The 57,671-nt window shown below is 60.2% G+C and carries 46 protein-coding genes (1 of these 46 running past the window's edge); 8 read left to right on the plus strand and 38 right to left on the minus strand.

From position 1 onward, the window contains the following. The 7 genes from CVM73_RS28565 to CVM73_RS28595 form a co-directional block, all read right to left on the minus strand. Window positions 1–1,155: right-handed parallel beta-helix repeat-containing protein (locus tag CVM73_RS28565; protein ID WP_208639250.1), on the minus strand; the 1,155-nt coding region annotated here is incomplete at its 3' end. Window positions 1,156–1,876: 721 nt separating this feature from the next. Beyond that, window positions 1,877–2,644 carry a class I SAM-dependent methyltransferase gene (locus tag CVM73_RS28570; RefSeq protein WP_100235132.1) on the minus strand — a complete coding sequence of 256 codons (768 nt, stop codon included), beginning with the start codon at window positions 2,642–2,644 and terminating at the stop codon, window positions 1,877–1,879. Next, window positions 2,631–3,926, minus strand: a complete 1,296-nt coding sequence (locus tag CVM73_RS28575; protein WP_100235133.1) for an O-antigen ligase family protein — start codon at window positions 3,924–3,926, stop codon at window positions 2,631–2,633. Before CVM73_RS28575 ends, CVM73_RS28570 begins: the two co-directional genes overlap by 14 nt. Before the next feature lie 79 nt (window positions 3,927–4,005). After that, window positions 4,006–4,878, minus strand: coding sequence for a right-handed parallel beta-helix repeat-containing protein (locus tag CVM73_RS28580; RefSeq protein WP_158237611.1), 873 nt, complete (start codon window positions 4,876–4,878; stop codon window positions 4,006–4,008). Window positions 4,879–4,996: 118 nt separating this feature from the next. After that, complete coding sequence (locus CVM73_RS28585; protein WP_100235135.1) at window positions 4,997–6,001, minus strand: glycosyltransferase family 2 protein; 1,005 nt, start codon at window positions 5,999–6,001, stop codon at window positions 4,997–4,999. 69 nt (window positions 6,002–6,070) lie between these two features. Next, the gene (locus CVM73_RS28590; protein ID WP_100235136.1) at window positions 6,071–7,240 is read right to left on the minus strand and encodes an acyltransferase family protein; all 1,170 of its coding nucleotides are present in this window, start codon (window positions 7,238–7,240) and stop codon (window positions 6,071–6,073) included. A 62-nt stretch (window positions 7,241–7,302) separates the two neighbouring features. Then, the gene (locus tag CVM73_RS28595; RefSeq protein WP_245452454.1) at window positions 7,303–8,868 is read right to left on the minus strand and encodes a class I SAM-dependent methyltransferase; all 1,566 of its coding nucleotides are present in this window, start codon (window positions 8,866–8,868) and stop codon (window positions 7,303–7,305) included. Between the two features lie 177 nt (window positions 8,869–9,045). Here CVM73_RS28595 and CVM73_RS28600 point away from each other — a divergent pair, with 177 nt between their 5' ends. Then, complete coding sequence (locus CVM73_RS28600; protein ID WP_100235137.1) at window positions 9,046–10,365, plus strand: glycosyltransferase family 4 protein; 1,320 nt, start codon at window positions 9,046–9,048, stop codon at window positions 10,363–10,365. Between the two features lie 22 nt (window positions 10,366–10,387). Here the strand turns inward: CVM73_RS28600 and CVM73_RS28605 are convergent, their stop codons facing one another. The 9 genes from CVM73_RS28605 to CVM73_RS28645 all read right to left on the minus strand — a co-directional run bounded on the left by CVM73_RS28605 (window position 10,388) and on the right by CVM73_RS28645 (window position 20,186). After that, window positions 10,388–11,584, minus strand: coding sequence for a DegT/DnrJ/EryC1/StrS family aminotransferase (locus CVM73_RS28605; protein WP_167407124.1), 1,197 nt, complete (start codon window positions 11,582–11,584; stop codon window positions 10,388–10,390). Then, window positions 11,524–12,525, minus strand: a complete 1,002-nt coding sequence (locus CVM73_RS28610) for an NAD-dependent epimerase/dehydratase family protein (protein WP_100235139.1) — start codon at window positions 12,523–12,525, stop codon at window positions 11,524–11,526. The genes CVM73_RS28605 and CVM73_RS28610 overlap by 61 nt, the downstream gene beginning before the upstream one ends. Continuing rightward, window positions 12,522–13,700: a DegT/DnrJ/EryC1/StrS family aminotransferase gene (locus tag CVM73_RS28615; RefSeq protein WP_100235140.1), complete on the minus strand. Its 1,179-nt coding sequence runs from the start codon at window positions 13,698–13,700 to the stop codon at window positions 12,522–12,524. The genes CVM73_RS28610 and CVM73_RS28615 overlap by 4 nt, the downstream gene beginning before the upstream one ends. Window positions 13,701–13,810: 110 nt before the next feature. Next, window positions 13,811–14,323: an acyltransferase gene (locus CVM73_RS28620; protein ID WP_100235141.1), complete on the minus strand. Its 513-nt coding sequence runs from the start codon at window positions 14,321–14,323 to the stop codon at window positions 13,811–13,813. 31 nt (window positions 14,324–14,354) lie between these two features. Beyond that, window positions 14,355–15,830, minus strand: coding sequence for an oligosaccharide flippase family protein (locus tag CVM73_RS28625; protein ID WP_100235201.1), 1,476 nt, complete (start codon window positions 15,828–15,830; stop codon window positions 14,355–14,357). A 46-nt stretch (window positions 15,831–15,876) separates the two neighbouring features. Further along, complete coding sequence (locus CVM73_RS28630; RefSeq protein ID WP_100235142.1) at window positions 15,877–16,938, minus strand: Gfo/Idh/MocA family protein; 1,062 nt, start codon at window positions 16,936–16,938, stop codon at window positions 15,877–15,879. A gap of 70 nt (window positions 16,939–17,008) precedes the next feature. Next, window positions 17,009–18,271, minus strand: a complete 1,263-nt coding sequence (gene wecC / locus CVM73_RS28635; protein WP_100235143.1) for a UDP-N-acetyl-D-mannosamine dehydrogenase — start codon at window positions 18,269–18,271, stop codon at window positions 17,009–17,011. Further along, a complete protein-coding gene (gene wecB, locus CVM73_RS28640; RefSeq protein WP_100235144.1) occupies window positions 18,264–19,388 on the minus strand; it encodes a non-hydrolyzing UDP-N-acetylglucosamine 2-epimerase in 1,125 nt (374 codons plus the stop codon). The genes wecC and wecB overlap by 8 nt, the downstream gene beginning before the upstream one ends. Before the next feature lie 3 nt (window positions 19,389–19,391). After that, a complete protein-coding gene (locus tag CVM73_RS28645; RefSeq protein ID WP_100235145.1) occupies window positions 19,392–20,186 on the minus strand; it encodes a WecB/TagA/CpsF family glycosyltransferase in 795 nt (264 codons plus the stop codon). 181 nt (window positions 20,187–20,367) lie between these two features. On the opposite strand from CVM73_RS28645, the gene CVM73_RS28650 reads away from it, so the two are divergent. Next, window positions 20,368–21,255 carry a glycosyltransferase family 2 protein gene (locus tag CVM73_RS28650; protein WP_100235146.1) on the plus strand — a complete coding sequence of 296 codons (888 nt, stop codon included), beginning with the start codon at window positions 20,368–20,370 and terminating at the stop codon, window positions 21,253–21,255. On the opposite strand, the gene CVM73_RS28655 is transcribed toward CVM73_RS28650, so the two are convergent. From CVM73_RS28655 to rfbC, 9 genes are all read right to left on the minus strand, one after another. After that, window positions 21,252–22,472, minus strand: a complete 1,221-nt coding sequence (locus CVM73_RS28655; protein ID WP_100235147.1) for a hypothetical protein — start codon at window positions 22,470–22,472, stop codon at window positions 21,252–21,254. The genes CVM73_RS28650 and CVM73_RS28655 overlap by 4 nt on opposite strands. Window positions 22,473–22,498: 26 nt before the next feature. Continuing rightward, a complete protein-coding gene (locus tag CVM73_RS28660; protein WP_208639251.1) occupies window positions 22,499–23,926 on the minus strand; it encodes an HlyD family type I secretion periplasmic adaptor subunit in 1,428 nt (475 codons plus the stop codon). Beyond that, window positions 23,923–26,127, minus strand: a complete 2,205-nt coding sequence (locus CVM73_RS28665) for a peptidase domain-containing ABC transporter (protein ID WP_100235148.1) — start codon at window positions 26,125–26,127, stop codon at window positions 23,923–23,925. The genes CVM73_RS28660 and CVM73_RS28665 overlap by 4 nt, the downstream gene beginning before the upstream one ends. After that, window positions 26,105–26,440 (minus strand): hypothetical protein, encoded by a 336-nt coding sequence (locus CVM73_RS28670; RefSeq protein WP_100235149.1) that lies wholly within the window; start codon window positions 26,438–26,440, stop codon window positions 26,105–26,107. The genes CVM73_RS28665 and CVM73_RS28670 overlap by 23 nt, the downstream gene beginning before the upstream one ends. A 10-nt stretch (window positions 26,441–26,450) precedes the next feature. Further along, window positions 26,451–33,062, minus strand: a complete 6,612-nt coding sequence (locus tag CVM73_RS28675; RefSeq protein ID WP_100235150.1) for a DUF4082 domain-containing protein — start codon at window positions 33,060–33,062, stop codon at window positions 26,451–26,453. 87 nt (window positions 33,063–33,149) lie between these two features. After that, window positions 33,150–34,052, minus strand: coding sequence for a glucose-1-phosphate thymidylyltransferase RfbA (gene rfbA, locus CVM73_RS28680; RefSeq protein WP_100235151.1), 903 nt, complete (start codon window positions 34,050–34,052; stop codon window positions 33,150–33,152). Next, entirely contained in the window at window positions 33,961–34,950 is a 990-nt protein-coding gene (gene rfbD / locus CVM73_RS28685) for a dTDP-4-dehydrorhamnose reductase (protein ID WP_100235152.1), read from the minus strand. The genes rfbA and rfbD overlap by 92 nt, the downstream gene beginning before the upstream one ends. Window positions 34,951–34,958: 8 nt before the next feature. Continuing rightward, window positions 34,959–36,017 (minus strand): dTDP-glucose 4,6-dehydratase, encoded by a 1,059-nt coding sequence (gene rfbB, locus CVM73_RS28690; RefSeq protein ID WP_100235153.1) that lies wholly within the window; start codon window positions 36,015–36,017, stop codon window positions 34,959–34,961. A gap of 10 nt (window positions 36,018–36,027) precedes the next feature. After that, window positions 36,028–36,585 (minus strand): dTDP-4-dehydrorhamnose 3,5-epimerase, encoded by a 558-nt coding sequence (gene rfbC, locus CVM73_RS28695; RefSeq protein ID WP_100235154.1) that lies wholly within the window; start codon window positions 36,583–36,585, stop codon window positions 36,028–36,030. Between the two features lie 305 nt (window positions 36,586–36,890). Here rfbC and CVM73_RS28700 point away from each other — a divergent pair, with 305 nt between their 5' ends. The 3 genes from CVM73_RS28700 (at window position 36,891) to CVM73_RS28710 (ending at window position 43,029) form a co-directional block, all read left to right on the plus strand. Further along, on the plus strand, window positions 36,891–39,224 hold the full coding sequence (locus tag CVM73_RS28700) for a Wzz/FepE/Etk N-terminal domain-containing protein (RefSeq protein ID WP_245452455.1): 2,334 nt from the start codon (window positions 36,891–36,893) through the stop codon (window positions 39,222–39,224). A gap of 94 nt (window positions 39,225–39,318) precedes the next feature. Beyond that, the gene (locus CVM73_RS28705; protein ID WP_100235155.1) at window positions 39,319–41,418 is read left to right on the plus strand and encodes a hypothetical protein; all 2,100 of its coding nucleotides are present in this window, start codon (window positions 39,319–39,321) and stop codon (window positions 41,416–41,418) included. Between the two features lie 144 nt (window positions 41,419–41,562). Next, window positions 41,563–43,029, plus strand: coding sequence for an exopolysaccharide biosynthesis polyprenyl glycosylphosphotransferase (locus CVM73_RS28710; protein ID WP_100235156.1), 1,467 nt, complete (start codon window positions 41,563–41,565; stop codon window positions 43,027–43,029). 55 nt (window positions 43,030–43,084) lie between these two features. Here CVM73_RS28710 and CVM73_RS28715 read toward each other — a convergent pair whose 3' ends face one another. Further along, window positions 43,085–43,453: an H-NS histone family protein gene (locus CVM73_RS28715; RefSeq protein ID WP_100235157.1), complete on the minus strand. Its 369-nt coding sequence runs from the start codon at window positions 43,451–43,453 to the stop codon at window positions 43,085–43,087. 723 nt (window positions 43,454–44,176) lie between these two features. On the opposite strand from CVM73_RS28715, the gene CVM73_RS28720 reads away from it, so the two are divergent. Next, complete coding sequence (locus CVM73_RS28720) at window positions 44,177–44,560, plus strand: H-NS histone family protein (protein WP_100235158.1); 384 nt, start codon at window positions 44,177–44,179, stop codon at window positions 44,558–44,560. Between the two features lie 135 nt (window positions 44,561–44,695). Here CVM73_RS28720 and CVM73_RS28725 read toward each other — a convergent pair whose 3' ends face one another. The 3 genes from CVM73_RS28725 to CVM73_RS28735 form a co-directional block, all read right to left on the minus strand. Continuing rightward, window positions 44,696–45,772 (minus strand): nucleotidyltransferase family protein, encoded by a 1,077-nt coding sequence (locus tag CVM73_RS28725; protein ID WP_245452456.1) that lies wholly within the window; start codon window positions 45,770–45,772, stop codon window positions 44,696–44,698. Next, window positions 45,759–46,892, minus strand: coding sequence for a serine/threonine protein kinase (locus CVM73_RS28730; RefSeq protein ID WP_245452457.1), 1,134 nt, complete (start codon window positions 46,890–46,892; stop codon window positions 45,759–45,761). Before CVM73_RS28730 ends, CVM73_RS28725 begins: the two co-directional genes overlap by 14 nt. Before the next feature lie 177 nt (window positions 46,893–47,069). Next, window positions 47,070–47,315, minus strand: coding sequence for a hypothetical protein (locus CVM73_RS28735; RefSeq protein WP_100235160.1), 246 nt, complete (start codon window positions 47,313–47,315; stop codon window positions 47,070–47,072). Between the two features lie 706 nt (window positions 47,316–48,021). Between CVM73_RS28735 and CVM73_RS41195 the strand changes: the two genes are divergently transcribed. Further along, on the plus strand, window positions 48,022–48,237 hold the full coding sequence (locus CVM73_RS41195; protein ID WP_100235161.1) for a hypothetical protein: 216 nt from the start codon (window positions 48,022–48,024) through the stop codon (window positions 48,235–48,237). Window positions 48,238–48,901: 664 nt separating this feature from the next. Beyond that, on the plus strand, window positions 48,902–49,552 hold the full coding sequence (locus tag CVM73_RS28745; protein WP_100235162.1) for a hypothetical protein: 651 nt from the start codon (window positions 48,902–48,904) through the stop codon (window positions 49,550–49,552). A 100-nt stretch (window positions 49,553–49,652) separates the two neighbouring features. Here CVM73_RS28745 and CVM73_RS28750 read toward each other — a convergent pair whose 3' ends face one another. The 9 genes from CVM73_RS28750 to CVM73_RS28790 form a co-directional block, all read right to left on the minus strand. Beyond that, window positions 49,653–50,189: a tetratricopeptide repeat protein gene (locus tag CVM73_RS28750; RefSeq protein ID WP_100235163.1), complete on the minus strand. Its 537-nt coding sequence runs from the start codon at window positions 50,187–50,189 to the stop codon at window positions 49,653–49,655. An 83-nt stretch (window positions 50,190–50,272) separates the two neighbouring features. After that, window positions 50,273–50,671: a hypothetical protein gene (locus CVM73_RS28755; RefSeq protein WP_100235164.1), complete on the minus strand. Its 399-nt coding sequence runs from the start codon at window positions 50,669–50,671 to the stop codon at window positions 50,273–50,275. 14 nt (window positions 50,672–50,685) lie between these two features. After that, window positions 50,686–52,341, minus strand: coding sequence for a type II and III secretion system protein family protein (locus tag CVM73_RS28760; RefSeq protein ID WP_100235165.1), 1,656 nt, complete (start codon window positions 52,339–52,341; stop codon window positions 50,686–50,688). Window positions 52,342–52,568: 227 nt separating this feature from the next. Beyond that, window positions 52,569–52,721 (minus strand): hypothetical protein, encoded by a 153-nt coding sequence (locus CVM73_RS39820; RefSeq protein ID WP_158237613.1) that lies wholly within the window; start codon window positions 52,719–52,721, stop codon window positions 52,569–52,571. 205 nt (window positions 52,722–52,926) lie between these two features. Further along, window positions 52,927–53,343: a TadE family protein gene (locus CVM73_RS28765; protein ID WP_245452458.1), complete on the minus strand. Its 417-nt coding sequence runs from the start codon at window positions 53,341–53,343 to the stop codon at window positions 52,927–52,929. Continuing rightward, a complete protein-coding gene (locus CVM73_RS28770) occupies window positions 53,343–54,713 on the minus strand; it encodes a pilus assembly protein TadG-related protein (RefSeq protein WP_100235167.1) in 1,371 nt (456 codons plus the stop codon). The genes CVM73_RS28765 and CVM73_RS28770 overlap by 1 nt, the downstream gene beginning before the upstream one ends. 533 nt (window positions 54,714–55,246) lie before the next feature. Beyond that, on the minus strand, window positions 55,247–55,894 hold the full coding sequence (locus tag CVM73_RS28780) for a methyltransferase family protein (RefSeq protein WP_100235168.1): 648 nt from the start codon (window positions 55,892–55,894) through the stop codon (window positions 55,247–55,249). A 2-nt stretch (window positions 55,895–55,896) separates the two neighbouring features. Further along, complete coding sequence (locus CVM73_RS28785) at window positions 55,897–56,748, minus strand: type II secretion system F family protein (RefSeq protein ID WP_245452459.1); 852 nt, start codon at window positions 56,746–56,748, stop codon at window positions 55,897–55,899. 53 nt (window positions 56,749–56,801) lie between these two features. Continuing rightward, a protein-coding gene (locus CVM73_RS28790; protein ID WP_245452460.1) for a type II secretion system F family protein crosses the window boundary here: on the minus strand, window positions 56,802–57,671 show its 3' portion. It continues 48 nt past the right edge of the window; only the last 870 of its 918 coding nucleotides appear in the window; the start codon falls outside the window, past its right edge; it ends in the stop codon at window positions 56,802–56,804.

Below are 57,671 nucleotides of genomic sequence, written 5' to 3' on the forward strand. Positions count from 1 at the left end.
AGCCCCCGACATCACGACCTGATTGGCAGTGTTGACGGTGTCACTCGCAATCGTCGGTGCAGCGGGCGCCTTGGTGTCGACGGTGACCGCCACCGCAGCCGACGCCGCGCTGGTCTGACCCGACGAGCTGGTCGCGGTCGCCGTCAGCGTATGCTTCGCATCGGTCAAGACCTTGGTGATGTAGTCCCAGCCTCCGGTCGTAGTCGCAGTCGCCGTACCGATTTGCGTCGAGCCGTCATAGACTTTCACGGTGCTGCCAGCCGCGGCGGTGCCGTGCAAGGTGATCTGACTGGCGTCAGTGATGCCATCCCCGGTCGCCCCGGTGTCAGGCGACCACGACGCAATAACGGGCGCACTCGGGGCCGGGGCCGGGGTCGGCGAGGTCGTCGTACCGCTATTTGCCGACGTGTTGAGCGCTGACGCCAGCGTCGCGCCGTCCGTATAGTTCCCTGAGAACACCGAGTCGTTTCCACGGATCAACGCGTCACCATATTGCGCGCCACCAATGTGATTGTTGGTAAACGACACCCCGGTGATCGAGGCGGTACCCAGGTTGGAGTCCGCGTATACGGTGTAGGCGCCACCGGTCAGCAGGTTATTGGTGACCGTGACATTCGAGACCGGCCCGAAGTCGTTGTCGATCATGACCGCCGAGGTCCATCCCCACTGGTTGATGATCGAATTGCCGCTGATCTGAATGTTGGAGAGGCCTCCATCGATCTGGATGCCGTCATAGTGAGGCGATCCGCCTGCCTGGAGATCGTGGATGTAGTTGCCCTGGATGACGGAGTTGCTCCCGGGAACGATGCCATTCTCCACGTTGAAGATGTTATTCCCGATGAACGTGCCGCTCCCCATGATGCCCTGATTGCCAGTGCCATCCGGTGCCCTGCCGGTACCATCGATGGTGCAGTTCTGGACGACCGCGCCCGTGACTCCGGAATCGATGGTCACCCCGGCCCACCCGCCGGACGTGATCTTGCAGTTCTCAAGCGTCACGTTGTCCGCTTTGATGTAGACGCTTCCGGTGATGTTGAGCCCCGAAACCACCGCTCCCGCCTGCGTAATCACCACGTCTCCCGAAGGAGTGAGCGTCACCCCCGCCGGCACGCCGGTGTTCGTCGCATCAGGCCATGCATTCGTTGTCGTTGCCAAAACAGTTTCTCCGTCTTCTCTGTATTATCCCCGTTAATCGACACCAGCGCTTATTGTGATTTTGCGCCCTCGATTTAATCGTGATCGAGACGCGCCGGTGCCGTGCTTGCGCGGCGTTAATGGTCGTCAGCACACGGCCTTTTTTTGACAAGACCACGGCTCGGTTAAGGTCATTTCGCCGCAAGCGCCGCCAGATTCTTGTTTCCGGAAATACGATGCGGAAATCTACGTTACGGAAATTAAAAGCAATTTCGTTTTAGTCGCGATCAGATGGCCGCAAAATGCACCCACCAGGCACTTCACAGAAAAATTCCTTCACGGTTGCGATCTGGCCAACGATCACAATGGACGAGCGGGCCCGAATCTCAATTCCGCCCGACGTCGTCGCCCATTAAATAAACAAACGGATGTATAAATAAACAGGTCCAGCGCACCATTAAATGCAGCGCGCGAATCGTCTTCCACTGCAGCAAATTGCAGCTCGACGATCCGCACGAGTTTGCTGTGATCCTCGTTCGCCGACGCGTGGGATGACATAGTGAGTGGGGCTTGAGCGATGGAGCGCGATCGCCTCGACTTCGCTCGAACGCGCCGGGACAGAAAAGAAGAGTTCACTCAATAGATCATTGCGAACGAGGGGCGTCGGCAAGAGCTGGCCGCCGCGAGAGCTGCAATCGACGGCTTGATTTCGCCGGCGACCATCAAATCATTTGCCAAGCGGCTAAGTCTTCCGGCACAGAAATACTTTCTCCCCGCGGATGAGCCCATATTGTGCAACTTGCGGCTCGACCGCGGTATATTCATCGACGGCGAAGCCCGCACGTTCGAGCCGGCGCCGGAAATCACGACCGAAAAAGCGGACGTGATCATGCTGATTAAAATACAGGATCCGATCCTCGACTGTTCCCTGCCTCGATCGATCCTCAAACGTCTCCTGCCATCCTTCAATGAGCGGGATCATCGCGACCAAGGTCCCGCCCTCACGCAGGATCCGGTAGAGTTCGGGCATCGCCAGGCGATCGTTCACGTGCTCCAGGATATGGCAGCAGATGATCAGATCGAACCTGTTGCTCTCGATGTCTATTTTTTCAATGTTGATATCGAGATCAGCGCCCTTGCCGCCAAATTCGCAGGTCACATAACTGCGCGGCTTTCTCGCCTCTATATACCTCGTAAGTCCTGTTTCAGGCGCGAAGTGAAGGATATCCTTCCCCGTAAACAGGTTCTGCTCGGTATCGCAAAGCGCCAACAACCGGTGCCGCTCGTGCGACAGACAATTCGGACAGAGCGAGTCGAAGTTGATCCCCAATGCCAGCGGATTTGCGTACGCAAAGAAGCGGCCGCGATATCCGCATACCGGACAGGATCTCTCAAATCGTCCGAACAGGAAGCGGATCGTCCGAAGCCCGCTGCGCAATGACCAGACATAGGGGCGCAGACGTCCCTTGATGCCTCCAGTCGACGATGGCGCCACGTCAAAATTGCTCATCTTGCGCTCCCAACATCTGCCATTCCCTGAGCGAAGCACGCACGCCGATGCAAACGCCCCAGAACGTCCACATGTAGTTCCAAAAATGCACCGTCAAACCTGTGAACAGGAAGACCATGCAGACGATCGTAAAGCCTCTTTGAATTTCCGTCGGACGATGCCCGCGCACAGGCAGCATCGCCGAGAGATTCAAAACGATCAGCAAGATGGTGACCGGTACGCCGTAGTGAAGGCTCGTGACGAGCCACACGCTGTCAACGGTCCGGTCGAGCAGATAATAGCCGAACGTCACGAACCCCGCTCCCGTCAAGGGCGACTGCCACACCTGCGCGGAGACAGCGTCCCAGATCATGAGGCGATAGAATCCCGTCTGAGGCTCCAGCGTCGCGTGGGACAGCAGCCAGCTGAGAGGGTTGTTTGTCACAGCAGTGACCGCCACCAGGAACATGCCCGCCCCCGTCCAAAAGAGAGGCCATCGCCAAGGGCAGCGGCACAGCAGCCGGTCGTAGGCGTAGCCCGACATGACGAGGACCATCCCCATGACAGCGGCCGAAGATAGCGACAGCAATCCGCCGAAGAAGCACAGACACGACCACGACAGACGCTTGATGGCACTTGTCGCCGAGAACAGCACGATGCCTGCAGCCAGCGAGCAGAACACGCCATAAAGGATGGGGTGATCGAATGTCGCGATTGCGCGTCGCAGACCCGCTCGCACGCCATCTGCGCTCGAGGTGCCGTCGTCCATGAACGCCTCAGGTTGCGGTATGAGTGCCGCCATGGCCTCGCGGACGATCCAATGCCCCGTCAACACGTCGGCGAGAGCAACGGATATCGCAATTGCCGTGAATGCCTTGACCAAACGGATGAACTGCTGGACCGCTGGCGGCTCCAGAACGAAGGCTCGCGCGACAAAATAGGCTCCGACAAAGTCGAGGGCCTCTGCAACGGCGGAAAACGCCGATTGAGGTCCGGCGGCATAGCCGGCCGCTCCCACCATGGCGAGCGCAAGCATGCCCGCCAGCCCATCCGACAGCAGGAGCCGCCGGGTGGGCTGCAATAACCGCGCAAGCGCCGGCAGCAGCAGGAGTATGAGGCCTATCCTGGTCGGCGTCAGCTTTGCGCCGGCAATCAGCACCTGCAGCCCCGACGGCAAGACGATGCCCATGAGAAGGAGTGGGACGGCCCAACCGATGCGTTGGGGAATGGTCGATTGGACCCCCGCCTCCGTCGCGCGAATACGCGGCTGCCCCGCGAGGAGAGCATCGCTGGAATAGCTCATGAGGCGATCTCCCAGAAGGGGCTGAAGCAGGCCACCAAATCCGGCAGGCCGTCCAGTTGGCGAGGCAGACGCGGGCGCTTCATCTGATTGCCTCCTGCGCCGCGACGTTGCCAAAGTTCAGATTGCGGACGAGGCGCCAGCCGTCAGTCGCATTTCGAAGATAGGTGGGCCGATTACTCCGAAACAGGGTCGGCCCATACTGTCCGGAACCGATGTGATTGTCGGTGATCGAAACACCCGAGATCGGATTGCCGTTGAACTTCCCGTCCGAGTAGATCGTATAGCTGCCGCCCGCGAGAAGATTGCCTTCGATGACGATATTGGAGACCGGGCCAAACTCGTTGTCGATCATGATAGCGCCGGCCGCGCCGTGAGAATTGACGATCGTGTTGTGCCGGATGACCGTGTCCGAGATGCCGCCATCGATCTGGATCCCATCGTAGTGCGGTGCTCCGCCGGCATTGAGACCGTGAATGAAATTGTCTTCGATCAGACTACCCTTTCCAGTCAGCACGATGCCGTTTTCGACATTGGAGATGTTGTTGCGCTGGAACGTGCCCTGTCCCATGATGCCCTGGTTTCCATTGCCATCGGGACCGGCACCTCGACCGTCGATCGTGCAATCCCTGACGACAACTCCTGTACGATGCGGGTCGATCTTGATGACGGCCCAAGCTTTGGCCGAGATGCGGGACATCTCGATCGTCACGTTGTCGGCGTCGACCGTGACGCCGCCCTGAATGTCCAGTCCCGAAATCGTCGTACCGGCAACAGCAATCGTGAGCGGACCCGATGGCTTCAGCTTGAGATCGCGAGGCGGCCCCGTGTTGCTTGCGTCGGGCCATTGGGAGGCAAATGCCGGCTGTGACGGGCTGTCCGGTTCAGTTGCCACAGCGGCCGTTATCTGGAGTGCTGCGACCGCGGCTGCGATACGGACAACGTTGAGCACCATTCCGCCCCGCCGGCGCTTGTCGCCAAACGCGGGCCCTCCCGCTCCTCGCCATTTCCGCACCTCCCCCGCTGCGCTATTTGATCTCATCGTTCTTCTCGTCCGCCATAGCCCGACGCGCTCATGCCGGCTCGGCTCTCTGTGCCTCGTAACCACCGCCCCACTCTCGCCGACGTCTCCAGACGGCTTCCCAGTACGCCGCATTCTCCTGCCACTCCGCATTGCGCGCCACGGCGGCTGCCATCCCGTAACCGTACCAGCGTGTGAGTGGCACGATCAGATGCAGCACCTGCCCGATCGTCCGCGCAGGCCAGCCAAAATGGCGGTTGATCAGGGTAATTCTTCCCTTGAACACCTTCACCCTCTTGTCGACAGGCACGACGTCGGATGCCCCGCCGTAGTGGACGATGGTCGCCTCAGGCGTGACCGCGGGCCGCGCACCCAGCGATCGTGCCCGATGGCAGAGGTCAGCTTCCTCGCCATACATGAAGAAGGTCGGGTCGAACCCGCCGAGCCTCTCCCACAGCAACCGGTCGATCAGCAGAAAGCAACCCGTAACGATGTCGACGTGCCGCGCGGTATCTCGGTCCCATCCGCCATAGGCCTCGGAATTGAGAATCGGGTTGCGGCGGCCGAAATAGGTGAGCCCCAGCGCAAAGCACAACAAATTCCACAGACTGATTCTTCGAAAGCACGAGGTCCGATTGAGGGTGCCGTCCGGAAAGACGGTGCGGCCGCCCCAGACGTGAAAGGACGGGTTTGCGACAGCGAATTCCAGAAGACGATCGATCGCGCAATCGAGAATAATCGTGTCCGGATTGAGCAGGAGCAATCGTCGGCCCCGCGCCTGTTTCGCAGCCAGATTGTTGGCGCGCGCAAAGCCGATATTGTTGTCCAGGGCAATCAGCCTGACGTCGGGGAATTGACGGGCAATTGCGGCGGCTGATTGGTCGGAGGAGTTGTTGTCGACGACGATCACCTCATAGCTCGCCCCCATTGTCTCTACGGCGATCGATGCCAGACAGTCGAGCGTCATCTCGCGGGTATTGTAGCTCACGACGATGATGGAGAGATCCAGCTGCCGATCGAGCCCCGGACGTTCGTCATCATGGTACGCGTTGCGCATAGCAACCTCGCTCCTTTCGCTCGCTCGTCGCGCTATCGCCTCGGCCCGAGATCAGGTGCTTGTGTCAATTCACTCCGCCGCGCCGGCCTCAATTGTTCCTGTCAGACCGTTGCTCTGCTCATGACGACGCGCGGCCGGCTGAATCTCGACGCCTCGTCCGCTGCCTGGGCGCGCAATGTGCGACGATACCCAACGCGAAACCTGCGCCTTTTGCTTCAGCGCCGGCGCTTCGACAAATCGCCAGGAGGCATACGCCAGAACGAGGGTTACCGATCCCGCCAGCAAGGCCAACGGCCAGCCGGCTGCGAGATCAAATACCGTCAGGAATGCCAATATGACCGGCGAATGGATCAGGTATACGCCGTAGGACAGATCGTGCTTGAGTGGCACTCGGCTGGTGAACTCGGAGAGCCCGAGATAGACCACGACGTAGGGTACACACAGCGGCAGCGCCACCGCACCCACCCCGCCCGCAAGACCGATCAGCGCGACTCCCACAGCGACTGCGGCCCCAATTGCGGAGAACGGGATAGCTTCACGGTAGAGGTAGAGATTCGTGCCGGCGATGAAGTAGACGAAGAGACCGATGAAATCCAAGAGCCGTTGCGGACAAACGGCACGCAGCGATGGCGAGAGCGCCAGCCCAACATAGGCGAGATAGACCAGACCGAAACTGATCATCGTCAGCGCACGTCGGCGCAGAAAGCCCGCCACGCTCAGCGCCGCCAGCACCGCATATGACCAGACTTCGACATTGAGCGTCCATAGCGGTCCGTTGACCTGCACCTCGTGTCCATGCCGCACCACACCGGGCAGGTAGTGCGACATCAGGGTAAGGATGTTCTTCAGATACAGGTAAAGCTGGGCGCTGCCGAAGTATTCAGCCAGGGAATAGGTCGTCAGAGCCGGTCCCAGCACGAACATGGACGCGATGACGACGACGAACAGTGCAGGCAGGATACGCAGCGCTCTATTTATGCCGAACCGGACGAGATCGCCGGACCGGGCCAGGCCAGGCGCCAGCAGGAAACCGCTAACGCAAAAGAAAATAACGACTGCAAATAGACCAAGCTGGATGAATCCACCGCTGAACCGATAAAGGACGTCGTTGACTCCCCACCAAGCATGGTGACCAACCACCATCAGTGCGGCCACAAGCCGGATCTGGTCGAAACCGGGCCCTCGGGCCGAAAGGACGGCAAGCCGATCGCCGATCGTCGTCGCCCTGGCCGGAATCATCGATCTCTCATCTCGCGGTTTTCCGTCTTTTCCGATTACATAATATTAAATGTTAAATGATATTAAATCCAGTGCGCATTTTGGCCGGAACGGCCACCCGATACCCCGGCTACTTGATTGTGGCGCTGGCCGGCCAGTTCGGCTGCCTCGTCGTCGTCTGGCATTCCGCCCGAGGCGGTGACGATGATCGAGGCCGCGAGCCCAAGCGAAAGGAATCCCGGTGTGAACCCGCTCAGCCTGGAGGTCATGCCGAACAATCCATCGCCACGATCCGCCGGAATTCCGAACATCGTCTCAATTCGCAACCCCGCATCAACGCACCAACTCGTCAGCCTGCGCGCCGAAGCGAAATGAGCGCCCGCAGCCTCGTAGCCGCTGCGGCGCCCGGATTGGAGACTCGCTCTGAGATAAGACCGAACGCCCCTTGGGGACATCGTGTTGGGCATCTGGATCACTGCAATCGATTGCTCATGCATGAATGATCGCAGCTTCCGAAGCAGCTTTCGCGGATCCGGAGCGAGGTGCAACAGATTGAGGCATAGAACGCAGTCGTAGGCACCGCGATTGGAATCGATGCTATCCAGATCGGTGTAGATCATCTCGATCCCGTCCCCAGCGGGACCGGCCGCAATGACCGGATCCAGTGGGATTGCCGTGACATGCAGACCTCGCGCCTGCAGGCGCTTTTCCGTCTTGCCAGAACCACAGCCGAGCGAGAGAACGCTGCGCGCCGATACCGGCACGAGCGAGATCATCTCTTCGGATTCAGGTTCATAATAGTCCTTGGAAAAACTCGCGCGGCGAAGGCGCGTCTCTGTTGGAAGCAGCGAGTACGGCAGGCGACGGCCGTCCGCGATCTCCAGCAAAATCTCCTTCTGCCTGCCAAGTTCGTCCACCCCGACTCCCATCCGGCCGACATACCGGTTGGTGAGGTGGTGGACGGTAAACTCCTCCAGGTGTGAGATCGGCACCAGTTTCTTCAAACCACATTGGGTGTATGGATCCGTCGCAGCCGAACAGGCCAGATCATACTTCCCCTGGTGCGGAGCTACATCGAAGCCGCCCGAATGCAGCGCGTTGCCTAGCTGCTCCCGGGTAAGGACAAAGCAGGCGGCGTGCTCGTTGGTGAAATGCGCCAGAACATAGTCGCCATGCCGCTTGACCGATGAGGGATCCCAGTGGAAATGCGCGTGTATATCGGGGTAGTTTCGCTGGCCGTCTTCACCGAATTCGACCCGCAGAAACCCGGCAACCTCGTCCTGTGGCAGAAATGACGTTACATCCAGCCAGGCGCGGATGTTCCTCTCGGTGATCAGAATATCGTCTTCCGAGTAGATGAACAGATCGTACTGGTCATGACGTTCCACGAACAGTTTCTTGTGCGCGAACGGCAGGGACCATGGGTCCCTGGTGGGCATGCCAACAATGCATTCCACCCCGGCCATCGCGCGCTTGTCGATGTTCGACAACACGACGATGTCAATGGCGAGGGACATCGACCTGTATTCTCTGATGACCCGCTCGAGATAGCGGTCATTCGACGTTCCATGGCTTGCAATCGCGACCAGCACGCGAGGCGCGCTACGGCCGTCTTGGCTCATCATATGCTGGGCAGCATGCTCATTCATCGCGCCGGGATCCCAGTGGAGGCGTTCAGCCTCGCATTTAATAATATGCAGATAATATATAATAACGTTGGATAGTCGAGATTATTGTGATTTAATTTTTATTATGTAACGATATATTCCTGCCGAAGTCCAGGCCGGCCTCCGCCGTTTGGCGCGACACTCGGAGAATCCCCTCGCATGAAGGTGCTGGTCTATCCGCATTCCATGGAACTGGGGGGATCGCAGCTCAACGCAGTCCAGCTTGCCGAGGCGGTTCGAGACCTCGGTCATCAGGTTACCGTGGCGTCAGAGACCGGCCCCCTTCTGGACAGGGTAAGGGAGACGGGTCTTGGACATATTGAAATCCCCCGGCATCGGGCCCGCCCCTCGCCTCATGTCAGCCAGATGCTCCGCAGCATCGTTAACGAAGGCGCCGTAGACGTGGTGCACGGTCATGAATGGCCTCCCATCGTCGAGGCTTTTCTGAGCGTTGGACTATCGACGCGGGCTGCCGTGGTGGGAACTGTCATGTCGATGTCCGTCCCCTCCTTCCTGCCCCGCAGCGTTCCCCTGACCGTGGGCACGGAGATGATCCGTCGCGCTGCGATCGCGGCAGGACATCAGGATGTCACCCTGCTCGAGCCGCCGGTCGATACGAAATCCGACCATCCCCTCGTCGATGGCACGAAGTTTCGGGTTGCTCAGAATATTGCTCCTGACGAGCTCGTCATTGCGATGGTCTGCCGGCTGGTGCCGAACCTGAAGCTGGAGGGCCTGCTATCGGCGTGCGATGCCGTCGGCGAAATGGCCCTCGACGGTAGGCCGGCGCGGCTGTTGATCATTGGTGACGGACCGGCGCGTGCCAGCGTCGAAGCGCGGGCGGCCAGAACCAACGCGCTGGTCGGCCGAAACGCCGTCATATTGGTGGGCGAGATGTCCGATCCGCGCCCCGGCTATGCTGCCGCGGATGTCATTATTGGCCAGGGAGGTTCGGCGCTGCGCGGGATGGCCTTTGGCAAACCGCTGGTGGTCATTGGCGAGGACGGGTTCAGCGAGCTGTTGACGCCCGAGAGTGCGCCGACTTTCCTGCAGCAGGGCTGGTATGGATTGGGCAGGGGCTCGCGTGGTGCCGGCGCCGGTGCACTTCGGTCGGCTCTCGAGACCGTTCTCGCCTCAACGTCGCTCCGTCAGGAGCTTGGCGGATTCGGCCGACGACTGGTGGAGCATCGCTTCAGCCTCGCGCACGCGGCGAGAACGATAGAGCAGACTTATCTGCACGCCCTGCGCAGCAAGATCTCGCACCGGCGCCGATTGGCAGATGCCGGCCGATGTGCTGCCAGCCTTGCCCGCTACAAGGTTCAGCGAAAATATCAGCGTTGGATGGGTTTGGCTTCCGCCGAGGACGACAATGATCGGGCGCGAATCTCTGCGGTGCTGTCCGCGAAGACGGTCGCCCCTCGATCAGACAGAGCCGCGTCGGATCCGGCAAGTGAGATATCCGGGCAAGCCGATTCCTGACCAGCCGCGGATCGGCGCAAGTTCAACGGGCAAGTTCACCCTTCACCGCGTCGGCGATACGTTCCTGGTCCGCCGAGTCCATCTGCGCATAAAGTGGAAGCAGGATCGCGTGATCCTGGGCGAGCTCGGATTGTCGCAGATCATGGCGCGGCTCAGCGCCCGCATAGGGCGGCTCGCGATGCGAGCACATGATGCCCCTGCGCGTGGCGATGCCCTGATCGAGCAGCGATTGCATCGTCGCCCGCTGATCCAACCGATCGGGCAAGCGTACACAGTAGCTCTGCCAATTCGATCGCGCCCACTCCGGCTCGGATGGTAACCGCAGTCCCTCAATATTCCCGAGCAGTTCGGCGTAACGGAACGCCAGCGCGCGCCGGCGCGCAATCAGTTGCGGAAGCCGCTCGAGCTGCTTGCGCCCGATCGCGGCCTGCATATCCGTCATTCGATAGTTGTAGCCGACGAGGACATACTCCTCGAAGATGACACGCTGCGACCCGTGACGCACGATATCGGGAACGCTCATCCCGTGTTGACGTAGCAGCCTGAACTTGCGATCGAGCTCGGCATCGGAGGTGGTGAGCATGCCACCCTCACCTGTCGTGATCACCTTGCGCGGATGAAAGGAAAAGCAGGCAATGTCTCCATGCGGCTTGCCGATCGCTTCCCATTGCCCGTTCATCCGGATCTGCGAACCGGCGGCACAGGCCGCGTCCTCGATCACAGCGATCCCGTGGCGGCGCGCGACCGCCACGAGTGCCGCCATGTCACACGGCATGCCCATCTGATGGACCGCGATGATCGCGCGTGTGCGCTCGGTGATGGCTTCGGCCAGCCGAGTGCAGTCCAAATTATACGTTTCGGGCTCGATATCGACAAAAACCGGAGTGGCGCCCTGATATCGGATCACGTTGGCGGTTGCGATGAAGGAGTGGCTGACTGTGATCACCTCGTCGCCCCTGCCGATACCCAACGCCGCCAAGGCGAGTTGCAGGGCGGTGGTGCAATTTGCGACGGCGCAGGCGTGCGGTGCGCCGACGAGTGCGGCGAACTCGTCCTCAAACGCAGCCACCTGCGGACCTTGCGATACCCAGCCGGACAGCACGACGGCGCGCGCAGCATCGGCCTCTTCGTCCGCGAGTAGCGGCACCGCGATCGGGATCACGATGCTGCCGCCTGCTGCTGACGGTCCGAAGCGACATCGCGTTCCGATCGCCACCATTTCACGAGGTCGGCGAGCCCCTGCTCGAGCGAAACCGTGGTGCGGAACCCCAGCAGACGCTCGGCCTTTCCCGTCGATGCCAGCCGTCGCGGCACCGGATTGACGGAGCGCTCAGGTGCAAATTCGGGTGTCAGGTCGCGGCGCCCCATCACCGACGCAAGCACCGTCGCCAATTGCGTCAGGCTGGTCTCAGTACCGCTTCCGACATTGAAGACCTCGTCGGTAATCTTCGCCCTGGCCGCAAGGATGTTGGCGCGCGCGACGTCGCGGACGTGAACGAAATCCATGGTCTGATGGCCGTCACCAAAGATGATGGGAGGTAATCCCGCCTCCAGGCGCTCCATCCAGCGGATCAAGACCTCGGTGTACCGTCCGTGTATATCCATCCGGCTGCCATAGACGTTGAAATACCGGAATGCCACGTAATCAAGGCCGCACACGTCGTTGAAGGCGCGCAGAAGGCCTTCGTTGAACGCCTTGGCTGCCCCATAGAGAGTCCGGTTGTTGTACGGATTCTGTCGCTCTGTTGTCGGAAACTCCTCGGCCATGCCATAGACGGATGCCGAGGACGCGGCGATGATCTTCTCGATGTCGTGCTTGATGCACAGCTCCAGGAGGTCATAGGTGGCGTCCACCATGACCTCCTTGGCCAGGCGCGGCTCTGCCGCGCAATGAGTGATGCGGAGTGCGGCCTGGTGAAACACGATGTCGGCGGCTTTCACCAAGGCTTCCATCAGCTTGCGATCGCGTATGTCGCCGTGAACCAGTCTCACCGGCCCCCGTCCGAGCGCGCGCCGGAGATTTTCCGGTCGACCTCTGACCATGTTGTCGAGGGCAACGATCTCGATGCACCCCTCATCGCAGAGCAGATCAACGATGTGGGAGCCGATGAATCCCGCCCCACCAGTGACCAGAACGCGCTTTCCCTTGAGCTCAATCAAGACGCCCTCCTGTTGCAGGACCTCGTTATGAAGCTTTGTGAATGCTGCGCTCGGTTGCTGGCGGCCTCGCTGGGTCGCAATGCTCCGGCGTTCCTCAAAGTGGAGGCAATTGCGGTCGCCTGGTCCGGCAGCAACTCGGGATAAATGGGAAGGGAAAGAAAGTCGTTCGCAAGCTCCTCGGTTACCGGCAGATCACCGGCCCGATAACCAAGTTCTGCATAGGCTTTTTGCAGATGCACTGGAACGGGATAGTGAATCCCTGCGCCGATGCCGGCCTCCCGCAATACCGTTAGCGCGTCGTCGCGCCGCTGCAATCTGACGGAATAGACATGATACACGTGGCGGGCGTGCCTGGGCGGCTCGGGACGCGCGAATGGCAACTCGGAAAGCAGTTCGTCGTATCGTTCTGCGAGCGATCGGCGGGCCTCGGTCCAGCGCTCGATGTAGTCCAGCTTGACATTCAGTATCGCGCTCTGGATCTCATCCATGCGATAATTGTATCCGGCAATGACGTGGTCGTATTTCGCCTCCTGCCCCCAGTCCCGCAGCAGTGACACGCGGCGCGCGAATTCAGGCCGATCCGTTACGACCGCCCCACCCTCGCCGAACGCCCCCAGGTTCTTGCCCGGATAAAAGCTGAAGCACCCCAGATCCCCGATCGAACCTGCACGGCGTCCCCGGTATTCCGCGCCGTGCGCCTGCGCGGCGTCCTCGATGACCACCAGACCGTGACGCCGCGCGATCGACATGATGGGATCCATCTCGGCCATCAACCCGTGGAGGTGGACCGGCAGGATGGCTTTGGTTCGCGGTGTTATCGCAGCCTCGATCAGACCGGGATCCATCGTCCACGTGACCGGGTCAACGTCGACAAACACCGGTTTGGCGCCGCTATAGAGAATCGCCGCGGTTGTCGCCACGAATGTCATGGACACCGTGATGACCTCATCACCGGGTCCAACGCCCGCCGCCAGCAGTGCAAGGTGGAGCGCCGACGTCCCACTATTCACCGCAACGCAATGCGAGGTCCGGCAATATTCCGCGAAGCGACCCTCGAAGGCCGTCGCCTCCGGCCCGAGCACGAAGTGCCCGCTGCTGACGACCCTGGCCACCGCGGCGTCGATTTCCGGCTTGATTTGACGGTATTGGGCTTTCAGATCCAGGAAGGGTATCAAGATTCAACACCTTGGATTTGGCCGACTATATATCAAAAATTAACTCTCATTATAATATTAAATCAAGCGTCATTTTCAATAAAATAAATGGTGATTAATTCGATCTGACCTTAGGACGCCTCGCTGATGACGGCGCGATCGGCGGCGGTCATATTTCCGGTTGCGGAAATAGTCCGAGCCGGCACCCCCGCGACGGTGGCGCCCGTGGGAACGTCCTTCGTCACTACACTGCCCGCGCCGACGCACGCCCCCGCACCGATTGTCACACCACATAGAATGGTGGCGTTGGAGCCGATGGAAGCGCCCCTCCCGACGTGAGTGCGCTGCAACGTCCAGTCCGAAGCTTGCTGAGGACGGCCATCCGCCGTTGTTGCTCTCGGATGCTTGTCATTTGTGAACATCACACCGTGACCGATAAACACCTCGTCCTCGATCGTGACGCCCTCGCAGATGAAGCTATGCGAGGATATCTTGCAGCGCGCACCTATCTTCGCCCCCGCCTGGATTTCGACGAACGCTCCGATCCTGCTCTCGTCGCCAACGGTGCAGCCGTATAGATTGACCAGTTCCGGGTGAGGAATGCGGACGTCGCGACCGAGCTTGACGTCTTCTTTGATGGGCATGTCCGAACTCCGAATGATGTGGCCGAAGCCGTTATGGCGCCGTTCGCGAAGGCCACAGCCCCGGCGCCATTCTCGCGAGGCCGGTTGCGGCGTAGTGAAACTGCTGCAACAGCGGGTGCCCAGTCATCGCCAGTCCCAGCCCCCAACAAAGCACAGCGACGGCGAAGGCTGATGCCAAGCCCGCAAGCGACGTGAATCCTTGTGTGTCCGTCAGCGCCGCACAGATAGATACGCCGGCAGTCACAAGAGCGGCTACAGCTCCGCTTCTGAGTAGGGTGCGTACAAATTCGCCGGGCCGAAGATCGAGATGTCGTCCGAGGAAGTAAAACGCCACCGCTGCTTGAAATGGCAATGTCACAAGAGCGGCTGCGGCAACGGCGTGCACGCCCAGAAACGATGCGCCGAAGATGACCAGCAGCGAGGGGGGCAACGAAATCAAGGACGAGATCAGCGCATCCTGCACCCTTCCGACCGCAACAAACACCGGGTAGGTCAGGCAGGCGGCGAAGAGCGCAAGATTGCCAATACAGAGCAGTTGCACGAGCGGCACGATCTCCAGCCACGTTGGGCCGAGCCAGATCAGAATGATTGGCCGGGCCATGATTGCCATGAAGGCCAAGAACGGCCACTGCACTGCGGAGAGCAACTGAATGGCCTCCAGATAGACGGCCTTGAGATCGCCCCCTGTTTTATTTCGCGCCACAACCGCAGGCATGACGACCGGGCTTATGACTTGCGTGACCAGCTTATCGAAAATCTGCGTCGATGCGGTTGCTCGGCTGTAAAGACCGACGGCCGTAAAGTCGAGCACTCTCGCCAGGAACAGCTGCGGTGCCAGGCCATAGAACACATTTACGACACTAACCGCGCCCGAGTAGAGGCCGAAGCCGACGATCTCTCGGCAATCGACCAGGGACGGACGCATCGCACCGAAATCTTTCCGCCATATCAGCAGCATCACGGCCAGCACCGCATTGCCGGCCACCGCTCCCCAGAGCGGGGCCATGTAGCTGAAGTGGGCCATGGCGAGCGAGATCGAAACGACAGCGATAGTCGCACCTGCCGCAAGGTTACAGATTGCGAGTGCTCCAAACTGCATCTCACGACGGAACAATGCGGCTATGGTGCCAGAGAACGGCAGCAAGAGAAAATTCAGGGCGGAGATCTCGATGCCTTGGCGCAAGCCGTCCAGCTCGAACAGATGCGCGATGGGCTGCGCAAACACGAACAGCATGAAAGCGGTGGCCGCCGAGATAATGAGCGTAATCGTGAACGTGGTCTGCACGCTTGCCCGCGACAAATCGCGCTTCTGAATCAGATAGCTTGCGCCTGCAAACTCCTGGAAGCAGGCGGCAATGATGGATGTGATGGCATTCACGACGGCATAGATGCCAAACTCCTCCGGGGACAGCAAACGGGCAAGCACGGCGGTCGCGACAAAGACCAGCAGCAGGCCGATGTATCGGTCGAGCGCGGAGAACAGGATCGAGCGCTGCACGGACCTCATTGCATTGTCTGCCATGTCGATTAGGTCAGCCAGATCCCCGCACGCATCATGCTATCGCTCTCGCGCGTTGCCGGGTTCCGTAAGAATCTCGCAGCAATACCGGCGCGCCCTGTTTTGCGATCGAGCACGATGCTGCCTCCAAGACTTCGATCACGCGCAGTCCGGAGGTGCCGCTGGAAATCGGCTGGCCACCGGTGCGAACGCAATCGACAAAATGCTCCACCTCCGTCTGTAGCGCCTCCGTTGGCGAGATATGCGGAGCCCACATGTCGCCGGCCCGATACCCAATCCGAAATTGATGCGCATCCTCGGGAGGCGCATCAAGCGTGATTCCCTTGTCATAGACCTTGATCTTCTCGGTCGGCTCGAGGTCGTCATAGACGATCATCTTCTTGCTGCCACCGATGAAAGTCTGGCGAACCTTGACGGGCGAGAGCCAATTGACGCTGACGTGGGCCACGCACGCGTCGGCAAAAAACAGCGTGATGTGCGCCATGTTCTCCGGCGAGCCGAAGACGTGGCACGACCCGGTTGCCGAGACGGCGATCGGCTCCTGATCGAGGATATGGTGGATGATCGAGATATCGTGCACCGCCAAGTCCCAGATCACATTGACGTCCTTTTGAAACAACCCGAGACTCGCGCGTGTGCTGTCGTAGTAGTAGATGTCTCCGAGCTCCCGGCTCAGCAGGAGCTCCCGAATCTTCTGGACCGCCGGCGTGTAGAGGAAGGTATGATCGACCATGAGCGTCAATCCGCGCCGATCCGCTTCCTCGATCAAGCGCGTCACGAGCTCAGCGCTCTGCGCAAGCGGCTTTTCGACCAGAACATGCTTTCCGGCTCTCAACGCCGCAATTGCCAGCTCGTAGTGCGTATGCACCGGCGTCGCGATAGCGATCGCATCGATACGGCCGTCCTTCAGCAGATCTTCATAGCGAGGGGTCGTTTCCACCGCCGGGTAAAGCAGCGTTATCGCTCCGAGCCTTCCTGGGTTCAGGTCGCTCACGCTGACGACGCGGGTGGCAGGATTGATCGAGAAATTGCGGACGAGATTGGGGCCCCAATAACCGTAGCCCACGACGCCGATTCCCAGTTGACTGTCTCGCATGCTAGCCTCGATGCATCCAGAGAGTACGCTTCCAATCATTCCGTCGCCGACGATCACATCACGCCAAGCACTAGGTCCGCGCCGGCATGTCCTGCCATATGCCTCGCGTATCTATGACGTCGAGATGCCGACGCTCCGACAGGGGTACCATCTTGAACTCGTCATGATCGACGAGGAGAACCGCGATTTCGCAACTGCGCAGAGCCTCCTCGATGTTCACGAAAGCGACACGGTGATCGGCCAGCTGGGGCGGCAGACGGCGAAGGTTCGGCTCAACGACCTTGACCCGTTCTCCGTACTTTGCCGCGAGATGCGTGGCTATTTCCATGGCGGGACTTTCGCGCAGATCGTCGACATTGGCCTTGAAGGTCAATCCACAACAGGCGATGTTTGCATAGGGATGATCGTCGATCAGCGCCTCGGTACGCTCGATGATCTTCTGCGTTTTGGCGTTGTTGACTTCCCGGCTGGTCCGCATCACCCGAGCGAGGTCCGGTGCGGAGTCGATGATGAACCAGGGATCGACCGCAATGCAGTGCCCGCCTACGCCCGGTCCTGGCCGCAGCACGTTCACGCGGGGGTGGCGGTTGGCGATGTCGATCACTTCCCAGACATTGATGTCGAACCTATCGCAGATCAGCGAGAGCTCGTTCGCAAAGGCTATATTGGTATCGCGGAAGGCGTTCTCCGTCAGCTTGACCAACTCGGCTGTGCGCGCCGTGGTACCGACGCAAGCCCCGCGAACGAACATCTTGTAGAAGCGTTGAGCACGACGCGTGCAAGTCGGCGTAATGCCCCCAATGCATCTGTCGTTATTGATGAGCTCGGTCAGGATCCGCCCCGGTAACACGCGTTCTGGGCAGTAGGCGACGTAGATCGCCCCGTCTTCCTTGCCGTTGACGCCGATATGCAACTCTGGCCTTCTCTCGATGATCCGTTTTGCGATCGCCTCGGTGGTCCCGATCGGCGACGTCGATTCGAGGATGACGAGATTGCCTGGTGCAAGGATATTGACGATCTGGTCGACGGCGGCATTCACACTCGACAAGTCCGGACGGTTGTCGCGATCGATTGGCGTCGGCACCGCGATGATGAAGACGTCGGCCGCCTGCGGCTTGGTGGCTGTCGTCAGGGCGCCGCTCGACACGACCTTGGAAACGAGGCCATCGAGATCTGGCTCCGCGATGTGAATTCTTCCGGATGCAACCGTGTCGACGATGCGCTCATTGGTGTCGATACCGACCACCTGCAGTCCCCGGCTCGCAATCAGGGCCGCGGTCGGCAGCCCGATATAACCAAGTCCAACGACATTGATCTTCTGGAATTCAGGCATTGAGAAGAACCTTCACGATACGCTCGCTCGCGTGCCCGTCACCGAACGGGTTATGCGAACGGGCCATGGCCGCATAAGTCTCGTCGTCGTCGAGCAGGCGAAATGTCTCCGCGACGATCTTGTCGTAGTTCGCGCCGACGAGACGCGCCGTCCCGGCTTCCACCCCCTCGGGGCGCTCGGTCGTGTCGCGCATGACCAGGACTGGTTTCCCGAAAGTGGGAGCCTCCTCCTGCACGCCACCTGAATCCGTCAGGACCAGATGCGACAACGACAGCAGGCTGACGAAGTCCGTATATTCCTGCGGGGAAATGAGGACGACCCTCGGGTGATCCGACAATCGGGACGCAAACAAGTCGCGCACATTCGGATTCGGGTGCACGGGGAGCACCACCGCAACGTCTTCCCTGCGCAGGATCGTTTCCAAGGCGTTCACGATGTTGATGACGCCGCCGCCGAAATTCTCGCGCCGATGGCAGGTCACCAGGATGATGCGCCGGTTGCCGTGACGCTTCTTGATGCCATCCCAGCGGCCCGAGAGTCCGGGATCGGATTCGACCATGGCTTTCGCGAGGATGAGAGCGTCCACCACCGTGTTTCCGGTGACGTGGATGCGGTCGTCCGAGACGTTTTCGGAGCGCAGCGCGCGCGCCGCCCGCTCGGTCGGGGCAAAATGCTGATCTGCGATCGAGCCGACGATCTTGCGGTTCACCTCCTCGGGCCAGGGAGAAAAGATGTCGCCGCTGCGCAGTCCGGCCTCGATGTGAGAAACTGGTATCCGGTGATAATAGGACGCAAGTGCGCCAGCCATGGCGGTCGCTGTGTCGCCTTGGACGATAACCCTGGTAGGCCTCACTTTCTCGAGGAGCTCACCGACTTCTCCGAGCAGCCGAGCGGTCAGATGATCCAGCGTCTGATTGGCCGTCATGACGTTCAGGTCGAAATCCGGGACAACTTTGGCGAGCTTGAGGACCTGATCAAGCAGCTGGCGATGCTGTGCCGTCGCACAGATCGTCAGGGAAATGTCCTTGCGGTTCTCGGCCTTGAGCCGGTTGATGACCGGAAAGAGCTTGATTGCTTCGGGCCGGGTCCCCAACAGGATGAAGAAATGCTTCTGCACGTCTCACCCTCCGATCCGACTCGGGCCCGGCGGCACGGGACCCGGCGCACCCAGCGTGTGCTGAATCGCCTGCTTGATGAGCGCCTGCGCCAGGATGCCCGCAAACAGCGTGTTCGTCGTGGCGTATCGCCACCACATCCTCCCGGGCTCTTGATAGATGCGGTACAGCCATTCGAGGCCCAGCCTCTGAATCCGTGCGGGCGCGCGGCGAACGTTGCCTGCGAGAATATCGAACGCACCACCCACACCCATGATGAAAGCTACGCCGAGATCATCGCGGTGAGCAGCCAGAAAGCGCTCCTTCCGCGGTGTCGGCATGCCGATGAAGAGACAATCGGCCCCGCTGGATCGGATATCCCGAACGACGTCACTCTCCTGCTCGGGCCTGAAGTAGCCGTCATGCCAGCCCGCAAAGACAAGTGAGGGATGTCTCCCGCGCGCGCGTTGCATTGCCTGGTGCAGCACGGCCTGGGTGGCTCCGAGGAAATACGGCTTGAAGCCTTCCCGCGCACACACCGCGAGCAGTTCGGCCAGGAGATCGACGCCGGCGACCCGCGACGCCGCCGGAAGCCCCACAGCGCGAGCGCCCCAGAGAATCCCCATGCCATCTATGCTGACAATGTCGCTGTTGGCGACATCGGCCGCGAGCACAGGATCGGATCGCATCTTGACGAATTTGGCGACGTTCAGCGCCACATGCTGCAGTCGTCGGCGGCTGCGCATGGCGCCGCACGCCAGCTCTACGGTTTCCGCCATTGTCAGCAGGTCGATGGGGCACGCCAGGAACGATGCACGCATTTGAATCGACCCTCCAAAACGCAATTTGTTTAAGTTGCATTTAAGATTATAATAGCGATAATAAATGGCAAATATTTAATTGCAAGGATTAAATGCACGCCTCCAATTAGGCGCGGAATGAGCGTTTCCGCGCCGGCGGACATGCAGCGGGCCAAGGGAAATTAAATAGGGCTTTGATGAAATGATTTCGGTCATCATTCCCCACCTCAACCAGGCGGAGGCTCTGGAAGCCTGTTTGCGAAGCCTGGATGCGCAGACCCTGTCCCGGGACCTGTTCGAGGTCCTCGTGGTGGACAACGGCTCGGCAATGCCCCCGGTCGAGGTCGTTGCCGGGCATCCCGACGTAAGGTTGATGTATGAATCGCATCCCGGTCCGGGTCCGGCGCGAAACGCGGGCGCGGCCTATGCGAGGGGTGACATTCTCGCCTTTATGGACGCCGACTGCCGGGCTCATCCGGACTGGCTGGCCGCGATACACGAGGCGTTCCAGCAAGTCAGGCCGGCGACGATCCTTGGCGGAGAGGTCCGCATCCGGCCTGCCGTCGAAGGGTGTTTCACCGCGATCGAAGCCTACGAGAGCGTTTTCGGCTTTCGCAATCGCTTGTACGTCACCAAGCACGGCTACTCGGTCACGGCAAATCTCGCGGTTCGCCGTGCCGACTTTGCGAGGGTCGGACCTTTCCCGGGCATTCAGTTCGCGGAAGACATGCAATGGGGACAAATGGCCATCCGTGCCGGCTGCGAATTTCGCTACGTCCCCGGGATGGTCGTGTTCCACCCTGCGCGGCGCTCGCTTCGAGAGCTCTATGCAAAATGGGATCGCCAAATCACGCACTACCGCAACATGGCACAGGGCGCGCGCGGCTGGCAGCTGCGCTGGCTCGCCATGGCCCTGCTCGTCCTCGCATCACCGGCGGCCGGCGCAATCACCGTCATGACGAGCGGGCGCCTCCATGGGATCCGCGCCCGCCTCAAAGCAATCGCCGTTCTCTGCGCAGTTCGGAGCCATCGAACAGCCAAGATGCTGGCCCTGCTTCGGAGAGAGGGCGCGGTCGTCTGGAATCGCTAACTGATGCCGCCGCCGTTGCGCTGCGACTGGCCGCCGGGCGGGCACGATGGCTGGTCGAAGACCGCGTTGTAGCTGAGGTCCCGCACGTCGGTTCGCCGGCCGAACGACCACAGGATCCAGCCGAGTTCGTAGCTGCGGCACTCGAGTCGAACTCTCACGTCGGCACTGTCGATCAGCGCCTCCGCGTTTTCGAGCCAAGTGTTTCTGAGCGCGCGCAACATCCGCGGAGCCCTGCTCTTCAGTTCATGCTTGCGAACCTGCGAACGGATCGTCAGGCCAAGTTCCGGCGCAAGCATGGTCCGGCCCAGCTGGTTGTGGCCAAGCACCCAATTGAATCCTTTGACCAGGGCATCCCGCGCTCCCCGTCGTCCAAAACGCTCGGCCCATTCCAGCAGCGCCGGGGCCATTCCATACTGATGGACCGAATAGACCTCGTAGAAATCGAGGACGCGGCCACTCATCGCATCGAAGAACCACGGCCATTCGCCCTGGGGTCCCTGAAGCGCAATCAGATTGCGCACACAGGTGTCGGCCATGACGAGCGCGGATACGTCGCCGGTGAATTCACCGTACTGATAGCAGGCGATTGAAAGATAGGTCTGTGTCGCGAATGACGCAAAGCGGCGACGGAAGCCGGACGGCGCATCGAAAAACAATCCGGACTCGCTATGGAAACGCTCCTTGAGGAAACGGTAGAGCGGTCCGGCGAAGCATAGCCACTCCCTCTCGCCTGCCCTGGCCTGCGCGATGACTCCCGTCAGCAGCATGCCGAGGTCCTGGGCCCGAAACGCTCGCCACTGCGGCTCATCCGAAAGAATCGTTTTCAGCTCGAACCTTACCCGCTCCGGAATGGGAAGGCGGAGCTCGGCGGCGGCCCATAAGGCCATGCCGAACGCATATTTGCGCACAGGAAGCGCGGTGAGACCCATGGCATTTCGATGGAATATCTCTGGGAGATCAATGTCAGCCGGAAGTTCCGCGACCCGCGACATCCCAAGCAAGACATTGAGGGTATAGAACACGTCGCTATGCGCGATCGACTCGTTCGGCGAAGCCCGCCCGTCGAGGTGATAGATGTGCGACCAACGGCGTTCCCTCGGCAACCAGCAGCGTTCCAGCCCCCTGAGCGCATAGTTCACCAGAGGGGAGTTTGGCGACAGCTCCTTCGCTGGAGCCGGCACAATGAGCTTCACACTAGAATTTGGACTGATCATCATCGACAGTGCACCATGGTAAATCCGGCTCAGTACTCCCGGATGCTTTCATCCAAGCCGCGAAGCAGGGGATAGAGGAAATATGAAATCACCGTCCGCTGTCCGACCTTCATCTCGGCGGTGACCGCCATACCGGGCATCAACTGAACGCGCTCCGCCGGCAGCCGAAGGTGCGTGTCCCGTAGATCGATCAGTACGCGGTAATAGGGAGCTGACGAACGGCGCGCACCTTCGGCTTTCGCGTCTGGCGAAAATGAGTCCCGGCTGATGACGCCGACCTCGCCAGTCGCGGTGCCGTACTTCTGGAATGGAAATGCCTCGAACTTGACTCGTACGGCCTGCCCGACCGTCACCTGCCCGATATCCCTTCCCTCGACGTTGACCTCCGCCCTGAGCGCATCGTCCCGAGGGACCAACACAAACAATGTCTCGGCCTCGCGGACCACAGAACCTACCGTCCGATTGGCAATTTCGAGTACCACCGCATCCGCCGGCGCGTTCAGCACGATCAATTGCCGGCGGAGCTCGGCCTTCTTGAACTCCTCGGCAGTGCCATTGCGTTTTGCCAAGGTCTCGACGAGCTCCTGATAGGCAGCGCGGCGAAACTCGGCGGCGAACACCTTCTGGTCTGCACGGGCCTTGTCCAGGCGATGCATGTTGTCGACGATGCTGCCACGGACCCGCGCCAGGTTGCTTTCGACCTCCAACCGCGCTTCCCGGGATAGCAGGAAATTCAGTTTTGAACCGACCTCCTTGGCCATCAACGTATTTCGCATGGCTTCGATGGACTGCATGGTGTCCAGCCGCTGGGTCAGGACCAGTTCCTCGTTCTGAGCCGTCTTCAGATTGGCCTGCGCGGACGCAATCTGTGCGTCAAAGTTCTGGATCTGAAGGTCGTAAGCCGCCCTCCTCTGCAGGAATACCCTTCTCTGCAGAGCCTGGTCGGCATTCGCGGTCTCTTCGACGACGTAGTCCGCGCCGTCCAACTCGGCTCGAAGCCGGTCGATGGAGGCATCGAGACCCGCCAGGCGGCCGCGCAGTTGAGCAAGATCGGCCTCAGAAAATGTCGGATCGAGGATCGCAAGGACGTCGCCGCGATTGACGGAGTCGCCGGCCCTAACACGGATCTCCCGAATGACCGACGTTTCCAGCGGCTGCACGACCAGGTTTGGACGTGTCGTAATCAGCCTACCCTGTGCCGTCACGATCATATCAACACGCGACACACTTGCAAAAATGATCGCGGCAACGATGAGCGCGGCGACACAATAGAGCGTGATCCGTCCCACACGCGGTGGGGTCATCTGCTCGATTTCGGCTGCGTCCGTCTGGAATTGCGCGACAACGCGAGAACCTGTTGGCGCGGCCCTGGGGAGCCGGCGTCTCGAGCGCGAAACGGGCGGAGCCCCGGATCTGCCGGGGGCGGCCTCAACTTTGGTCTCTTCAGCCGCGGTCATGCGACCTGCCTCGTCTGCTGGCTCCAGAGATGCCTGTAGAAGGTGCATTTCGACAGCAGCGCGTCGTGACGATCCACATCGACGATCCGTCCGCGGTCGATCACCAGAATCTGGCTTGCGTCCGACAGCATCGAAAGCCGATGCGATACGATGATGACGGTTCGCCCCTCGGCAATGCGTCGCAGGTTGCGCCGAATGATCGCTTCGCTCTCGGAATCCAGTGCGCTGGTGGCTTCGTCGAGGATCAGGATACGCGGGTTCACCATCAATGCCCGCGCGATCGCAAGCCGCTGCTTCTGTCCGCCTGACAAGTTCGATGCCTGCTCCTCAAGCATGGTATCGAATCCCCTCGGCAGTCGCTCAATGAACTCGTCGGCGCCGGCAAGCTGAGCCGCCCGGACAACCTCCTCGAAAGTGGCATCACGCCTCACGCAAGCGATGTTTTCCCGGACCGTGCCCCGGAACAGGAAATTCTCCTGAAGCACGACCCCGAGATTCCGCCGCAGATGGGTGAGATCGATCTCGCGCGAATCGTGACCGTCGATCCGCACCAACCCCTGTTGTACCGGATACATTCCCGCGATGAGCCGCGTCAGCGTCGTCTTGCCCGAACCGCTGCGGCCGACAATGCCAAAGATCGAACCTGGCGCGATTGAGAACGACACCTCGTCCAAAGCCGGCGCACCCTCGCCATAGCGGAACGTAACGTTTTCAAACTCGATCTGGCCGGCGAAGTCGGGCCGCAGGCCCTCGCGATGATCGTCCCGCTCCAGCTCCCTATTCATGACCTCGCCGAGCATCTTAACGGCCAGCGCAACTTCCTGATATTCGTGCACCATGGTCACCATCTGCACCAGAGGTCCCGAAACCCGTCCCGCCAGCATGTTGAAGGCGACCAGTGCGCCGATCGTCATCTCGCCGGCGAAGACGTCGAGCGCGCCCAGGGCCACGATGCCGAGCGTCATCATCTTCTCGAGGAAGCCGGTCAACGCCTGAGCGCCCGCCGAGATTTTTTCGACGCCAAACCGCATCGATACCGCCTGCGCGCAACGATCGTCCCATGTCCTGTTCTGGCTTGGCTCCATGGCCAGCGACTTCACCGTGCGCATGCCGTGCACGGTCTCGACGAGCAGCGCCTGGCGCCCGGCCTCGGCCTGATAAAGCTGGTAGAGCCGCCGTCGGAACGGTCCCATCAAAATAGCAATCACGCTCGCGCTGATGGCGGTGAAGGCCAGCACGACGCATGTCAGCTTGATGCTGTAGAGCGCCAGAACAGGCAGAAAGACGAAAAGCGAAAGCGCGTCCAAGGCAGTCAGGAACAGCCGGCCGGTCAGGAACTCACGGATTCGTCCGGCCTGCTGCATGTGCTTCACCAGGACACCGGCCGAGATGCGCTCGAAGAAGGTGACCGGAAGTCCCAAAAGATGCCGAAACGTCCTGGTTGCAACCCGGATGTCGATCTTGTTCGTGGCATAGAGCAGCAGGTAGCGTCGCAGGAAGTTGAATATTGCGTCGAAGCAGAGCGCAAGGATCGCACCGGCCGAAAGCACGTAGAGTGTCGTGAGGCTCTCGTGGACAAGAACCTTGTCGATGACGAGTTGGAAGAAGATCGGAAGCGCCAGCCCCAGCGCATACAGGAACACCGCAGCAATTGCGACGTCGGAAAACAGCCGCCACTCCCGCAGCATTTCGGGCACGAACCAGCGCAACCCGAAGGACCTCTGGCCCTGCGCTGTAGCGGTCTCGCGCTTGACCAGAACAGCAGTTCCGAACCATCTGGCGCAAAACCGGTCCGCTTCGACCAGCAGGTGCTCGCCGCTCCGCTCAGCCAGCGGATCGAGAACCGTTACCGCGTCGCATTCCGGCCTCGCGCCGACGACCAAGACCCAGTTCCGGTTCGAGAGCTGAACAAGGGCTGGATAGGCTTCGCCGAGCCGGCATATCGCCTTCCAATCGAGCTGCACCACGCGGGCGCGAAGGCCCGCATCATGGGCCATGCGCAGCAAGAGATCGGTCGAGATGCCGGTCTCGTCGACGGCATAGGCGTGCCGCAGGCGGTCGGAAGGCAGATCGATACCGTGATGGGCGGCGACCCTCGACAGGCATTCAAGTGCGGTTTGAGCAGCCCGACGCGGCTCATCCTCCGGCGAAGGCGGTGCCGGTTCACACCTGTCAATTTCAACGGAAGTTGGTTGAGACATTGGGAGATCGTGAGTTGTCCGAAACTGGCGAGGCGGGCTCGACTCGCGCGTTCGCCTGTGGCGCGACAATCGACGCTCTCGGCCGCGAGCGCTGCACGACTCCGGCGTCGACCAGACCCTGAAGCGCGTTCTGCATCACCTCCACGGAGTTCGCGAACGACTCCACGGAGAAGATCAGCCTTTGGCGAAAGACCTTCTTGGGCGCGTTGTTGGCGTCACGTTCCGTGGGCGAGAGACTGATCAGGTCCACCCGCACGATCGACCCGCCAATTGTGACCTCCTCCACCCCGTCGGTATAGATCTCGGCATGCATTGCGATTCTCCTATGCTGCGAGCTGCGGCCTGAAGAGGACGTCTACCGCGTAGCTCGTCGCGTTGAAGGTGTTGGTTGGGAAGAGGCTTCCGGATCCGTATGCATAGACGCCGTTTCCCCCGCTGGACGCTGACGACGGGGCGGTCAATGGTCCGTTGGTTACCGAGCTGGCAAATAGATTCGGATCGTCCGAGTAGTTTCCCGCAGTGTGGTAGGAGGCGATATAGGTCGTGCCCGCCGTGATCGTGACCGGCGTTGCAAAGTTGACCTGCTGCCAGCCACTCGCCGTCTCATTGGTAAATGTGGCGGTCGCCAACAAGGTGCCGGAGCTGCTCCAGAGATCGGCGACGTGAGTGCCGGTATTGGACGGCCCCTTGTAGAAGCGCAGCCCCATGATGTCGCCAGTGGTGGACGCCTGGAACTTCATACCGAGCTCAACCGAATTCGGATCATTCTCCGTCACCACGCTGGGCGTTGGATTCGAGCTGAACAGGCTGACAGTACTTGCTGACGGCGCGTGAACGGTCACGGCCGCACTTGCGCTCGCCGTCCCACCCCGACCGTCCGAGATCGCGTAGTTGAACGAGGCCGGCCCGGTGTAATTGCTCGCCGGCGTGAACGTCACCGTATTGTTCTGGGTGCTGAAGCTGACGGTGCCATTGACGGCTCCACTGACCCCTGTGATCGTCAACGCGTCTCCGTTCGGATCGGTATCGTTGGCAAGCAGCGACGCACCCGAGATGCTCAGCGGAACCCCTTGCGTCGCGTCGAAGCCGCTATCGTTGTTCGCGATCGGTGACTGGTTGGTGCCGCCGCTCGAGCTGCTGAACACCACGTCCACCCAATAATTGGTAGCGTTGTAGGTGCTGGTCGGGAACAGATTGCTCGTGCCGTAGGTGTAGACACCATTGTTGCTGGACGGAGCCGTGAGCGGGCCATTGGTATGGGCCGTCGTGAAGTAGTTCGCGGTATCGGTATAGTGCCCATTGCTATGGAAGCTCGCGACATAGGTGGCGCCGGCCGAAATGGACACGGGACTACCGAATGTGACCGTCTGCCATCCGCTGGTGGTTTCATTCGTGAACGTTGCGCTCGCCAACAGCGTGCCGGTGCTGCTCCACAACGTGGCGGTATGCGTGCCCGTGTCATTGGCGCTCTTGTAGTACTTGATTCCGGTGATCGTACCGGCCGCCGAAGACGAGAATCGCACACCCAGATTGACCTGCGAGGCATCGGGGTCCGACAGTGTCGCCGGCGTGTCGGAGCTCGAGAACAGACTAACCGTCGTGGGAGCCGTGCTTACAGTTACATTGAACGTCTCGCTCGAGGAGAGACCGCCCAGATCTGTCGCGGTTGTCCTGACGCTGAGGGTGCCGACGTTCGCGGATGTCGGTGTTCCGCTGAAGGTCCGTGTCGAGCCGTTGAAGGTCAACCAGGAGGGAAGCGGCGAGCCATCGGCGGAGGTTGCGGCATAGGTCAGCGAATCGCCGGAGTCCACATCGGTGAAGGTGCCCGCGGGCAGGGTCAGCGAGAAGAGCGAGCCAACCGTAGCGGTTTGGTTGCCGGTCTGGATCGCCAGCACCGGCGCGTCATCGGCGCCATGAATGGTGATGGTGAGCGTGGTCGACGATGTCGCACCGGCGGCATCGCGCATCGTGTAGTTGAAGACGTCCGTCAGCGTGTTGGTCGAAAGCCGCAAGGCTTGGACGGCGGCATCAGTTTCATTGACGGTATAGGTGAAAGCACCTGAAGCATTGAGCACGAGGCTTCCGTGCGCTCCATTTAGCGCCGAGCCCAGCGTGCCGGAAGTCGAGCCGAAGCTGACTGCAGTCACGGTCTTCGTGTCGCCCGCGTCAGGATCGGTGTCGTTGGTCAGTACGCTTCCCGTGGCGGGCGAGCCGCCCGTACCGTTATTGACACCGCCCTTTTCGGTCGCGTCGCCCGTGTCGGCGACCGCAGTTGGCGGAGCGTTCGCAGTCGTCGTCACGACAATGTTGAACGTTTCGCTTGCAGTGAGGCTGCCGAGATCCGTCACGGTTGCCTTCACACCCAGCGTGCCGACATCGGCCGACGATGGTGTACCGCTAAAGGTTCGAGTTGATGTGTTAAAGGTCAGCCAGGCGGGAAGTGCGGAGCCGTTGGCCGCCGTCGCGGCGTAAGCGAGCGAATCGCCGGAATCGATATCGGTGAAGGTGCCCGCCGGCAGCGTCAGCGAGAACGCCGACCCCACTGTCGCGGTTTGGTTGCCGGTCTGGACCGCCAGCACCGGTGCATCGTTGGCGCCGTGAATTGTGATCGTGAGCGTGCTCGAGGACGTCGCGCTGGCGGCATCACGCATCGTGTAATTGAAGACGTCCGTCAGCGTGTTGGTCGCAAGCCGCAGCGCCTGCACGGCGGAATCGGTCTCGTTGACCGTATAGGTGAAGGCGCCTGAAGCGTTGAGCACGAGGCTTCCGTGCGCGCCGTTCAGCGCCGAGCCCAGCGTGCCGGAGGTCGAGCCGAAGCTGACAGCAGTCACGGTCTTGGTGTCGCCAGCGTCTGGATCGGTGTCGTTGGTCAGTACGTTTCCAGTCGCGGCTGAGCCGCCGGTGCCGTTATTGACACCGCCCTTCTCGGTGGCATCGCCTGTGTCGGCGACGGCGGTCGGCGACCTATTCGTGCCGGACGATCCGTTGAAGACCACGTCAACGTAGTAGTTGGTCGACTTGTAGACGCTGGTCGGGAATGACGCGCCGGTTCCATAGGCGTACACTCCATTTCCGGCCGCTGGCGCGCTCAACTGGCCATTCGTAACTGAGCTCGTGAAATAGTTCTGGGTGTCGGAATAATTGCCGTTGGTGTGATAGGACGCGACATATGTCGCTCCCGCGGAAATGGCGATTGGGCTCGCGAAGCTGACCTGCTGCCAGCCGCTGGCGGTCTCCCCCGTGAAGGTCGCCGTAGCAAGGAGCGTTCCCGTCGAGCTCCAGAGATGCGCGACATGGGTACCGGTATTCGCTGATCCCTTATAGAAGCGCAGGCCGGTTATCGTTCCGTTCACAGAAGCGGAAAACTTGACGCCGAGCTCGACGGAGCTCGCATCGCCCGAATTGACCACGCTCGGCACATCGTTGGTACCGAACAGGCTTTGCGCGGAGATGGGATAGTTGACGTTGAGGAGAACCTGGCCGGTTCCGGTGGCCTCGCTCGTGTCGGTGATCGTATAGGAGAATTGCGCCGGTCCCGCGTAATTCGTGGTCGGGGTAAACGTCACTATCTGGGTCTGAGCGTTGTAGCTTACGCTCCCGTTGATCGGGCTGCTCACGCCGGTGATCGAAAACGACAGGCCGGCCGGATCCGTATCATTGGCGAGCAGCGCCGATGCCGGAATAGTCAGGACACCGTTTTGGGTTACGCTAAAGCCGCTGTCATTGTTGGCCTGCGGCTGCTGGCTGGTATTGCTGAAGACGACGTCCACCCAATAATTTTGAGCCTTCACAATCGAAACAGTGTTCGGGAAAAGCGGTCCGGGGCCGTAGGCATAGACACCGTTGAGACCGCTGCCCGTCGCCGTCAGCGGACCGTGGGTATGGCCGGCATTGTCGAAATAGAAGTCGGTCGTAGAGTACTGCCCGGTATTCGTATGATAGGAGGCGATGTAGGTGACCCCGGCCTGCACATGGACCGGTGTCGCGAAATTCACCTGTTGCCAACCACTCGCGGTCTCGTTGGTGAACGTTGCGCTCGCCAGCAGTACGCCGTTCGTCGTCCAGAGATCGCCCAGATGCGTCCCTGTGTTCTGCGGCCCCTTGTAGAACCGGATGCCGGTGATGTCGCCGGACTCCGCGGCGACGAATTTCACACCCAATTCTACGGCGCCGGCGTCGTTAGTTGTGACTACGGCCGGCGTATCGGTCGGACTGAAAATCGTCAGGTTCGACGAAGGCGTGACGGTGTAAGCAACGCCCGCGCCAGCCGTCTCGAGATTCAGGCTGTCGTCCACCGCCCTGCTCTTGATGTTGTACTGGCCGGAAGCGCCAGCGGAGAATGTGTACGACCACGTCACATTGGCGATGCCGACCCTGCTGCTGGCGGGATGCCACGTGCTTCCGCTGTCGGTCGAGACTTCAATACCGCCGATGACGCCGCCAGCATCGCTGGCCGATCCTGTGACGGTAACCGACTGGCCCTCCGGGATGCTGCTGGCCGAGACGTTCGAGATGGTGGATGTTGGGGCAGTGCGATCAGTCGATTGGGAAGCAATGACCAGACTCGCTTGCAGCGTCGCGGGCTGCACGCCCATATCGGCGAGCACATTGACTGTTGCTTGCTGGACGTTCGGATCAATCGGCGTTGCGGACCCAGTGTGCTGGTCATGATCGGAGGCGAGGCCCCACGACCAGAACACCGTACCGGCCCCGAAAACAAGGGCACCGCTGACCGGGTCACGAAACTCGACCAGATTATGAGTTGCTGTTCCGTTGCCGGTGGTGTTGCCGTAGTCCAGGAGATACTGGCCGGTGATCTGCAGCGTCGAAGACGACACACTGACAAGTCCAGCCGGGCGGAAGCCGTTATCCGGCGACACATCCCACTCATAGCCGAGCAGGTTCTGTACGAGCGAGGCGGTTTGGCCCACCGGCGTATTGGCGACCGACGTATTGCGCCAGAAGCGCAGGTTCGTCATGTCGTACGGAATCTGGATAATGTCCGTGCGATTGGAGTCCACCTGAAATAGCTGGCCGGTGAGGGCATTGGAAGGGATTCCCGACAATCCTCCGGTCGACGCGAATCGCGCGTCCATGAAAGTGCCAGTCGCCGTTCCAGTTGGGTCGATCAACTGATTGGCGTGGGTGTCCTTGTACGAGATCAGGGTGCGGTTGGCCGTCTGGCTGGCATCGATGCTGGGCGCGAGTCTCGTTTGCCAATACACCTCGTTACCACTGAGAAACATCAGATTGACGCCGGCATGGCCGGCCGCCTGGACGTTGGAGAACTGGCTGTCGGTCCAATATTCATCGTGGCCGACATCCATGTAGACCTGATGGTTGAGCAGGAGCGATCCGTTGGTGGCCGCATCGATGCCTGAAATGTAGGAGACGTCGTATCCGTTCTGCTCGAGCCAGTAGATCGCCGGATATTCGGCCGAGAACACCATGTCGTTGGAAGAACTCGCGAGCCCGCCGTCGCGCGTCGTGATCGGACGATTGTAGCTCACGGCGTAAGCGGAGCCGCCCACGCCAGGTCCGTTGCCGAAGTAGAGATTGGCCCCGCCCCACGGGTTGTAGGCCTGCCAGGTCTGATCGGCGGTCTGGAACACGATCGCGCTTTGCGACGCATCGTTGCGGATGACGAATGGAATCTGGAAAGTCTGCGTTCCGTCGATGACGTTGGCGATGTACACGCCGGAAACGGCGTCAGTCGGCACGCTCCAGGAGTCGGTCACGCTCCAGTTGCCGGCGTCGACGAGGCCAGTCGATGCGTTCCTCAATGGCGCCGGTTGCACCACGGAAGTTGCAGCCTGATGCTGTACGGTCGTAATCAGTCTGGCGCCGTTGCCGCCGTAATATCCCAGCCGGTAGATATCGATACGATAATTCGGATTGCCCGTCTGGTTGTCGATCTTGAATTGAACGGTGCTGCCGATATTGGTGCTTATCGCTGTCGTGAACCCCTGGATTCGCGTCGAGTTTGCGCCAACATCGATCTGCCAGATGTTCGGCGATGTGCCTTGTTTCTGATTTTCCAGCACGATCGGGTTCGTGACCGGGTCCGCAACGATCGTGCCACCCTGCCCATCGCTTGCAAAGGTCCAGTTCGAATCCTGGCCGGAGAACAGCAGGGTGACATTGCCGGCTCCATTACTGAAATCGACCGTGCTGATGTTTGAGCTCCGGTCGTAGCGAACCGACGCTGACATCGTCGACGTGAAAGCGAAATCCCTGAGGTCGATCAGATTGCCGGCTGAAAGCGGTCGATCCGGCGATGAACTTCCGATCAGGCCATGGAATTGGGCAGAGCGATCGAGAACCAGGGTGCCGACATCCGTCTCGAAGGAGACGGTTATTCCAGAGAATGAACCGTTCAAGAGTTGCCCGGAGACCGAGCCTCCGATCTCGAGAACTGATCTGTCGGCAATCGCGAAGTCACCCGCTCCGCGAACGTCGCCCTTGAAGTCCGCTGCAGCACTCCCATCGCCGCCGGACGGTACGAGCTTTATGCTGCCGTTGTTGATGGTGTCACCTTCCACGACGAAGGACGACCCTCGCCCGAGCGCAACCGTCACATTTGCATCAACGAATAGGCTGCCGACATCAACATTGACGCTGGTTGTGACAACATAGGATCCCGGCGCGTCGATGAAGGCGCCGGACCACGCGTCGGGAATGCCCGCACTCCAGTTCGCAGCGACGTTCCAATAGCCGCCGCTCGAACTGATCCAATGCGTCGCACCGATCCTGGAACGTGACGGCCCGACCGCCGCCCACAGATCGGACACCTGCCGGGTCGCCAGACCGCGGCTCCAGGACGCATTCCAGAGGGGGGCACCCGGCAGGAGCAAATCAGTCTGGTTGAAATCACTCTCCTCCGAGAGGAGAGGCCTTGCTGCTCGATAAAAAACGCTCGCCTTGTGATTTATCATGGCCAGCCCTCAAAATCCGCAGTGGAAGAATTTAAATTAAAAAATTCGCACCGGTCAATTAATTAAAATGGTAATATCAAATTTAAATTAAACGTCCATTGCGGCGCCGGCAGCTGCTCCGGGCAGCCGCAGGATCTCATTGAGATACCTGCCGTATCCGCTCTTCTCCAGCGGCTGAATCAGTCCGAGAAGCTGCTCTTGATCGATGAATCCCTGCCGGAAGGCGACCTCCTCGAGGCAGGCCACCTTCATGCCCTGCCGCTTTTCAAGCGTTTGTACGAACGTCCCTGCATCGATCAGCGACTCGACCGTGCCCGTATCCAGCCATGCGAACCCCCGTCCCATGCGCTCGACGTGGAGAGCGCCGGCCGCGAGATAGCGCATTTGCAGATCGGTGATCTCGAGCTCTCCCCGCGGAGACGGCTCGACACGGCGGGCATACCGCACAACCCGGTTGTCAAAAAAATACAGACCGGTGATGGCCCAGTTCGATGTCGGCCTTGTCGGCTTTTCCTCGATTAGTTGCGGGCGGCCCGCGTCGTCAAACGTAACGACCCCGTATCGCTCAGGATCGCGCACGTGATACGCGAACACGGTCGCACCTTCCTCGCGGGCCGCGGCCTTCGCGAGCAGTTCGCGCAAGCCGCCGCCGAAAAAGATGTTGTCTCCGAGCACCATCGCGACGCGATCGGTTCCGATGAAATCGGCGCCTACGATGAATGCTTCCGCAAGTCCGCCGGGGCGGGGTTGTTCCGCATAGCTGAGCCGGATTCCCCACTGGCTGCCATTCCCGAGCAATCGTTCGAACTGGGGCCGATCCGCCGGGGTCGTGATGACCAGGATCTCGCGGATTCCTGCCAGCATCAACGTCGATAGCGGGTAGTAGATCATCGGCTTGTCATAGATGGGCAGCAGCTGCTTGCTGACCACACGTGTGATCGGGTAGAGCCGCGTTCCGCTGCCGCCAGCCAGGACGATTCCCTTCAGCATCGGTGTCTCCTCCTCCGACAAGTTGGTCGAGACAGGTTTCGAGAGAGTGGCGCCAGGCCGGCAATCGAATTCCAAACACGCGTTCCGCTTTGGATGAGTCCAGGCGCGAGTTTGCAGGCCTGCGCGCAGCGCTCGGATACTGCTCTGTCGTGATCGCTTCCAGCGCCGGCGGCCGCACTCCGCGACGGGACAAACCATCGAAGATTGCCTCGGCAAAGCCGTGCCAGCTCGTCGTCCCCTGGCCGGCCACGTGGAAGATGCCCGCAGCGATGCGGCGATCATCGGTGAGCGACCGCTCTGCAATTTTCAGCAGAGCTGCGGCCAGCTCCGCCGCTGACGTCGGGCTTCCGTGCTGGTCGCAAACGACCCTTACGACCGGGCGCGCTTCGGCCAGCCGCAACATTGTCCGAACGAAGTTGCTGCCTGTCGAGCTGTAGATCCAGGACGACCTGACGACGGTCGCGAGGGGATGCGCCGCCAATACGGCCGCCTCGCCGGCCAGCTTCGATGCACCGTATACGTTCAACGGCGCCGGCACGTCGGCCTCGTCGTAAGCCTCGCGCTTGGTGCCGTCAAAAACATAGTCGGTCGATAAATGTACAAATGGAATGTTTCTCTGCCATGCGACATCCGCCAACGCAGCCGCACCGTCGCGGTTGATGCTGAAGGCCTTTCCGACCTCAGACTCCGCCTGATCCACAGCCGTATACGCCGCGGCATTAATGATCATGCAGGGGGCGATCGAGGCGACTGTCCTGTCGATCCCGCCCCGGACCTCAAGGTCGAGCTCCTCGCGTCCGAGGGCCACTGCAGACAGGCCGCGAGGAGCAGCGAGATCACGAAGGCAACTGCCCAATTGGCCATTTCGACCAGCAATCAGAATCGGTCGTTCGATCATTGGCAGCCTCAGTGTTGGGTAGCCGGGAGGCCAAGACGCGAGCCGTCGTAGACCATATTGCGAGCCCGCGCCCACCAGGTGCCGCTGGCCAGATACCATTCCACCGTGTCGGCGAGACCTCGTTCGAAGCTTCGGGTCGGCTGCCATCCCAGCTCGCTGCGAGCTTTTGACGCATCGATCGCGTAACGTGCGTCGTGTCCCGGACGGTCCGGCACAAACGAGATCAACGATCGCCTCGCTGCCGGACCCGGACGCAAACGATCGAGCACGTCACAAATCTGGGTGACGACCTCCAGGTTTGAGCGTTCGCTGTCGCCGCCGAAATTGTACTTTTCTCCGGCCCTGCCTTCGAACAGCAGCCTGATCAGGCCGGCTGCGTGATCGTCGACGTGAAGCCAATCGCGCACATTGCTGCCGTCGCCATAGACAGGCAACGACTTGTACTCAATCGCGTTGAGGATCGTCAGCGGAATGAGCTTTTCCGGGAATTGGAATGGCCCGTAATTGTTCGAACAGTTCGACACGATCACCGGCAAGCCATAGGTCTTGTACCAAGCGAGCGCGAGGTGGTCCGAGGCGGCTTTGCTGGCCGAATAGGGTGAACTCGGCCGATAAGGGGTATCTTCCCGGAAGCAGTCGACCGGCCCCAATGAACCGTAGACCTCGTCCGTCGACACGTGAATGAACCTGAACTGTCTCTGCCTCTGGCTCGAAAGTCCCTCGTAATATCGCCTGGCCGATTCCAGCAGAGTATAGGTGCCGACGATGTTGGTGCTGATGAACGTTGCCGAGCCGGTGATCGAGCGATCGACATGGCTCTCCGCTGCCAAGTGGATGACTGCGCTCGGCTCCCATTTGTAGAACAAACGAGTGACCGCCTCCTGATCGCAGATGTCGTGCTGCTCAAATCGATAATGGCTGGTACCGTCGATGGATGCCAGCGAAGCCAGATTGGCCGCATAGGTCAGCTTGTCGACATTGACGACCGAGGCCTCGGCTTCCAAGACCAATTGGCGACAGACCGCAGACCCGATAAATCCCGCTCCACCCGTCACCAGGACACGCATGACACGCCCTCTATTCAAACACGGAAGCAAGCTGATCGAAGGTGGGAAGCGCCCGATCCTTCGGAGAAAGGTGGGCCTCTGAGGCCTTCACCGGCCACTCGATCGCCAGTTCGGGGTCCGCCCAATAGACGCCGCCATCGTGGTCCGGCGAGTAGACCTCATCGACTTTGTAAAACACCGTGGTTTGAGGCTCGAGCGTACAGAAGCCGTGAGCGAATCCTTTCGGAACGAGCAACTGCTCGTCATTCTCGCTATCCAGCTTGACCGAGACGTGCTTGCCGAATGTCGGCGACCGACGCCGAAGATCGAGCACCACATCAAGGATCGCCCCCCTTAACACGCGGACGAGCTTGGCCTGCGCGAAGGGAGGCCGCTGGAAGTGCAATCCGCGAACCGTCCCGACCCGCTCCGAGCAGGACTGATTGTCCTGGATAAAGTCGTGAGAGATTCCTTTTTCGGCAAACGCAGAGCGGCGGAACGTCTCGCAGAAATAGCCCCGCGTATCGGAAAAGCGCTTCGATCGGACCATCTTAACATCCGGAATCGCCAGACTTCGCACTTCCAGCATGACCGCACGCTCCGATACGCAGCGCTATCGCCCGGACGGTCGGCCTGATCCTCCAATGTCCTGCAAACCAAGCAGCCCGGCCGAACCAGTTCCGCTTCGCTCGGTTCGCGGCAGATATCGGAGCTTAATCAGACGCCACGCCCCTCCTTGCCATTCCAATTAATTATTCGCCAATTAATGCCCGAGCCAGATTTAATTGGCAACACCAAATTTATCGGATATATTATTTTAAATGTGGCCACGGGTCCAAATATGCGCCTGCGGGATGCTCCCGCGCGATTGTCGACAGCCGAGAGAATTGTCCGATGCTTCAGACCAATACGCTCCAGGCCGACGGGGCACGTCTCCCCTCCACCATGCAAATGCAGTCGGATCGCCAAAACGCCGGCGGCATCGGCGATCTCATTAAATTGGCACTCGTATTTATACGGCGACAATACCTCGTCATCATTTTCACCGCTGTCCTCGCAAGTGCCGCCAGCCTCATATACCTACGACTGGTGTCGCCGGCCTATACGGCGCAGGTTCAGGTCCTGTTCGAAAATCCAAGGGCGCAATTCCTCCAGAAGCAATCGCTTCTATCCGAGCCGATCGTCGACGTTACTCAGATCGAAACGCAGCTGCAGATCATCAAGTCGCAGGCGACTGCTGCGGCTGTGATCAAGCAGTTGAAACTGACCGATCACCCGGACTTCAAGGAGTCGCGGCCGCTGCAGTCCTGGCTACTGGGCTGGCTTCGAAGATGGCGGTCGGATCCGTCAGAAGGTGCGCCACCTGCTCCGCCAGAGCAGCCCTCGGAAACCACGATTGCGAGCTTTCTGGATCGCCTGTCTGCTGGCCGGGTTGGCTATAGCCACGTTATTGAGATCGCGTTCACCTCGAGCGATCCGGCGCTGGCGGCGGACATCGCGAACGCAATTGCCAAAGCCTACATCAACGATCAGCTCGAGGCGAAATTTGAAGCCACTCGAACTGCAACCAGCTGGCTGCGGGAACGGCTGCGAAACCTCGGCGAGGAGGCGCTGACCGCCGAACGTGCAGTCGCGGCTTACAAATCGCAAAACAACATCGTTTCGCCCGGAGGAAAACCGATCGACGAGCAGCAGATCACAGAGCTCAACACCCGGCTGGCGACCGCCCGCGCGCAGAGTTCGGAGGCCGCGGCCAAGCTGTCGCGCTACGAAGCTCTCCTTGGCGCCGACCCGGCAAAACCATCCTCGATCAGCAATCTGGATGCCATCGGCTCCGATGCGATGAACAGTCCGATCATTACGTCGCTACGCCAGCAGTATCTCGAACTCGCCAGGCGTGAGGCCGAGTTATCCGCCCGCGTCGGCCGCGATCACCTGGCAGTTGTCAACATCCGAAACAGGCTGCGTGAATTTCGCGCCTCCATTCTGGACGAGGTTAAGAGGCTTTCGGAGATCAGCCGCAGCGAAGCCGAACTTGCAAAGCAGCGGCAGGAAGAGATCGAAAAACGTCTGTCTGTGGCCATCGCGCAGTCGCGCCTCACGAACTCGGCAGAGCTGACGATAAGAGATTTGGAAAGTCGGGCGAAGAGCCTGCGGGGCCTCTACGACACTTTCCTTCAGCAGTACATGGGCTCGACGCAGCAGGAAAGCTTCCCGATCTCGGAAACCCGGGTCATCTTCCCCGCTTCTGCCGCTCAGACCAAGAGCAAACCGAAAGCGAAGGTCGTGCTGAGCTTCGGTCTTCTGGGGGGGCTCGCGCTGGGACTGCTCCTCGGTTTCGTGCGAGACGTAATGGACCGCGTTTTCCGCACGTCTTCCCAACTCGAGGCTGCGCTGGAGCTGCCGTGCCTGTCTCTCGTGCCGATCCTGAATATGCCCAGGCAGCAGAGGCCGGCGGCGCGGCTGCAACAGACGCAGGAAGACTCGAACCAACGAATACTTTCGGCCGCTCCGGACATTCATCGCGCCGTCGTAGGCATGCCTCTCTCTCGGTACACTGAGGCGATCCGAGCGATCAAGATTGCGATCGACCATAGCCCGGCGAAGACCCCCAACCAGGTGATTGGCGTGACTTCAGCCCTGCCAAATGAGGGCAAGACCACGATTGCCGCTTCCGTGGCGCAACTTATCGGACACAGCGGGAAGAAGGTGATCATCGTCGACTGCGATCTCCGGAATCCATCGCTCTCGGCCCGCGTCGTTCCCAAGGCTGTGGACGGCATTATTGAAGTCATGAACGGAGATCGCCCACTCGAGGAGGTGGTATGGCGGGATCCGAGGACGACTCTTGCCGTTCTTCCGGCCGTTCCGCGCGGGCCCGTGCTTCACTCAAGCGAACTTCTGTCCGACGGCTCGATATGCAAGCTCTTCGATCGCCTGCGACAGAACTATGACTATGTCATTGTCGATCTTCCACCGCTGAGTCCGCTTGTCGACGTACGGGTCACCGCTCCTCTGATCGATTGTTACGTTCTCGTCGTCGAGTGGGGACGCACGAAGATCGACGTCGTACAGCATGCACTGCACACCGCCCCGACGATCTCGGACTCGCTGATCGGCGCAGTCCTGAACAAGACTGACATCAGGGCGATGGCGCGATACGACACCCACCGAAGCGATTATTACGATGACAGTCACTATGTCCGCTATGGTCTTTCGAGCTCCTGAGCGGCCTGTCGCCGTGCACCATCACGATTTGAGCGTTGAAGGGCCTGCCGATCTGAGTCTTCGGAGAAACGCCAAGCCTGAGAGGTGACGTTGCATGCTCGTCAGGTTCCTGATGCTGGCACTGTTGGTGTCCGTCGCCGCGGCTTTTGCAATGCCCGATATGCCGCAAGCGCGAGCCCTATGCTCCGCTCTTCTCGCGATCGCGGTGCTGGCAACCGCAGCCTTCGCCTCATCTTCCGCGATCGCGCGCCTGGTACAACGGTTACGACTCTTTCTCCTCGTCGTCCTCGTTGTACCGGCGATCTACATGACTATTCAACTCGCTCCGATTCCTATCCACGGGTCCGGCAATCCGATATGGGCAACCGCATCGGCCGCATTGAATGTCCCCCTTGCTGAACGGCTCACGGTGGACATCGGCGCAACCGTGCGGGCATTCTTGCATTACGGTACTGCTGTCGCCCTCGCGCTCATCGCGACCGTCGTCGCGCTGGACAAACAGCGTGCGTGGCAGCTCCTCACCATGCTGGTCTCGGTTGCGGCGATCGTCAGTGCGTACTTGCTGGTGCGGCAGACCATAGGAGCGGACAGCCTCTCGCCCGGCGATGGTCCTGCGCTGGTCGTGACCGGCGCAGGACCGGCAGTGCTGGGCCTGGTGCTGTCTGCAGCGATGACGGCTCGTGCGTTCGAGGAACGCCGCCGGGTCAAGCAACTCTCATTTCGGCTGACGACGACCCTATCGTTCGCGCTGCTGGCAACGCTTCTCTGCCTGTCGGCGATCCTTGCCAGGGGAGACGGGACGGGAACTGTCATAGCTGCGTTGCTCGGAGTGGGAATCATAATCGCCGCGTTCGCGATCCAGAACTGGTTCTATGGGGTTTGGGGAATGGCGAGCGTGCTTGCTACGGCTGCAATTCTCTTTCTGGCGGCGGTCACCCTGCTGCCGGTGAGGCAGAATACCGATCTCGCGATCGCCCTATCCGCGCATGACCTGGCGGCGACTGAACGGATGCTGCAAGATACCGGCCGAGCGGGATTCGGTGCCGGAACGTACGTGGCACTACTGCCGATCCATCGCGATATCGGCGCGCCGTCATCGCGAGAGCGCCCGACGGCTGCCGCTGCCATCGCAATCGAAATGGGCCGCCCCTTTCTGTATGGCGTGTTGATCATTGCGGTACTTGGCGCCGCGGCTTTGCTCAGATGCTCCCTGCGGCGAAGGCGTGACTACGTCTACGCGGCCATTGGTTCCGGCGCTGCGGCTGCGCTAGCCATGCTGGCCTTGGTCGAGGACGGCATTCTCGAGTTCGGCGCATCGCTGTTCGCTGCCGCCATGTTCGGACTGGCGGTTGCTCAAAGCCAGCGTGATACAGGCGCTGCGGCCTCGCCGTCGCGATCAACGAGACCTGTAGGTGAACCGGATGGTCCAGGTCCGACCTCCGCGCCAACACACCGATATGGGATTGGCAATGCATCGATGCGTATTGGATTGGGCTCCATCGCAGTCGTCCTGATCGCGCAAACGGTCTGGCTGCTCGCTCAGCCGTCGTATCCGGGCGGTTTGCCGGTTGAAGCGCTTGCCGCCAACCAAGCGGCACGCCAAGCCCTTCTAAGGGTGCCGCTTCCGAACTCACTCCGCGGTGACGGCGATCTGCGTTCAGGGAGGCTCGCTCCTGCGCCGCAGTCCACCGCCAATGGAGCCGCAGCGTCAAGGCCGGAGATCGAAGTCGATCCGGCCGTGCCGACTGTATTGGCGCGGGCACTGCAGTACTCGCCACTACGAGGTGATCTTTGGCTCATGCTTGCGGCGCTCTCGAGGGAGCAGAGACCGGTCGAATATGACGTCGCGGCCTTGCTGAAACTGTCGTACTACACAGCACCAAACGATTTGGCCTTGCTTCCACTACGACTGACTGTCGCTCTCGGCGAGGTCTCGGTCGTAAGCGAGCCTGAGCTGCGTGAACTGGTGCAGCGTGACGTCAAGATTGCCTTGGCCAGACACCCCAGTTTCCGCCCCGCTCTGATTGCCGCCTATCAATCGGCGTCGGCAGGCGGGAAGGGCTTGGTGGACGATCTGATTTCGGAGTGGGATTCAGCCGCTCTGCAAAGCATGCGCAAGGAAATTCGGGTTCCGTCGCCCGGAGCGGACCTCCCTCCGCCGAACAGAGTACCGGGCCGCGGGACAGCGCGGTAATTTCCTAACGTATTCCGCTCGATAGACGGACGACCCGAGCATATGCGCCAGGTTCGGTGTGGCGCAATTTAAATAATCGCGATTTTCGCTTGATACATTCAATAAATTAATAATAGATTAAATAATAATCCCGAGTGCCTCGCCATGAACTTCGTGAACCGACACCTCCCCGATCAGAACGATACGGCTTGTGTCAGTCTCGAGCCGTCGGCATCCCGGCATAAATGGCCCCTGCGTTATGACCGGATCGAACACGTTGCGCTCTGTGCTGATATCGCGACGATTTTGCTTGCGAGCGTCCTCTCCACGTTACTGTACCGGGTCCAGAACGGGCAGACCGAGGGAGACCACGGCAACGCATTTGGCTTGGCACTGGTCAGCGCAGCTTGTGTGGCTTCGGTGCTGAAGGCTCAAGGCCTCTATCGCCCGATTGAGCTCTTCGTGCTCAAGAACCAGGTTCGGGCCGTCTGCGTGACCTGGGTGGCATTGGTGCTCTTGATTTGGGCCGCGTACGGCTTTGCTATTCGCCCGGGCGCATCTCAGGAAGCAGGCCCGGCCTTCGCCATCCTCGGCTTGGCGCTACTTGTGGCCGAGCGATGGGGGGTCAGGTCGCTGCTGATAAGAGGTCTGAGCGCAAGAAAATTCGCTAGCACCAATATCGTTCTCATCAGCGATCAGCCGCTTTCGAAAGACGCCGGCCTGCCGGAGGCCTTGGCTATGCACGGTTATTGCGTCAAGGGACGGTTCAGCCTGCCGCCAAGCGGCTTCGGGCCTGCCGGTCGAAAGCGGCTCACTTCTCGCGTGATCGACTATATTCGCAACGCTCCGCTCGACCAAGTGGTGGTCGAGGCCAGCCCGGAGCGATGGCCCGAGCTCCGAGCGCTTGTCGCCGATCTCCGGGTGTTGCCGTTCCCGATCATGTTCGTGCCCGTCGGCACAACATCCGAATTGCTTCGACATCCTACACGGAGTCTTGGGAGTGCCGTTTGCGTTGAATTGCAGCGCGGTCCCCTTACATCCCTCGAATGCGCGACCAAACGAATCATTGATGTTGTCGGCGCGGGGCTCGCGCTGGCCATATCTGCACCACTGCTTGTGCTGGCTGCAGTCGCAATCAAGCTGGATTCTCCAGGCCCCGTGTTCTTCCGACAGCAACGTTGTGGCTTCAATGGTCGGACATTCTTGATCCGCAAATTTCGGACCATGCATGTGCTCGAGGACGGCAACGTGATCGCTCAAGCCACCCCTCTCGACCGTCGCGTCACCCGCGTGGGCAAATGGCTGCGTCGGACGAGTTTCGACGAACTGCCGCAACTGCTAAATGTTCTCGAGGGCAGCATGTCGCTGGTGGGCCCGCGTCCCCATGCCTTGGCCCACGACGGACAGTTTGACAAGCTCATGCGGAACTACGCCTTCCGCCGCAGGGTCCGGCCGGGACTGACCGGATGGGCCCAGGTCCACGGCTGCCGCGGCGCAACACCCACGGCGCCGATGATCGAAGCACGTGTCCAGTACGATCTCTGGTACATCGACAATTGGAGTCTTCGGCTGGATCTCGCAATCCTGTTGCGAACTCCCATGGAGGTATTGCGGGGGCGCAACGCCTACTAGACTCGATCTCCGCGTCAAGCACCGAGCTGCGCCAGCCCGCTGGCGCAGCGAGCTCTCACGCCCGTTGCCGAAGCTTCGGAGCCGCTTCTCCGATACGAAACTCCTCGATCCGACGGCCGGATTTCATGGCGGCAACCAACCAGCGCGGCCGCTTGCCACGTCCCGACCAGGTTTCGGAAGTCTGCGGGTTACGATATTTCGGCAGTACGCGCGGATATTTGCGCCTCGGTTTGCCGGTCGGAGAGACGCTCCGCCCGCCGGTTTCGGCCAACACAGCCATCCCGCCGCCGAGAACCGCCAGGCGCTTCTCCAGTTCCTGTTTTTCCGCCTTGATCCGATCCGACAAAATGCCGCTAATTTCCTCATGAAGCGACCATAGATCATCAAGGGACATCGCTTCTAGTTCGAGCTTCTTGGTCGACATGCTAGCATCCTGTGGTTGCGCCCATTTAATATTGTCCCGGCCGAGTAATCAAGAACCTAAGTGGGTCAGACCCAAAAAAATACGTGGAACCGAACGGCAAGTTCGTGCTCCACATAACTGCGTCGCCGGTTCCAATCAAGACTGAAAAAAGGATTATCCGCTCAATTTAATAGCGGCCAGAGTAACAACACGCGCCCCGCGTGCACCGACGCCTCGACTCAAGCGAAGAATGGCCCGTTAAGCGGGGCGCGAGATCCATCTGCCACGCCGCCCCCTCGGCGAATACGACCGGCGCGCAAGGCCGCTTTTCTTCGTTGGCAATCCTCCTGAAATGCGGCCGTCGACCCGCTGCAGCCGCGAGCTTATGACTGCGATGTCCCTCAGGGCGAGCCGTCGCAGCTGGATTTGCAGCTTCAAAGCCTCGATGTCGGTCAATGGGGCCGAGGGAGCGATAAACCGACCGATCGCCGCCTGAAGACGCACCAGCGGGCAATCGATAATATCCAATATCTCTCTTCGGGCTTGCGGCAAGGTTTCCTCACCCAGTAAACCGATAAAAATAATACTCGCGTTATATATTAAATAATATATTATTTAATTATTATCGCGTCAATTTGAAAGACCAGCCTTGGTCCCCTATCTGTAGTGAGCCTCTCGAAAAAGTCGTTCGGCGTGAGAGATGACAGATAGGTAGGGCGGCGGTCGAACGGTGTCGGGAATGCTATGCGCAGGCAAGATCTCGAAGCCATGGATTTCGAGGAACTATGGCTCCTCCACGAGGAGCTAACAAAGATTCTTGCCGAGAAGATCACAGCCGAAAAGCGGGAGCTGGAAAAGCGCCTGGCGCAACTCAATCAACCGGATCAATTCGGTGGAGCGGAAGGCGGGGCGACGGAGACGAGCCCAGGCCAGCCCCCCCGCCGCAAATACCCAAAGGTCGTGCCAAAGTACTTCAACCCCCTCAAACCGACCGAGACCTGGTCTGGGCGCGGCAAACAGCCGCGCTGGCTGGTCGCCGCGCTCCAATCAGGACACACGCTGGAGGAGTTCAGGATTCGCGAGAACGGCGAAGCGTCCAACCGGAACGCTGGGGGTCACGAGCATTGATGGCCCGCCACGGCAAATGCCGGCATGCGCAGGATCGTTGGCTCAACGGATCGGCAGCTACCGGTTCGCTCCGCACCCAGCTGATTGAACACGTCCGCCTGGCGATCTGCCGGCCCCACCGATGGGGCTCGTGGCTTAGACCTTGCCCGCACGCACCGCGACGGCCGCCTTCAACAGAAACTGCAGGGTGCCCACGCTCGGCAAGGACCACAATCCACGCGAACGCGCAGCGGCTTGCGGGGCGCCACTTTCCGCCTTCCGGTAATTTCCGAGATCCAACGCCATCATTGCGAGGAAGGGCACGCGTGTGGCCGGAAAGCGTGCTTGCATTAACTGTCGCATGAACTGCAGGCGGGGAATCAGTCGGGAGCGCAACGCGCGCGGAATCTCGACGCCAAGCAGCTCCGCAAGAGCTAACAGCTGGGTTTCAACCGCGTTTTTCATCAATTCGCCCGAGACAAGAGAGGTAAGCTTCCCCCAATCAAGGCCCTCGGCGGAATTGTTCAGGTCGCGTAATTCAACGAGGTGCCGCAGGTCGAGGTCGCCGAGCCAATAGCCATAGTCTTGAAATTGATCATGGATGATCAACATGAGCGCTCGGTAGGTCGGCGTCGGGATATACACGTGTCCCCGTCCCAGCGCCGCCGGGACGCAATGGTTCAGCGCATGCCCGAAGCTCTGGTAGAGGTACGCAGGGCCTGGAGGTGCCTGCTGCAGGTCGATGCTCCCGACGTCCTGCGACCGATTCAGCTCGACGTGCCATCTCTGGCTTTCGGGCGGGGTCTGATAGTCGATATCGTAGCCAATTGCACGTAGAGCGGCGACTGCCATGCTGGCTTCGTCTGGCATGACCATAATATCCAGATCGGACATCAGCCGAACGCCTCGCCGCTCCTCGGGCGCGGTCGCCAGTGTCGATGCCCCCTTGAGCATGATCGGCGTAATTCCCATGCCGTTCATCGCAACGACGGCCTCCTCCAGTTGGGCGACGAGGCGATTGTTGCGCAGCACGTTTCGGCGGTGGATATGACGAATATATGTGCAGACGTCGTCCGGCAGCATCGAAGCAAATTTGTCGACAAAGTCGATGAGCGCCGGCGTCGTCAGGGTCTGATTTGCGAGCCCGATTACGGACGTCCATTCCACATCGACGGGCGGCATCCCTCGCAAGCAATTGCAGAGGCTCGTGAGCGCGCTGCTATGCCCCGCCATTGCACGATTCCATAAGCAAGCGCCGAGCCTCCACGGCCTCGCCATAGGTGAGTTGAAGCGATCGCGCGCCCGCGACAATCCGCTTCAAGGCGAAGAAGCCGGCCTGCGACAGCCTTCCGTCAGCAGCAAACGCATTCTCGATGAGCCGCTTCATCGAATCCAACGGATCTATCGCGGTCAGTTGGGCCGGACCGCTCGCGACCCGGTTCAAGAAGATGATCCAGCGTGCGGAAACGCATTGGTTCTGCGCATCCGGAATGGGGACGTACCGCACCCGAACGCCGTCGCAGCGGCAATGCGTCGCGTCGTACCGATCGCCATGTAGTCGCGACAGCAAGTCCCACGATCCCTCCTTGAGGGTGAGAGCAAACGGGATTCCGCAGATCGTTCCATCAGCGCCAACCAGCGCAACGTCATCGCCAGCGTACTGAAGTCCGGCGTCGACCAGCTGCAGCGTGAGGGTGGACTTTCCAGCTCCCGGCTGGCCGCATAGCAGCAGGCCCATGCCGTCTTTCACGAGAGAAGCGGCATGAAGGGAGAAGACCCAACGATTGCTTCGAATAAGCCGCTCGGTGACGCGAGCCTTGATCGTAGGGGCCAGTGCTTCGACGTCACATCTGGAAATGCTGGAATCCTCTCCGCGCAAGATCACTTGCTCGTCCAGCATCATTGCCTCGATCTCGATGTCGCCCTCGCCGCCCTGCTCCGAAACGCAAAATGGCGAAAGCAACCGCCCCAAGAGCTCCCGATTTGCAGCCCGAACGCTTATTCTGTGCCGACCTAGATTCGCTGAGAAGACACAGTCGGTCGGCATTCGCCAATCGACTTCGAGCAACGCTCGATCGATCCAGACATTTACGACCTGTCGCGTGAACTGGCGTGCCGTGTTCCCGTCAATGCCCAGCGCCGCAAGCCCCCGATAAATGTCCTCCAGAGAGGCGCCTTGCGCCAACTTACACCAAATGAATGCCCCTACTCGGTCGAGTTCAAAGATCTTCTGCCCCGCCTCGCTGAACAGCATTGATCGACCGTCGAGCAGCGCGAACACCGCATCCGGAGCCGGTCTCAACACCATCTCTGCCGACGATCTTTCCAGCACGGCTTCCACCCATGTGAGCAAATCTGCCTCGCCCTGTACCGGTGAGGCGGCGACAGCGTCCGGGATGCGCTGTTGTCGCGGCACCCGACAAGCTGACGGCCGCCGCCTGCGACATTCAATCTAGGTGGCGCCGCGACTCCCGTTCAGCCGAGCACACGCCACCCGGTCGGGCTCGTTTCGATATGTCAATCCGGCCGGTCATGCCGCGAGTTGACCGTCCTTGCCCCCTTCTTGCGGAGAAATGTTCAACACCTGCTCTCCAAGAAGGCTCGCCCTCGTGATCAACCGATGAGCATCCAATAGGTACCGATAAGCTTCGCGATCGGCACTCCGCTCTCTCAGAATGCGCTCCTTCTCGCCAATGCTTACCAATTCCGCGCGCATCTGAGCCAACTGCGGCGTTTCCGAGGTGAGGTTGCACTCGCTAAGAATTAATTCCCACATCGTCTCCTCCAGCCGAAGAAACCAGGACGAGTTTAGCTTACGTGATCGGCAGCAATTAACAACGAGATTTACATATTTAGGTTATAATCAAAATTTGTTTCACATTTGAACCTGACGCGACCATTCAATACCACGGGCAAACCGCAGCACGCGCCGAGCCGGCATCGAGAATGAAGGCTGCAGAAGCTTGCGAGCAAAAGCACTGACATTTTTCGGCGACGCACCGCGTCGCGTAAAAAAATATATCGGCCGAGAGTCGTAAATCGCACCGACAGGGCAAATTTTAATTTGCACATTAAATGCAAACAGAGAATAGTTAACGAGCTGCACCGAGGGGAGTGACACCAGTGATCCGGTTGGCTGATCTGTCCGTCGAGAGGGAAATAATGGTTTCACTGCAGGGGGAATATTCCGCACGAAGTCGCAAGGATTTTGACACGACAATTGTTAGGAGCCTCCCAGAAGCTTTCGGTTGAGGTCGGACATCATTCAGCATTCAGCGTTGCCGCGCGAAAGCCGGCGGTATCCCAAGAATTCGCCAAGCAGGAATCCGGTCGGTTGGAGAAGCGTCGTCACGAGCAAGCTGCCCTTTGCTCGAACAACGACCCCCAGGTGCGATGCCCCCCCAAGTCACCCGCACCGACGAGAGCGCACTCCAGCCGACCGGCCCTTTTTCTCGACAAATACGTGTTTCAGGGAGGCTCGTATGGGCATGATCATGGTCAAGTGTCCGCAAACCGGTCGCGCGATTCCTACCGGCATCAAATCCGATCGTGAGACTTTCCTGCGAAGCATCGTGTTTTTCGGCAATACGCGTTGTCCGATCTGTCAGGCCAATCACAACTGGTTCGCCCGCGAGGCCTGGGTCGAAGAGCCAATCGTCCGGACCGCGGAGGTCCTTCGCGCAGCTCCCTCGTGCTGATGCGACTGACGCGTCCCTTTCAGAGAGTGCGCCCAATTCATATTTTCCGATTCACGCATTTTGTTGCAGCGCATCAGAATGATGCTCGAAAATATTTCTGCGTACCGTCGTAAACCGAACGGACGGCTCGGGGAGCCATCGCTTAGACGTTATTGGGACGTCATCACAAATCCGAGCTTTCCATCACGGATTCGGCACGGGCCTGTTGGGGGTGTTGTAGTGAGTAGTGGGGTTTGTAGCCTGGCTGTTCTGCGTCACACAGCGATCGAGCTCGTTAGCTTGCTCGCCCAATTGCAGCGGCTCCGAGAGAAAGTTCGAAGGGCGGAAGTACGGCGCTCGAGAGAAGGATGGCGGTCCGTGCCGGCATCGCGCCCACGAAGGCCCCGAGCAACGAGGTACCGCACGCGGATGTAACCGGCGTGCCCCTGACCAAGATCACCTGCGAGCGCTATATTCTGCCGCTGCTCCAGCGGTGTCTGCCGTTCAAGCCCGTATCGAGCCGGGCCATGCGATGACTTGCCCCGACATCACAAGGCCGTTGCGCCCGCCCTCCTTGGTGGCCGAAATCGGGTTCGTCGCGATCGCAGACTCCTCATCGCAACTTGACTCAGGCTGGAGGTTGGCTGCTAATCGCCAGTCTCGAGGCTAGTTCGTTTTCGGCAGCATGAAGATCCGACGCAGCTGCTCAGAGCAAGGCAACGTATTCCCGGACATCGCTGCCGCCTTCCGGCGTCTCGGTACATTGTGGCGCAAGCACCTGGAACACGAGCTTCCGGACAGGCAAATGCAGCATCGAAGCCGAAACGTGATCGGCGCCGTCATCGCGTTCCTGAGCCTCATGCTGCTTGCCATGTGCGCCGGAGCCGCAGCCGTCGTGATGCAGTTCAGGTCCATGAAATCAGAGATCGCTTACCTGCAACGTGAGGTGCTATCTCTGAAGGAACGGTTGACGCGCATCGATCAGGCTGAGAGGGCCAGGCAGCTCGAGAAAGCGAACACCGAGCGGGCCAAGTCTGGAAACAATAAGTCTGGCGACAACAAGTCCGGAGACATGGCGCAAGAATCAGCCCTAAATCTCTCGGCCGACGAGATTCGGCTCATACGAGACTACATCAAGCCAGCTCAGTCAGCGGATCCGGCAGGTACGCCCATGAACGTGGGTGATCCCATCACTGGCCCAACCATTCCCCTTCCTTCTCCTCTCACAGAGAAGGTGCCCAGATTGATCGGGGCCAGGTTTGCAATCCGCAACGGTGCGATCATCATCGTCAAACGGGACAGCCGTCGGGCTGACGCTGTGCTGGGGCCGAACTAGGCTTGACTGCCGGCACAGTGCGACCCCTCGATGCCCTAAACTGTCGGCTACGGCGCTCCGATCTCGAACGGGCCTTCGACCGGTCCGTGGTCGGTTCTTCTTACGGCTGATTGTTTGGCGGCCTTTCAATGAAGCGCCGGCTGCCGTTGAGAAGCTCAAGGTTATTGGCGATCACCGGGTTGCCTGGATCGAGCGAATAGGCCTTCTCAAACTTTCGCCGCGCCGCGCTCAGATTGCCGCGCAGCATGTACGAATATCCCTGGTCATTCAGGACCTGCACGGTTTCGCCGCCCAGCCGGATCGCTTGGGCATAGGCCTGGTCAGCCAGGTCAAACCGACGTATCCGGTCATAACTCGCAGCCAACCCGACCCAAGCGGTCACGTCCTTGGGCGACTTCTCCACGCCGTCCTTGAAGTAGCGTTGTGCAATCCCGTAATTGCCGCGGTTGAAATGCTCCAGGCCCAGCCGTACGGGCTCGTCCGAGGGATAATATTTGACGTCGGTCGGCTCCTGCACGGGGTCCCCGCCAGGCGGCTCGACAGGAGCCACGACGGCGGCATCCCTCAGGGTCTGATCACACCCCGCAAGGCCGATCCCCAACCAGCAACAGGTCAGCATGAAGATGATACGCCGCATAAACCCCAATCCCCCGCGCGGCCCAGTAGACTCACTGCACCGTTCGTAAAAAAATCACCGCTAATTTTACTTACCAAAACCAGTTACCTATTCGCCGCGCCCCCAACCGGAACTGATACTCCAGCAGTCGATCCAGCCCCCAATCCTTCTATGTTGACGTTCTGGGTTGGGGCAGTCCGCACGCCCATCTGTTTCGTCGCATCGCCAATGTCGGGAAGCTGATCCACCGGCTGTTTCGTGTTGCCATAGCGCGTCACGGCGGAACCCACGCGCCGAGCGTCGTATGCGATCCTGCGATCACCGACGTTGCGCGGCCAGGGATGGATTGTGTGGGTGACGGCGTTGACCTCCTTGGCATTGCCGGCACTCATCGTGATGGTGTCGGAACGCTGGAAATAGCGGTCCACCTCGTCATGACCGGCCACCCCGTAACATCCCCCGAGCAGCAGGGGTGCGAACAGAACCAGATACCTGATGGTCATCTCCCGCTTCCTTCTCAGTTAAGCGTTTTTACGACCGGCTGATTCGCAGCGGCCGGTGCTGGAACGGTCGCGGTGACCTCGGGAGCGATGATGTGACCATAGGGTCCTTTCACGTCGCCGCCGGAATTGACGTAGTCATTGTAACGCTTGCGGACTTCCATCTGGCCGTTGAGGAAGAAATCGACGTCGTTGGCCGGAAGGCGGGAGTCGAGCGGCGACGCCAGTTGCTGACCGGGTGCAGCCGGTGCGACCAGGCGCGGCGTCACGATGATGACGAGATCGGTCTCCTCCTGCTGGTACGACTTGCTGCTGAACAAGGCTCCAAGCACGGGTACCGAGCCAATCCAGGGCAATTGCGAAACGTCCTGACGGTTGCGGGTTTGCAGCAGGCCGGCGATCGCAAAGCTCTGACCATCCCGCAATTCCACCGTCGTGCGCGCATCGCGGCGGGTCAATGCTGGAACGGTCGTGCCCTGAATCGTCACCGCATTGGCGAAATCAAGCTCACTGACCGACGGCTCCACCCGAAGGTTGATCACGCCCCGCGAGAGGACGGTAGGGACGAAGGCCAGTTCGACACCGAACTTCTTGTAGTCGATGGTGATGGTGGGAAAGCCGTTCGCCGTCGTGTTCGGTATCGGCACTGGAAATTCACCACCGGCCAGGAAGCGAGCCGCATCGCCGGAAAGCGTGGTCAGGTTTGGCTCCGCCAGCCGTCGTGCCAGTCCTTTGGTTTCCAGCGCCGAGATCAATAGGTCTACCGACCCCCCATTGCTGGTTCGGACGATGCTGGTCAACAAGCTTCCGAACGGGACCGGAGCTATGCCGCCCGCGGTTCCCAAGAGCGTGCCCGCCGTTCCGAGTATCGGAAGACTGCCGGTAGGCGACGCACCAACAGGTGTGCCGCCGGTATTACCAATGGGGTTTTGGACCGTATTGATACCGCCGATCGGACGACGGCCCGTTGCGGCAGTGGCACCACCACGCCCCGTGTTCGCGACATTGGTTCCATTGGCGTTCGCCGCGTACAGGTTCACGCCGAGGTCGCGGCCGGCATCCCGGGTGACCTCGAGAAAGCGCACCTCCAGCATCACCTGCTGCGGCGCCGCGACGCTCATCGCATTGACGACGACGCCGCCTTTCGCGACCGTGCTGGTGGCGATCGCCATGGCGCGCTCCGCCGTAACCGCGTCGGCCGCGGTTCCGCTAAGCACCACCTGGCCCTCGGAAGCCGACACGCGGATACCCTGCCCGCCGGTGCTGGACCGGATGTTCTGCTGCAAATTGCCCGTATCGATCACGACCTCGACGTCGAGGATCCCGATCTGCTTCATCGACGAATCAAACAGGATGACGTTGGTGGTGCCCGTCTGCTTGCCCTGGACATAGATGAGGTGATCGCTCAGCGACTTCACGTCGACGATGTCGGGCGAGCCCGCGACAATCGTTGCGAAAGGCGTATCGACCTTGAAGGTGCGTGACTTGTTGACGACCACCTTGACCCGCTGGACGTCGCTCATTTCGCTGACGAAGACGCCGCCGGAGGAGCCACGCCGGTCTGCAGCCGTCGCGCGGTCAGCGGACGCAAACGAGGCGAGCGCCGCGCCGAGACCGATCACGCTGAAGGCGAGAAGCCCTCCTACCTTGCCCGAAATGCAACCGCCACCCATTCGAGTCCCCCCGCTGCGATCCGCGGCATCCCCGCAAATCTACGTGCTCGATATCCCCAACAGTTCCCCTCTGCGCACCACGTCGCAGAGCTTACAAGCTGTCCCACTACAATTCGTTACTTCGTGTTTCCAAGATCATCGTCCTTGATGCTGCCTTCTTGCAAGACGAGACGCCTACTGTCCTGCCGGAAGCAGCAAAGAAAACTTTCCAATGTTGCGGGCGCGCATCATTTCTCTCCGCAGCTCTGTTCGGAACTATGCTGCAGCACAACCATCTTGGCGCGCGCTTCCACATTCGCCCACATCGAATGGCGTCCGCTTGCCGTCTTCAAAAGGCACTTGGCCAGGCGCAGACTGCTCTGGCGCAGTTCGGTTCCCAAGCGTTTGTCCAGCTCAACATGCGCCGACCCGCGGCAATGTCTGCCAATATGCGTAAGGTATATTGCCATATTTGGTGCTCGCGCCAATGATGCCCGCACCGTGGAACTCGGCGTGATGGCATGTCTCGGCTTCGCATCCGCCGTCATCGTGATCGCCATCGCCAGGGGCCGGTCGGGTGTTCATCGGCTGGTGCTCGGGAGTGGGCTAGAAGGGAATTTGCGTTGACGCGCTCGGCGCATTGAGCGTCGTGCCCCATATCGGCATCAGCATGGTGAAGCCGGCTTGAGAAGCGGTCACGGTCAAATTGTTGCCGCTGGATGCCACGGTCAGCGTCGGCGTGAGACCGCCGCGATACAGGAATGGCGCGGCATTCTGCTTGTCGGCCGTGGACAGGTAATCGGTGGTGCAGCTGGACGGCGACTGGGGCGGGCTCTGAGTTAGGTTAGGCGTGTAGCAGTTGATCATGATCGCCCGAGCCCCGGCGCTCGCGAGCGTCCGCAAGGACTGCATCGTGATGGCATAGCGTCCGAGATCGAAGATGGCGAAGATCAACATGAAAAGGGACACGAAGACGAGAATGAATTCGAACGATGCGACGCCGCGATTGTCGAGCTTTCTCATCACTGCACCAAGCGGACGACTTGGGTGTAAGGGACGGTGACCGGGTTACATCCATCCGTGCTCAAGAAGCCGCCACCGCCCATGGTGAGTGTTTGGGCGATCACTTGTGAACAGGTCGTATTGGTACTTTCTGTCGCTCCGTTCCACGTAACGTCGACGTGCGGGAAATACATCGCACCACCCAGCTTAACCGTACCGCCGTTGATGGTGACCTGATTACTGCTCTTGCTCGGTGCCTGATCATCAATCAGAACGCCGTTCAGATCAGAAGAGAAAGTGTTGGTGTAAGGCGCGGACAGATTAACTACAGCGCCGCCAGAGATAGAAATGCTCGAATCCCCGAGTAATACAAGGGTGACCCCTACACCTGTGCCTGCCGGTGGCCAGGGTGTGCAGGCACTGCAGGTGATGGTTCCGCCATTGAATTTTATTGTCCCATTGTAGAAAAAGTACGTGCCCGGACTAAAATCTACCGCGTTCCCGGTCGTGCACGTTAGGTTGCGGTACAGGTTAGTGCTGCTCGGCGGGGCATTGGGCGTCAACGTACCACTGCATGCCAAATCGTTTGGCCTCCCGCTCGAGGTCAAGCTGTTGAACGATTCGCTGTCCAATTTGCTAAGCGGATTGTTAGCGTACGGCATAAAGTAGTTGTGCGTCACGCCGGGATCAGCGCAGGTGCTGGCCGGACTACAGCCGGTTGCACCCAAGACGGCCCATCCCGACCCGGTGAAAGAGGCAGTGCTGGCAAACTGAACACTGGCATCCGACATTATCGGGCAACCCGTGCCGTTGTTGCTGACGTTACCAGAAATTTTAAGAGCCCCTCCGCCCCCGTTCGGATCAGGTCCGAGCGCCAAGGCGCACACCTTGCTCGGCAGTTCGACCAGAGCGATCGCTTGGGCGGGGATGTTGACGGTGGTCAAACCCAGCACCGCCGCCAAGTAGGCCGGCTGTTGCTGGCTGACCCTGGCGCGAACGGCGTTGCCGCCTCCTGCGGGCGGCGTCGTGAACGCACCCGCACTGTAGCTGCCGATATCGATCTGCACGGCCCGCGAGATTCCCGTCGGAAGGCTGGTCGCACAGTTGGTGCCCGGATAGGCCGTGTCGCCGGAGTTGCAGAACCCGTTCTGTGCCGCGAATTCCTTGGCGTGATAGTCCACTGATGCATCGCAGAGCACACCAGCATTCGCGCATGCAAGCCGCAAGGCGCCCGAATAGGCCGCCGCATCAGCCGCATTCTGCGCATGCTGCCTGGTGACGTACCAGGATCCGGCCTCGGCCCCGAGTGCGACCACGCCGATGAGAGGCACCAGGGCGATGACTGTCGCGAATGCGGCCGAGCCTTGCCTGGAACGGAGCAGACTACGCATGAAAACACCTACTGGAAGCGTTCAGAGTAAGGCAGCGTGTACGTACAACTGTTGGGGCACAGCACCGACGTCAACACGATCGGGGCCAAAGTGACAGTTGTCGAAAAGGTAAAGTACTTGGGAGTCGTACCAAGATTGCCGGAGTTGCAGACAGTGCTTCCGCACATGACCTGGATGTTTCCGATGGCATATCCTGCGACTGTCGTCTGCAGCGTTGACACCCAGGTCCCCGGGTTCGCCGGGTCGGGCGGACTCTTGTACTGAATATACTGCCCGAAAGAGCGCAGGGCGGTCCACGCGGAGATGAACCGGAATCCCGCGGCGGCGACGTCGGCGAGCGGCATCAGCAGGAACGACACCAAGAATATGTAAACGAATACTGTCTCGAACGCGACGGCGCCCCGCTGATCCGCGATAAAAGACCTTCTACGAAGCGCTCGCGTACCTCGCCCGATACTTACGACGTCCGGTCGCGGACTCGGAGCAGTCGCGATTTGAACCATGTCCACCACAATCGGGCCACGCATAGCCGCTCACCAAACGTAAGGAATCACTCGCCAACGTGATGCTTCGTAACTCGAATACTCAGGGCAATTGCGCCGAAGCAGGTCTTCTTCGTAGAGTATTCGGCAGACCTGAATGCCGATATGCAGGACCAGTACGATCACCGTAACCGGTGTCAGGTATTGCAGCACGACGCCCAGCACCACGATTTCTTCCGCGACATAGAGCGGGTGCTTGATCCATCGATACGGGCCGGTCTGGACCACCGAGCGCGCCTGCGGCACCAGGCTGAACGACCGACCCAGATGTCGGATGGTGACAAGCATCATGATCGTGCCGACCAGCACGCAAGCCGTCGACGCCAGGTTGGGCAGCGTGTCGTCGGTCTTGCCGAGGAAGCTGATCGTCCATGGCAGATAGCTGCCGACGAAGGCCGCTATTCTTGGAAGCAGGCCGTCTGCATGCGCCTTTGCCGGTGAGCGCGACATGATCAGCAGCGCCAGGAGCATGTAGAAGATGCCGAGGCAAAAACTCGACAAAAGCGAGGGCCATGGATCGGTCAGCGACGCCCCAACTCTGACGGCGACGCAAAGTGCCAGCAACATGAACCACAAGCTGCCAAGCAACCGCATGATCCGGTCGTAAGATCCGCTCTTGGAGAGGGCAATTGTGTTCATGGCTACTTTCCGAAGCTGGCGAACGAACGCACGAGATGCAGAACGGGGCTTCCCCCCATGATGACGAACATGGCCGGAAGCAGGAACAGCACCATCGGAATAGTCAGCTTGGCGCCCAACTTGTGTGCTCTTTCTTCCAGCTTCGTGATGCGTTCCCGCCGCAGGTCGAGCGCGATACTGCGTAGCGCCTGTCCCAACGGCGTTCCGTATTGCAGGCTCTGGCTGATCATCGTGCCGAACCGGCGAAGGCCATCCGACGTGGACGCCAAATTCTCGAATGCTTCGACGCGGCTTGGCAGTATCCGGAGATCATCGAGAAGACGGTGCAGAACCCAGGCCATGGCGGGATTGGTCGACTTCATTTCTTCGGCGACTCGCCCCAGCCCGCTTTCCAGGCCCATTCCCGCCTCGCTGCATACGATCAGCAGATCGATCATATCCGGCGCGCCTAGCCGAACGGCAGCATCAAAGCGCCGCTTCATCACCGACAGAGCCAATCGCGGCCCCAGGATTCCGATCACCACGCCCATCAGCGTGAAGACCAGCACGTCGGCAGGTCCCCTTCCCGAAAGCTGTGCCAGAAGCAGCGCAATGACCGGCAGCACGAACATGCTGACAACCTTGATGCCGATCCAGATCGGCAGGGTTCGATGATGATTGAAGCCGGATGAGTGGAGGATCGTTCGTAGCTCCTCCAGATTCTCTTCGGCGTAGAAGCGCCGGTACCGCATGCCCAGCCATGAAAACAAACCGGTCAGGTCCTTGAATCGGGCTGACCGGTAAGGGATACCCATCACGGCGTTCGACACCCGCGTGTCCAATGCCCGGACGTGTAGCTCGCGGATGAGCAACATGCAGGCCGCAGTCCCAGCTGCGACTGCGAGGGCCACCAGACCGAGACCAAAAGTCATAGTTCTGTTTCCCGCCTGACCATCCAACTTATCACCAGATGCCCGATGAGCACCGAGACGATTGCGTAAGCCAGAAGCTTGTTTCCAGTCGGATCGGAGAACAACAGATCGACATTCTGCGGATTGGCCGCGTATAGCAATGCTCCGGCAATCAGGGGCGAGATCGTGAGTGCTCGCGAGGAAAAAATCACTTCTCCCGCCAGCGCCTTGGCGCGAGCAGCGAGCGCGACACGCTGACTCACCGTGTCGCCCAACGTCTGCAAGGTTTCGGCCAAGCTGCCACCCGACTTCAACTGGACTGCAAGTGTCACCGCGAACATCGCGTACTCTGCCACTTGCGTTCGCCGATAGACGGCTTCGACGGCTTCCTCCGGAGGTCTTCCCAGATTCACCTCGCTGCATACGATTGCAAACTGCCCGGACGTTGGTTGCGGCATCTCGCGCGCGATGGTGCGAAATGCTTCGTGCACAGGCAGGCCCGATCGAACCGTGCTTGTCACCAGCTGAATGGCGTCAGGCAGCTGTCGGAAAAGTTGACTGGCGAAGCGACGTTGCTGCCATCCAAACAGACCTCGCACGACCACCATGGCGGCGATTGCAGCCGTGACGGACACGTAGAAAATGGAAAACCCCAGCAGGTGGTTGGCATAGAAGATCGCTGCTACCGTGATGGCGGCAGCAAGCAGCACATACGCCGGATGCCAAGTGTGGACCATCTCGGGCCTGTAATTGACCAAACGGTGCAGAAGCAGATACCGGGATCCGGTCTCCGCCCTGCGAATGGATGGCAGGCTGGCCGGATGGGAGGCCGGTAGAGCTACCGCCAGCCGGCGATGCATGCGACGCTCACGTCCGTCGAGCCACAG

Source organism: Bradyrhizobium forestalis (assembly GCF_002795245.1).
GTDB classification, from domain to species: domain Bacteria; phylum Pseudomonadota; class Alphaproteobacteria; order Rhizobiales; family Xanthobacteraceae; genus Bradyrhizobium; species Bradyrhizobium forestalis.

Coding starts and splice junctions, on each gene's coding strand:
- CVM73_RS28585 (WP_100235135.1), bottom strand. CDS start 6,001: ATGCGCAACGCGTACCATGATGACGAACGTCCGGGGCTCGATCGGCAG.
- CVM73_RS28755 (WP_100235164.1), bottom strand. CDS start 50,671: ATGACCATCAGGTATCTGGTTCTGTTCGCACCCCTGCTGCTCGGGGGA.
- wecC (WP_100235143.1), bottom strand. CDS start 18,271: ATGCCTGAATTCCAGAAGATCAATGTCGTTGGACTTGGTTATATCGGG.
- CVM73_RS28600 (WP_100235137.1), top strand. CDS start 9,046: ATGAAGGTGCTGGTCTATCCGCATTCCATGGAACTGGGGGGATCGCAG.
- CVM73_RS28620 (WP_100235141.1), bottom strand. CDS start 14,323: ATGCCCATCAAAGAAGACGTCAAGCTCGGTCGCGACGTCCGCATTCCT.
- CVM73_RS28750 (WP_100235163.1), bottom strand. CDS start 50,189: ATGCGGCGTATCATCTTCATGCTGACCTGTTGCTGGTTGGGGATCGGC.
- CVM73_RS28760 (WP_100235165.1), bottom strand. CDS start 52,341: ATGGGTGGCGGTTGCATTTCGGGCAAGGTAGGAGGGCTTCTCGCCTTC.
- CVM73_RS28645 (WP_100235145.1), bottom strand. CDS start 20,186: ATGCGTGCATCGTTCCTGGCGTGCCCCATCGACCTGCTGACAATGGCG.
- CVM73_RS28675 (WP_100235150.1), bottom strand. CDS start 33,062: ATGATAAATCACAAGGCGAGCGTTTTTTATCGAGCAGCAAGGCCTCTC.
- CVM73_RS28570 (WP_100235132.1), bottom strand. CDS start 2,644: ATGAGCAATTTTGACGTGGCGCCATCGTCGACTGGAGGCATCAAGGGA.
- CVM73_RS28765 (WP_245452458.1), bottom strand. CDS start 53,343: ATGAGAAAGCTCGACAATCGCGGCGTCGCATCGTTCGAATTCATTCTC.
- CVM73_RS28580 (WP_158237611.1), bottom strand. CDS start 4,878: ATGGTGCTCAACGTTGTCCGTATCGCAGCCGCGGTCGCAGCACTCCAG.
- CVM73_RS28705 (WP_100235155.1), top strand. CDS start 39,319: ATGCTCGTCAGGTTCCTGATGCTGGCACTGTTGGTGTCCGTCGCCGCG.
- CVM73_RS28595 (WP_245452454.1), bottom strand. CDS start 8,868: ATGAATGAGCATGCTGCCCAGCATATGATGAGCCAAGACGGCCGTAGC.
- CVM73_RS28670 (WP_100235149.1), bottom strand. CDS start 26,440: ATGCATGCCGAGATCTATACCGACGGGGTGGAGGAGGTCACAATTGGC.
- CVM73_RS28715 (WP_100235157.1), bottom strand. CDS start 43,453: ATGTCGACCAAGAAGCTCGAACTAGAAGCGATGTCCCTTGATGATCTA.
- CVM73_RS28625 (WP_100235201.1), bottom strand. CDS start 15,830: ATGAGGTCCGTGCAGCGCTCGATCCTGTTCTCCGCGCTCGACCGATAC.
- rfbD (WP_100235152.1), bottom strand. CDS start 34,950: ATGATCGAACGACCGATTCTGATTGCTGGTCGAAATGGCCAATTGGGC.
- CVM73_RS28735 (WP_100235160.1), bottom strand. CDS start 47,315: ATGTGGGAATTAATTCTTAGCGAGTGCAACCTCACCTCGGAAACGCCG.
- rfbB (WP_100235153.1), bottom strand. CDS start 36,017: ATGCGTGTCCTGGTGACGGGTGGAGCGGGATTTATCGGGTCTGCGGTC.
- CVM73_RS28785 (WP_245452459.1), bottom strand. CDS start 56,748: ATGTTGCTCATCCGCGAGCTACACGTCCGGGCATTGGACACGCGGGTG.
- CVM73_RS28650 (WP_100235146.1), top strand. CDS start 20,368: ATGATTTCGGTCATCATTCCCCACCTCAACCAGGCGGAGGCTCTGGAA.
- rfbA (WP_100235151.1), bottom strand. CDS start 34,052: ATGCTGAAGGGAATCGTCCTGGCTGGCGGCAGCGGAACGCGGCTCTAC.
- CVM73_RS28575 (WP_100235133.1), bottom strand. CDS start 3,926: ATGAGCTATTCCAGCGATGCTCTCCTCGCGGGGCAGCCGCGTATTCGC.
- CVM73_RS28665 (WP_100235148.1), bottom strand. CDS start 26,127: ATGTCTCAACCAACTTCCGTTGAAATTGACAGGTGTGAACCGGCACCG.
- CVM73_RS28770 (WP_100235167.1), bottom strand. CDS start 54,713: ATGCGTAGTCTGCTCCGTTCCAGGCAAGGCTCGGCCGCATTCGCGACA.
- CVM73_RS41195 (WP_100235161.1), top strand. CDS start 48,022: ATGGGCATGATCATGGTCAAGTGTCCGCAAACCGGTCGCGCGATTCCT.
- CVM73_RS28700 (WP_245452455.1), top strand. CDS start 36,891: ATGCTTCAGACCAATACGCTCCAGGCCGACGGGGCACGTCTCCCCTCC.
- CVM73_RS28605 (WP_167407124.1), bottom strand. CDS start 11,584: ATGGTGGCGATCGGAACGCGATGTCGCTTCGGACCGTCAGCAGCAGGC.
- CVM73_RS28590 (WP_100235136.1), bottom strand. CDS start 7,240: ATGATTCCGGCCAGGGCGACGACGATCGGCGATCGGCTTGCCGTCCTT.
- CVM73_RS28655 (WP_100235147.1), bottom strand. CDS start 22,472: ATGATGATCAGTCCAAATTCTAGTGTGAAGCTCATTGTGCCGGCTCCA.
- CVM73_RS28780 (WP_100235168.1), bottom strand. CDS start 55,894: ATGAACACAATTGCCCTCTCCAAGAGCGGATCTTACGACCGGATCATG.
- CVM73_RS28745 (WP_100235162.1), top strand. CDS start 48,902: ATGAAGATCCGACGCAGCTGCTCAGAGCAAGGCAACGTATTCCCGGAC.
- CVM73_RS28725 (WP_245452456.1), bottom strand. CDS start 45,772: ATGGCGGGGCATAGCAGCGCGCTCACGAGCCTCTGCAATTGCTTGCGA.
- CVM73_RS28720 (WP_100235158.1), top strand. CDS start 44,177: ATGCGCAGGCAAGATCTCGAAGCCATGGATTTCGAGGAACTATGGCTC.
- rfbC (WP_100235154.1), bottom strand. CDS start 36,585: ATGCTGGAAGTGCGAAGTCTGGCGATTCCGGATGTTAAGATGGTCCGA.
- CVM73_RS28630 (WP_100235142.1), bottom strand. CDS start 16,938: ATGCGAGACAGTCAACTGGGAATCGGCGTCGTGGGCTACGGTTATTGG.
- CVM73_RS28710 (WP_100235156.1), top strand. CDS start 41,563: ATGAACTTCGTGAACCGACACCTCCCCGATCAGAACGATACGGCTTGT.
- CVM73_RS28660 (WP_208639251.1), bottom strand. CDS start 23,926: ATGACCGCGGCTGAAGAGACCAAAGTTGAGGCCGCCCCCGGCAGATCC.